The sequence below is a fragment of the Microbacterium sp. BLY genome, assembly GCF_017939615.1.
Lineage (GTDB): Bacteria > Actinomycetota > Actinomycetes > Actinomycetales > Microbacteriaceae > Microbacterium.
On the sequence record NZ_JAGKSR010000001.1, the window covers coordinates 2,863,410 to 2,920,111 of the forward strand.

The following is a 56,702-nucleotide window of genomic DNA, read 5'->3' on the forward strand; positions in this document are numbered from 1 at the left end:
GTGGCTTTGCACGCTCTGACCCCGGAGGAGAAGGACGCGGCGACCGCCCTCGCCGATCGCTGGAACCTGGGCGGTTCGATGGCGCGCGCTGTCGCCGCCGTCGAGGACGCGGCGTCGGCGATCACCGGCCGGTGAGGAGGCGGGTGTCACTCCGCCCAGGCGAGCAGGCGCGACAGTCCCCAGGTCGTGACGATGCGCGATGCCGGAACACCGGCCCGCTCCGCCCGCTCCGCACCGTGGTCGAGAAGCGACAACTGCCCGGGTGCGTGTGCGTCCGAGTCGATGGAGAAGAGGCAGCCGGCCTCCAACGCGATCGCGATGAGCTCGTCGGGCGGATCCTGGCGCTCCGGACGGGAGTTGATCTCCACCGCGACGCCGTTCTCCGCGCACGCGGCGAACACCGCAGCCGCATCGAACGCCGAGGGGGGCCGTGTGCCGCGCTCCCCCTGCACGAGACGGCCCGTGCAGTGCCCGAGCACGTTCACGCGCGGATGCGACACCGCGGCGATCATGCGTTTCGTCATCGCCCGACCGTCCATGCGCAGTTTCGAGTGCACGGACGCCACGACCACATCCAGTTCCGCCAGGAGGGCGTCCTCCTGATCGAGTGCCCCGTCTTCGAGGATGTCCACTTCGATACCGGCCAGCAGCGTGAAGCCGTCTCCTGACTGTGCTCGCACCAGCGGGATCTGCTCGCGCAGCCGCTCCGCCGACAGCCCCCTGGCGACACGCAGGCGCGGCGAGTGGTCGGTGATGGCCTGATACTCGTGCCCCTGAGCCCGGGCGGCCGCAGCCATGACCTCGATGGACGTGGTCCCGTCCGACCATTCGGTGTGCGCGTGGAGGTCGCCCCGCAACGTGGCGCGGAGCGCGGAGACGCGCTCCGGCTCCACGTCGCCGCGCAGCTCGGTGAGGTATTCCGGCACCTCCCCGGCCTGGGCTTGTCTGATCACCGCGAACGTCGACTCGCCGATGCCCTTGGCGGCCCGCAGGCGTGTCGGATCCTCTCGGACGTCGGGCGGGAGGTCTGCGAACGTCGCAGCCGCCTGGCGGAAGGCCTTGGCCCGGTATCGCGATGCGCGCTCGCGCTCCAGCAGGGAGGCGATCTCGAGCAACGCATCGACCGGGTCCATGATCACTCCTGGGGAGCCGCGAACTCGCGGCTCACTCCGATCCACTCATCGAGCTTCGCCAGCGCGCGCCCGTCGTCCACCGCTGCCGACGCGCGGGCGAGCGCCTCGCGGAGTCGCTCGAGGATGGGCCGCTGCACCTGCGTCGCGTCCTGCGAGAGCTCGAAGGCGACGATCCCCGCGGCGGCGTTCAGCAGCACGATGTCCCGCACCGGGCCATGCTCCCCGGCGAGCGTCCGGCGAAGGACCTCCGCGTTGTGCGCGGGCGACCCTCCGATGAGATCCGACAGATCGGCGAGGGGGATGTCCAGGTCGCGGGGATCCAGGTCGTGCTCGTGGATGTCCCCGCGCGTGACCTCCCAGATACGACTGTGCCCCGTGGTGGTGAGTTCGTCGAGGCCGTCGTCCCCGCGGAAAACCAGCGCCGTCGCACCGCGCGTGCGGAAGACCCCGGTGATCAACGGGACACGCTCCATCTGAGCGACGCCCACGGCGTTCGCTTCCGCGCGTGCCGGGTTGCAGAGCGGTCCGAGCATGTTGAAGACGGTGGGAACCCCGAGTTGGGAGCGCACCGCCCCTGCGTGCTTGAAGCCGGGGTGGAAGGCACCGGCCCAGGCGAAGGTGATCCCGGTGCGATCGAGGATCGACGCGACGGCGGCGGGATCGAGCGAGAGCTCCAGACCGAGGGCTCCGAGCACGTCGGACGATCCGGAAGCGGAACTCGCGGCACGGTTGCCGTGCTTGACCACCGGGATGCCGGCGGCGCCGATGATGACGGCGGCGGTGGTGGACACATTCACGGTTCCCACGCGATCGCCGCCCGTGCCGACGATGTCCAGCACGTTCGGGGAGACGGGAAGAGGCACGGCCGCCTCCAGGATGGCGTCACGGAACCCGACGATCTCATCGATCGTCTCGCCCTTCGCGCGGAGCGCGACGAGGAATCCGGCCAGCTGCGCCTCGGAGACTCCGCCCTGCATGATCTGCCTCATCGCCCACGTCGACTCCCAGACGCTGAGGTCGCGACGCTCCAGGAGAGAGGTGAGCACGTCGGACCAGGTCAGGGAATCAGCCATGTGTGCGATCCTATCGGCGCGGAGAAAACGTGCAGAGCCTTCCGGGCGACCGCGCAGACCGCCGTTGGACGACGTTTCCCGCGGATTCACCGGGTATTCGCAGTGTTCTCTTAGGGTCCCCTAAGTCCTCGAAGGGCGAATCGAGGGGTGCGGGTGCAAGAATCACGCCCGAGGATCGGCCATAATGGAGGGGTGACGACCTCAGCGACGTATGCCCCGGCGGCGAGAACCATCAAGCGGCCCAACCCGGTAGCTGTCGGCACCATTGTGTGGCTCGGCAGCGAGGTGATGTTCTTCGCGGGACTCTTCGCGATCTACTTCACCCTCCGCAGCACTTCCCCCGAGCTGTGGGCCGACCGTACCGAGCTCCTGAACGTGCCGTTCGCGGCAGTGAACACGGCGATCCTCGTGCTCTCCTCGTTCACCTGCCAGATGGGTGTGTTCGCGGCAGAGGACCTGCAGCCGTACAAGATCGGCAAGGGACAGAAGAACGGCGCCGGCCGCCGTCGCCTGTTCGGCTGGGGAATGGTCGAGTGGTTCTTCCTCACCTTCGCCCTCGGCGCGATCTTCGTGTCCGGCCAGGTGTGGGAGTACGCACAGCTCGTCGCAGAGGGCATGCCCATCCAGGCTGACTCGTACGCCTCGGCGTTCTACCTGACCACCGGCTTCCACGCCCTCCACGTCACCGGCGGACTCGTCGCGTTCCTCCTGGTGATCGGACGCGCCTACGCCGTCAAGAACTTCCGGCACAAGGAGGCGACCTCCTCGATCGTGGTGTCCTACTACTGGCACTTCGTCGACGTCGTCTGGATCGTGCTGTTCTTCGTTATCTACTTCCTGAAATAAGAGCGGAGCTGATCCCCGAGATGGCACGAGAGAAGAAGCGCCGTTCGAGCGGTCGTCGCAGCCCACTGGCGGCGGCCGCGCTCATCGGAGCAGGCCTCATGATCACCGGCGCGGTGTACGCGGGCGCGACTGCGGCCTTCGCGGCCAACGACGCCCCCACGGCATCGACGCAGCTGACGGTCGAGGACGGCGAGAAGCTGTTCACGGCCAACTGCGCGACCTGCCACGGCCTCGACCTGGAGGGCACGCCCAACGGTCCGAGCCTCTACGGCGTCGGCGAGCTGGCGGTGGAGTTCCAGGTCTCGACCGGCCGCATGCCCCTGCAGATGCAGGGCCCGCAGGCCCCGCAGAAGGAGCCGCAGTTCACCGAGGAGCAGGTGCGCGCGATGGCCGCGTACGTGCAGTCCGAGGCCCCCGGCCCCGGCTACCCGGCCGACCGCATCCTCGACGGTGAGGGCGACGTGGCGCACGGCGCCGAGCTCTTCCGCGTCAACTGCGCGATGTGCCACAACGTGGCCGCCGCCGGTGGCGCGCTGACCGAAGGCAAGTACGCTCCGGCGATCACGGAGACCAGCGCGCTGCACATCTACGCCGCCATGGTCACCGGCCCGCAGAACATGCCGGTCTTCGGCGACATGAACCTGTCCGACGAGGACAAGCGCGACATCATCTCGGCTCTGCTCTTCCAGCAGCAGTCCGTCCAGATCGGCGGCTTCTCCCTCGGCTCGCTCGGACCGGTCTCCGAGGGCCTGTTCGTGTGGATCTTCGGTATCGGCGCTCTGGTCGCCATCACCGTGTGGATCACGGCGAAGTCCAACTGACGCTTATTCATCGAAGAGGAACGTACGAGGAGCACCATGGCACACGACGACGACTCGCAGGCTCTTGACAGGGCCTACCAGCCCTCTCCGGGGCTGGGTGTCGCAGTCAGCGATCCCGTGCAGAACCCCGGTCTTCCGCCGCACCGCGAGCGGATGACCGATAAGGACCCGCGCGCCGAGAAGGCCGCCGTCCGCACCGTCTACACGCTGTTCTACCTGTCGCTCGCCGGCAGCATCTGGGCGGTCGCCGCCTACATGCTGTTCCCGATCGAGAGCGGCGCTCTCATCGACATCCGTCAGAACAACCTCTTCATCGGTCTCGGCATCGCGCTCGCGCTGCTGGCCCTGGGCATCGGCGCCATCCACTGGTCGAAGGCGCTCATGTCCGACAAGGAGCACATCGAGCACCGCCACCCCACCCGGGGCAAGGACTCGACGCGTGAGGCGGCCGTCCAGGCCTTCGCCGAGGCCAACGAGGAGTCGGGCTTCGGTCGCCGCACGATGATCCGCAACTCGCTGTTCGCAGCGATCGTCGCGTCGATCATCCCCGGTGTGACCCTGTTCCGCGGTCTCGCACCCCACTCCACGCCGGAAGACCCCACGGCGGGCGACCCGGTCGCGCTGCTGAAGCACACGATGTGGGACGAGGGGATGCGCCTGGTGCGCGACCCCGACGGCACGCCCATCCGTGCGGCCGAGGTCACCCTCGGCTCCGCGTTCCACGTGATCCCTGAGGACCTCGCGGAGCTGGGCCACGACGAGGGCTACCTCGAGGAGAAGGCCAAGGCCATCGTGCTGATGATGCGCCTCCGCCCCGAGCAGCTCATCGAGGCCGAGGACCGCAAGGACTGGTCGTACGACGGCATCGTCGCGTACTCCAAGGTCTGCACGCACGTCGGCTGCCCCGTCGCCCTGTACGAGCAGCAGACCCACCACCTGCTGTGCCCGTGCCACCAGTCGCAGTTCGACGTCACGGACCACGCCAAGGTAATCTTCGGCCCGGCCGCACGGCCGCTGCCCCAGCTGCCCATCACCGTGGACGACGAGGGCTACCTCATCGCACGCAGCGACTTCACCGAACCCGTCGGCCCGAGCTTCTGGGAGCGCCATTGAGCACCGCAACGCTGTCCAAGGACGAGAAGGACACCAAGGCGCCTCTCGGCGGCCGTTTCGTCGGAGCCGCATCGAACTACATCGATGAGCGCACCAGCATCTCGGGCTTCGTCAAGGAGCTCGGTCGCAAGATCTTCCCCGACCACTGGTCGTTCATGCTCGGTGAGATCGCACTCTGGAGCTTCGTCGTCGTGTTCCTCTCCGGGACCTTCCTGACGTTCTTCTTCCAGGCCTCGATGGTGGAGACCCACTACACCGGCGCCTACGCGCCGATGCGCGGCATCGCGATGTCGTCGGCCCTCGAGTCGACGCTGCACATCTCGTTCGACCTCCGTGGAGGACTCCTGGTCCGCCAGATCCACCACTGGGCCGCGCTCGTCTTCATCGCCGGCATCGGCGTGCACATGCTGCGCGTGTTCTTCACCGGTGCGTTCCGCAAGCCGCGTGAGCTGAACTGGGTGATCGGCTTCGTGCTCTTCATCCTGGCGATGGCCGAGGGCTTCACCGGCTACTCGCTCCCGGACGACCTGCTCTCGGGCAACGGCCTCCGCATCATCGACGGCATGATCAAGGGTCTCCCCCTGATCGGCACCTGGACCTCGTTCCTCCTCTTCGGCGGCGAGTTCCCGGGTACCGACATCGTGGGACGTCTCTACACTCTCCACATCCTGCTGCTGCCGATGCTGGTCATCGCCTTCATCGCCGTGCACCTGATGCTCATGATCATCAACAAGCACACGCAGTTCGCCGGCCCCGGCCGCACGAACGACAACGTCGTGGGCTACCCGATGATGCCGGTCTACATGTCGAAGATGGGCGGCTACCTGTTCATCGTCTTCGGCACCATCGTGCTGATCGCGACGTTCTTCCAGATCAACCCGATCTGGAACTACGGACCGTACGACCCCTCCCCCGTCTCAGCCGGTACGCAGCCGGACTGGTACATCGGGTTCGCGGACGGCGCGCTCCGTCTCGCACCGTCGAACTGGGACATCGTGTTCCTCGACCACACCTGGTCGTTCGGCATCCTGGCTCCGGTGGCGGTCCTCGGTCTGTTCATCGTCATCGTCGCGATCTACCCCTTCATCGAGGCGTGGGTCACGGGCGACAAGCGCGAGCACCACATCGCCCAGCGTCCGCGCAACGCGGCCACCCGTACCGCGATCGGCGTCGCCGGCGTCATCTTCTATGCGGTGCTCTGGGCGGCGGCCTCGTCCGACCTCATCGCCACGCACTTCATGCTCACGATGGAGGGCGTGATCCACACGCTGCAGGCGCTGCTGTTCCTCGGCCCGATCATCGGTTACTTCGTGACGAAGCGCATCTGCATCGCGCTGCAGAAGAAGGACCGCGAGATCGTGCTGCACGGCTTCGAGTCCGGCCGCATCGTCCGCCTCCCGGGCGGCGAGTACATCGAGGTGCACCAGCCGGTCGACAAGTACGACCGGTGGAAGCTCATCGACGTCGACGGTTACGAGCCCCTCGTGGTCCGTCCGAACGCCAAGGGCCGCATCCCGTGGACGGAGAACCTGCGGTCCGCGATGTCGCGCTGGTTCTTCGAAGACCGTCTGGCTCCGCTCACGCAGGCCGAGGTCGACGCCGCGGACGCGCACCAGCACCACGTCACCGAGGGCAACGAAGCGGCCGAGGTCGCGGAGATCCAGGGCGCCCATGAGCGTGCCGGCTTCCCCGACGCCCCGCTCACGGTCGACGAGACCCACATCGACGAGACGCCGAACACGCCCAGCACGGTGATCTCGACCGAGCCGGTCAAGAAGCCTCGCAAGAAGAAGTCGGAGGACGACGAGTAATCGTCGGTCCCCCATCGAAGGCCCCGTCCGCTCGGACGGGGCCTTCGTCGTCATCACCCGATGAAAGGATCGTGTCATGTCTTCGGTCGTCCGCCTGCTCCGTGCTCCCCAACTCGCCGACGCTCCCTACGCCTACGCCGCCACCGCGCCCGCGGGCTCCCGGCTGGTCTTCCTCGCCGGAGCCTGCCCTCTCGAAGAGGACGGGACGACCACCGCCCCCGGCGACTATGCCGCGCAGGCGGCGCGATGCGTCGAGACACTGCAACAGGCGCTTACGGCCGCCGGCGCCACCCTGACGGATGTGATCAGCACACGGGTCCTGGTGGCCTCCTCCGCGCAGCGGGACCTCGTGACAGCCTGGGACGTCGTCCATGCGGCGTTCGGGGCCCACGATGCGCCCAGCACCCTTCTCGGCGTCACCGTGCTCGGCTACGACGACCAGCTCGTCGAGATCGAGGCGGTCGCCGCCCTCCCCGAGGACCGCGCATGAGCGTCGTCATCCGGAGTGCGACGGATCAGGACCATTCCGTCCTGGAAGAGATCGAGCGCGCGGCCGACCGCCTGCTGACCGATCGTTTCGGCACCGAGGACTGGCCGCCGCCGTCGACGGCGGACGACCGCCGGAACACCGGTGGATTCGTCCTGGTCGCCACCGACTCCCCCGCGGCGGAGTCTCCCGGCGGCGTCGAAGAAGTACCGGTCGGATTCGTGCAGGTCATCGAGGGGCCCGGGTACGCCCACCTGGAACAGCTGTCCGTGCATCCCGCCTACGGACGCCGCGGGATCGGGCGGGCCCTCGTCGTCGCCGCCCAGGACGAATCCCGCCGGCGGGGCCACACGCGGATCACGCTGCGCACCTATGCGGACGTGCCGTGGAACGCGCCCTTCTACTCCAGCTGCGGTTTCGTGGATTCCACTCCGGACACCGCGTTTCTGCAGGAGCTCGTCACCGTCGAGCAGCGGCTGGGCTTGACCCGCCACGGGCGACGCATCCAGATGACCGCGGTGCTCTGACCGGCTACGACGGCAGGATTCGTACGACGCACGACGGTATCCCTCGGTCACCGGCGCCCTCCGCTCTCTAGTCTGGGCTCATGATCGATCGCGCCGACTACTTCGCCGCCCGCCTCGCCTACGAGACCGACCCCAGTGACGTGCACGCGGACCGTGCCGCCGGACGAGCGCTCGTCGTGGTGGACGTCCGCTCGGCGGAGGCCTTCGCCCAGGGTCGTGTGACCGGGGCGCTTCACATGCCTCACAGCGAGATCGCCACCCGCGCGCCGAGCGAGATCCCGGCGGACTCCGAGGTGGTCGTCTACTGCTGGAGCCCCGGGTGCAACGGTGGCGTCCGCGGGGCGCTCCAGTTCGCGCGCCTCGGCTACCGGGTGCGGGAGATGATCGGTGGCTTCGAGTACTGGGCTCGGGAGGGATACCCGGTCGAGGACGCCGACGGTGTCCACCACCGACCTGTCGACCCGCTGACCGGGATCCCCCGCATCCGTACGCGCGTGTGAGGAGAACGCAGGAACGACGAAGGCCCCCGGAAGCTCCGGGGGCCTTGGTCGTGGATCACGCTCAGCGAGCGAAGTTGCCGCGGTAGTACTCGTAGACCCAGCCGACGATCGCGACCACGAAGATGGCGAGACCGATCGGAAGGAGGAAGTGGCCGACCGCCAGGCCGACGACGAACACGCCGGCCGAAGCCGCGAGGACCAGCGGCCACCAGGACCACGGGCTGAACTCGCCGAGTTCCGGGTCACCGTCGTCGATGTCCGACGTCAGGATGTCCTCGGGGAGCTCACCGTTCTGCGCCTTGTGCGTCCGGTCGAGGTAGAACGCGACCATGGCGCCCATGAAGGCGGAGAAGAACAGGGCGACCGTGCCGACCCACTCGATCTGGTTCACGAGCGGCAGCCCGGGGTGAGCCAGGATGTTCCAGCCGGTATAGACGACGCCGACGAGGGCGAAGAACGCGGTCAGGACCCACCAGATGATGACGTTGTCGCGCATGACTCAGTGGCCCTCTCGCTCGCCGGGTGCGGTGGTCGCGAACTCCGCGGCCTCCGGGTGGTTCAGGTCGAACGCCGGGCGCTCGCTGCGGATGCGCGGGATCGACGTGAAGTTGTGCCGCGGCGGCGGGCACGACGTCGCCCACTCGAGCGAGGCGCCGTAACCCCACGGATCGTTCACGGTCACCTTGGGCGCCTTGCGGGCCGTGATCCAGACGTTCAGGAAGAACGGCAGCATCGAGGCACCGAGGATGATCGCACCGATCGTGGAGACCTGGTTCTGCCACGTCCAGCCGTCCGCCGCGGAGTAGTCCGCGTAACGACGCACCATGCCGTCGACACCGAGCCAGTGCTGGATGAGGAAGGTCATGTGGAAGCCGACGAACAGCATCCAGAAGTGCACGTAGCCGAGACGCTCGTTGAGCATGCGACCCGTCCACTTCGGCCACCAGAAGTAGAAGCCGGCGAACATCGCGAACACGACGGTACCGAACACGACGTAGTGGAAGTGCGCGACGACGAAGTACGAGTCACTCAGGTGGAAGTCCAGCGGCGGTGCCGCGAGGATCACGCCGGTCAGACCACCGAAGACGAACGACACGAGGAAGCCGAGCGAGAACACCATCGGCGTCTCGAACGTCACCGAGCCGCGCCAGAGCGTTCCGATCCAGTTGAAGATCTTCACACCCGTCGGCACCGCGATGAGCATGGTCATCAGGGCGAAGAACGGCAGCAGCACGGAACCCGTGACGTACATGTGGTGCGCCCACACGGCGACGGACAGGGCCGCGATCGCGATCGTCGCGTAGACCAGCGTCTTGTAGCCGAAGATCGGCTTCCGGCTGAACACCGGGAAGATCTCCGAGACGATGCCGAAGAACGGCAGCGCGATGATGTACACCTCCGGGTGACCGAAGAACCAGAACAGGTGCTGCCAGAGCAGCACACCGCCGTTGGCCGGGTCGTAGATGTGCGCCCCGAGCACGCGGTCAGCGGCGGCGGCGAAGATCGCCGCGGCGAGGACCGGGAAGGCCATCAGGATCAGCAGGCTGGTGATGAGCGTGTTCCAGCTGAAGATCGGCATACGCCACATCGTCATACCGGGCGCACGCATGGTGATGATCGTCGTGATGAAGTTGACGGCACCGAGGATGGTTCCGAAGCCCGAGATCCCGAGCCCGAGCATCCACAGGTTCCCACCGGCGCCCGGCGAGAACGACGCGTTGGCCAGCGGCTGATACGCGAACCAGCCGAAGGAGGCGGCCCCCTGCGGGGTGAGGAAGCCGGCGACCGCGATGGTCGAGCCGAAGAGGAACAGCCAGAAGGCGAAGGCGTTCAGACGCGGGAAGGCGACGTCGGGAGCACCGATCTGCAGGGGCAGGATCGCGTTGGCGAAGCCCGCGAACAGCGGCGTCGCGAACATCAGCAGCATGATCGTGCCGTGCATCGTGAACAGCTGGTTGTACTGCTCCTTCGTCGGGATGATCTGCATGCCCGGCGCGAACAGCTCGGCGCGGATGACGAGTGCCATCACGCCACCGAGGAGGAAGAACACCACCGAGGCGATGAGGTACATGTACCCGATCGTCTTGTGGTCCGTGGAGGTGATCCACTTGACGACGATGTTGCCCTTCTGCTCGACGCGCGAGGAGCTCATCAGAGCGGCCTGGCGCGCAGGCAGGGTGGTGGGACGGGAGCGGGGTGCCTCGTCGGTGCGAGGAGCTTCAGTGGTCGACATGGCTTACTCCTCTCCTTCCTCGGTTTCGGTCTTCCCGGAGGTGCCGGGGAGGTTCGAGAGACGGTCGTACGCGTCGGTGATGTCGCCCGTGTTGCCCTCTTCCTCGAGGGACTCGAGGTAGGCGTCGTACTCGTCCTGCGAGACGACCTTCACGTTGAAGAGCATCATCGAGTGGTACTCGCCGCAGAGCTCGGCGCACTTGCCGGCGTACTCGCCCTCACGGGTGGGGATGAAGGACCAGGAATTGTCCTTCCCGATGAACATGTCCTTCTTGTAGAGGAAGTCGATGATCCAGAAGGAGTGGATGACATCGCGCGACTGCAGGTTGATGGTGACCTTCTGGTCGACCGGGAGCACCAGCGTCGGCAGCTCGGCCTGGTCGATGTTGCCCTCGGCATCCGGCTGGGCCTGGATGCCCATGGTCCAGACGGTGTCCTCTTCGGTCTCACCGTTGTACTGGAAGTCCCACGCCCACTGCTTGGCGATCGCGGTGATCTCGACGTCGGGGTCGTCCCACTTCGTCTCGATCTCCGTCTGGTCGCGCGCCGTGAAGAAGAACATGCCCAGCACGAGGATGAGCGGCACGATCGTGTAGAAGATCTCGATGGGCATGTTGTAGCGCATCTGCACCGGCAGGCCGGTCTGGCCCTTGCGACGGCGGTACGCGATCGCGGCCCAAGCCATGAGGCTCCAGGTGATGACGCCGACCGCGAGGAGAACGATCCAGGAGTTCACCCAGAGGGACGACACGCGCTCCGTCTGGTTGGTTGCTGCCGGACCACCGTCCACGAAGCCCGGAAGAAAGCCGTTGAGCTCGGTGGGAGTACATCCCGCCAGAGCCACAGCTGCCACAACTCCCACAGGGAGTGCGGCCCAACGAAGGCGGCGTTTCGAGGGCACGATGCACCTTTCAGATCGCGGACAAGGCATGTCCAAGTCTAGAGCAACCTCACACCTGATTCATGCCAACCATGCAGGTTGAGACGCGGAACGCCGCCGTCACGAGACGTGACGGCGGCGTTCGCAGGAGGAAGCGTCAGTGGAAGCTGTCGCCGCAGGCGCAGCTCCCCGCCGCGTTCGGGTTGTCGATCGTAAAGCCCTGCTCCGAGATCGTGTCCTTGAAGTCGATCGAGGCACCGTCGAGGTAGGGGACGCTCATGTTGTCCACGATGACCTCGACACCGTCGAAGTCGACCGTCTCGTCGCCCTCGAGGAAGCGCTCGTCGAAGTACAGCTGGTAAATGAGTCCCGAGCAGCCGCCGGGCTGCACGGCCACGCGCAGGCGGAGGTCATCGCGACCCTCCTGCTCGAGAAGGTTCTTCACCTTCGTGGCAGCGGCGTCCGTCAGGCTGACGCCGTGTGCGCGGGTGGTCTCTGCGGACAGGATGGTGTCGCTCATGTCGCTCCTCATGACGGGCCGGGTACGGGCTCTCCGACGATTCTACCGCCGGGAGGACGGGAAGGCTCAGATCTCCCGCGCGTTCATCCGGGCCAGCAGCAGTGCCTCGGTCGCCACCGCGTGCCGGAAGGTGTCCAGGTGCAGCGACTCGTTGGGGCTGTGTGCCCGGGAGTGCGGGTCCTCGACCCCGGTGACGAGGATCTGCGCGTCCGGGAACTCCCGGACGAGATCGGCGATGAACGGGATCGATCCGCCCACCCCGAGATCGACCGGCGCCACGCCGTAGCCGTCCCGCATGGCGTCGCGCGTGAGGGACACCGCCCACCCGCTCGTGTCCACCAGGAAGGGGTTGCCGAGATCGACGTCGGAGAAGGTCAGCTCCGCACCGAACGGTGCGTGCGCGCGGAGATGGCGTTCGAGCGCGTCATACGCCTCCTGCCCGGACTGCCCGGGTGCCACGCGGGCGCTGATCACGACGGTCACCTCGGGCAACAGCGTGTTCGACGCCGCAGCGATGCTCGTCGCGTCGATGCCGATCACCGTGACGGAGGGCTTGTTCCAGATGCGGCTGAGGATCGTGCCGTCACCGATGGGCGTCGTACCGGGGAGCAGACCGGCCTCGTCGCGCAGCGTCTCCTCCGTGTACTCGGGCGTCTCCGCCTCCCGGGCCGCCATGCCGTCCACGGCGACCGAGCCGTCTTCGTTCCACAGGGTGGCGAGCAGGCGCACCGTCGCCATCATGGCGTCCGGCACCGCTCCGCCGAACATGCCGGAGTGCGAGGCGTGGTCCAGCGTGCGCACCTTCATCGTGAACCGCGCGTTGCCCCGCAGGGACACCGTGAGTCCCGGGGTGACGGAGTCCCAGTTGCCCGAGTCGGCGACGACGATCGCATCGGCCCGCAGTGCGTCCTTGTTGTCGGAGAGGAACTGCGCGAAGGACCGCGACCCGTACTCCTCCTCCCCCTCGACGAACATCGCGATCCCCAGGTCCAGATCGTCGCCCAGGACCTCGGCCACCGCGCGGATCGCTCCGATGTGGGCCATGATGCCGGCCTTGTCGTCCGCGGCACCGCGACCGTACAGGCGGCCGTCACGCACGGTCGGCTCGAACGGCGGCGTCTCCCAGAGGGCGTCGTCGCCGGGAGGCTGCACGTCGTGGTGCGCGTACAGCAGGATCGTCGGCTTGCCGTTGCGCGCCGCTCGGGTCGCGAGGACCGCGGGCTGGCCCTGCTCGTCGGTGCCAGGGATGTCGGCGCGCAGCACCCGCACCTCATCGAAGACGCCGGTGCCCCGCGCGAGCGTCGCGACGGCGTCGGCGCTGCGCTCCAGCTGGGTCTGGTCGAAGGCCGGCCAGGCCATTCCGGGGATGCGCACGAGGTTCCCGAGGTCCGACAGCGCGGAGGGGATGCCGACGGCGACGGCTTCGAGGACGGCGGCGTCGGACTCGCTGGGAAGAGCAGGTGAGGTCATGCGAGTAATCTTAAGGTGACCCGCCCCAGCGAACTGAGGAACCTCGTGGCCACTACCCCCGCCTCCCCTTCGACGAACGACGACGCCCCCCAGACGCCTGCCGTCGGCAAGGGACGAGCGACGCCGACCCGCGCCGAGCAGGAGGCCGCGCGCCGCCGCCCCCTCGTGGCGAACACGAAGGAGGCGAAGGCCGCAGCCCGCGCCGAGCTCAACGAGCGCCGCGCGAAGGCGCAGGCCGGCATGGCCGCCGGCGAAGAGAAGTACCTCCCCGCGCGGGACAAGGGGCCGCAGCGTCGGTGGGTTCGCGACTACGTCGACGCCGGGTGGCACCCCGCGGAGTTCGTGATGGGTGTCATGGTGCTCGTCATCCTCGCCTCGCTGCTGCCGACGAACATGATGATCTCGTTCTACGCGTACCTCTTCATGATGGCGTACCTCGTGATCGCGATCGGCGGGATGATCCTTCTGGGCATGCGCGTCAAGCGCAAGGCCGCCGCCAAGTTCGGCAAGGACCGCGTGGAGAAGGGCCTCGGCTGGTACGCGGGAATGCGCGCGCTGCAGATGCGCTTCATGCGCCTGCCCAAGCCGCAGGTCAAGCGCGGGCAGTACCCGGACTGACCAGTCCCCGGTTGATCTCGCGGCCCCAGAACGGGCCGCGGTAGAGGAACGCCGTATAGCCCTGCACCAGGGTCGCCCCGGCGTCCAAGCGCTCCTGCACGTCCGCCGCCGTCTCCACTCCGCCCACCGCGATCACGCAGAAGTCGGCGGGAACCGCACCGCGGACGACCCGCAGCACGTCCAGCGAGCGCTGCTTCAGCGGCGCCCCGGAGAGACCCCCCGCACCGGCGGCCTCGACCACTGCCGCATCGGTACGCAGGCCGTCGCGGCTGACGGTCGTGTTGTGCGCGATGATCCCAGCGAGCCCCTCGGCCACCGCCAGGCGGGCGATCGCCTCGATCTCCTCGTCAGGGAGGTCGGGCGCGATCTTGACGAGCAGCGGGGTGGAACCCGAGGCCTCGCGGACCGCCCGGAGCAACGGCGCCAGCGTCTCCACCGCCTGCAGACCGCGCAATCCCGGGGTGTTCGGTGACGACACGTTGATGGCCAGATAGTCGGCCAGCGGCGCCAGCCGTGTCGCCGAGGCGACGTAGTCCGCCAGGGCGTCCGCCACGTCCACCACGCGACTCTTGCCGATGTTCACGCCGATCACGGTGTCGGGAGCCCCGCGACGCAGGCGCGCCAGACGCCGGGCGGCGGCATCCGCACCGCGGTTGTTGAAGCCCATGCGATTGATGACCGCGCGATCCTCGATCAGGCGGAACAGCCGGGGCTTCGGATTCCCCTCCTGCGGAACGGCCGTGATCGTGCCGACCTCGACGTGCCCGAAACCGAGAGCGGCGAGCCCACGGACCCCCACCGCGTTCTTGTCGAACCCGGCCGCGATACCGAACGGCGACGGGAAGGTGAGCCCCAGGGCATCGACGCGCAGCGACGGATCCGGCCGGGTCATCGCGCGGGTCACGCGGGCGAACGGAGGCACTCCGAGGACGCGGATCACCGCCATGCCGGCGTGGTGGGCGAACTCGGGATCGAAGCGCGACAGGACGGCGCGGAAGAGCAGCGGATACATCCCTGCCAGATTACCGGTCCGCTGCGGCGGCCTTCGCGTGGTCGGCGCGCAGATCGCCGATGGCGGCCTCGAAATCCTCCAGGGAGTCGAACGCCTGATAGACACTCGCGAAACGGAGGAAGGCGACCTCGTCCAGTTCTCGGAGCGGCCCCAGGATGGCGAGGCCGATCTCGTTCGTGTCGAGCTGGGAGACCCCGGTCTGCCGCACCGCCTCCTCCACTCGCTGCGCGAGGATCGCGAGGTCGGCCTCAGTGACCGGACGCCCCTGGCATGCCTTCCTCACCCCGGAGATGACCTTCTCCCTGCTGAACGGCTCCATGACGCCGGACCGCTTGATGACGTTCAGGCTCGCGGTCTCCGTCGTGGAGAAGCGTCCCCCGCATTCCGGACACTGACGCCGACGACGGATCGAGAGCCCATCGTCGCTCGTTCGGGAATCGATGACCCGGGAATCGGGGTGACGGCAGAAGGGGCAGTGCATCTGACAGATCCTACGCGGTGAACCGCGCCTCGATCGCCTCGCCGTGCGCCGGGAGCACCTCGGTGTCGGCCAGCGCGACGACGCCCTCACGGACGGCCGCCAGCGCCGCACGGTCGTAGGAGACGACCTGCTGGGGGCGGAGGAACGTGTACGCCCCGAGACCCGGCGCGTACCGCGCCTGGCCCCCGGTGGGCAGGACATGGTTGCTGCCGGCCATGTAGTCGCCGAGGCTGACCGGCGTCTGATCGCCGACGAAGACCGCGCCCGCGCTCGTGAACCCGGCTGCGGCATCCTCCGCATCGGCCAGGTGCAGCTCGAGGTGCTCCGGTGCGTACGCGTTGCTGAAGGCGACCGCCGTCTCGCGGTCGTCCACCAGGACGATCGCCGACTGCGGGCCGGCGAGGGCCGCGGCCACGCGCTCGCTGTGACGCGTGCGGGCAGCGAGGACCTCGACCGCCTCCCGCACCCGCTCCGCGAGCTCCAAGGCGTCCGTGACGAGGACGGCGGACGCCTGCTCGTCGTGCTCTGCCTGACTCACGAGGTCGGCGGCGATCAGACGCGGATCGGCGGCGGCGTCCGCGACGACGAGGATCTCGGTCGCGCCGGCCTCGGAGTCCGTACCGACGACGCCCGCCACGGCCCGCTTCGCCGAGGCGACGTAGTTGTTACCGGGGCCGGAGACCACATCCACGGGGTCGAGGCCGAGGCTGTCGACGCCATGGGCGAGGGCACCGATCGCCCCGGCACCCCCCATCGCATAGACCTCGGTGACGCCGAGCAGCGCGGCGGCCGCCAGGATCGTCGGGTGGACACGGCCGTCCTGATCCGCCTGCGGCGGAGATGCGAGCGCGATCTGCCGGACGCCGGCGACCTGCGCGGGAACCACGTTCATGACGACGCTCGACGGGTACACCGCCTTGCCGCCCGGGATGTACACCCCCACCCGGTGGACCGGCTGCCACCTCTGCGTGATGGTGGCGCCGTCGCCGATCCGTGTGACCTGCGGGGCCGGCACCTGCGCGGCCGATGCCAGACGCACCCGACGGATCGCCTCCTCGAGGGCGGTGCGCACGTCCGGCGCCAGCGTGTCGAGCGCCTCCGCCAGGTGCTGCTCAGGCACGCGCACGGCGTGCCCCGTGACCCGGTCGAAACGCTCGGCCTGCTCCCGCAGCGCGTCCTCCCCGCGCTCGCGCACGTCGTCGACGAGACGAGCGGCGGTCTCGAGGGCCTCGGCGCGCGCCTGCGTGGCGCGCGGGACGGCGGACAGCATGTCCGCGGGCGAGAGCTCGCGCCCCCGCAGATCGATCGTGCGCATGTCAGCCCTTCGTGATGCCGGCGATGTCGTGGAGGTAGCCGATGCGCCCGTCGTCGTGGCGGACGACGTAGGCGCCGCCACGGTCCTCGATCACCAGCGCCCAGGCCGACGGGCCGACACGGAAGATCGGCTCGCCGCGCTCGTCATGGACGTCGCGCTCCGTCGCGGCGAGGATCCAGAAGGGCTGCGGTGCGGGCGCGCTCTCGCGCGGGCGGGTGGTCTCCACGTCGCCCTCGTCGGCGACGACGTCGTGCACGGCGGTCGCGTCGTCGACCGCCGCTTCCTGCGCGCGGAGCTCGTCCTCCGAGAGCGCCTTCGCGCCCAGCAGCGACTCGATGCTCCCGGTGTCGGACACGATGTCCGGCTGCTCGCTGCGGGAGCGCCGCGAGTACGGCGGGGCGTATTCGGGCTCCGCAGCGACGGGGACCGTCCCCGTCCCCCCGCCCGACGCGTGGGCGGTGAGCGGGACACGGTCGGCCTCGGCGACCTCATCCGCCTCGCCAGCGGGTTCGACCGTCGTCGCCTCGACGTCGACGATGACGGCTGTCACCCCCTCGGCAGGGGACGGGGAGGAGGCTGCCGAGGCATCCACGGCAGCGGCGGACTCGTCGGTCTGGTCGACCGTCTCCGTGGCCGCGTCGTGCTCCGGACGCGGGCGGGCGACCACGGGACGGACGGGATTGGCGTTACGGTGCGCGAGCGTGACCAGCCGCCCCTGGAAGTCCTCCTTCAGCCCCGGGATGATCGGCGCGAAGACGGTGAGCACGACGAGCGCGGTGGACGTGATGACCTGGACCACGGCGTTCCACGGCAGACCCCAGTTGCCGGTCGAGATGACCGCCGAGAGGGCGAGCCACAGGTTGCCGGCCCAGACGCAGGCCGCCACCGAGAAGGCCACGGAGGCGAACTGGTCGATACCGAGCGACCCGACTCGCCGGATGCCGTCCGGCGAGAAACGCCGGAGGACGAGGAGGAAGACCGCCACGGTCGGCACGCCGATCGGCAGGATCCACTGGATGCCGATGCCCCACAGCGAGATCCCTCCGCTGAGCGGGAAGAAGGAGACGAGGAAGGACACCAGCCAGACGCCCACGATCAGCAGTTCACGCAGCGTGAAACCGAGGATTCCGTACTCCGGCGTGACCTCGTCGTCGTAGAGGACGCCGTCCTCATCGCTGAACACCGCCTCGGCGTCCGGCTCGGGAAGATCCGTGCTCATAGTCGTCCTTTCCTCATCGGCGCCCCTCGCGTTCCGGTGCGCTCGACGGCTCCCGATCCTACCCGCTCACCCCAGACAGGTCGGTCCGAGCAGAGACTTGAGGTCACCGAAGAGGTCCGCCGACACCTTCACCGGCATGGGAACCTCGAACACCTTCGCCGTTCCTCCGCGGTGCACGCGCAGCAGCACCTCGGTATCGCCGCTGTGCCGGCGGAGGACCTCGGCGAGCTCGGTCATGACGCGCTCGGTCGCCCGCTGCTCGGCGAGGACGAGCGACAGGGGCCCTGCGGCGTCGAAGGAGCCGACGTCGGGTGCGAACGCCGACTGCGCGTGCAGGTTCAGTCCGTCGTCGCGCCGGGACACCCGTCCACGGACGGCGAGGATCGCATCCTGCTGGAGGGTGTGCTGGAACTCGAGGTAGGTCTTGCCCATGAACATGACCGTGACCTCGCCGTTGAAGTCCTCGACGGTGATCATGCCGTAGGGATTGCCGCTGGCCTTGGCCACACGATGCTGGACGCTCGTGACGAGCCCTGCGACGGTCACCTGGTCGCCGTCCTGGAGATCCTCCGAGTTGTTGAGGTCGTGGATGGAGATCGATGCATGCTTCGCGAGCGGCACCTCGAGTCCGGCGAGCGGATGATCCGAGACGTACAGACCGAGCATCTCGCGCTCGAAGGCGAGCTTGTCCTTCTTGATCCACTCCGGCCGAGGCGGCACCTTGGCCGGAGCCGCCTCCTCCATGCCGTCGTAGAGGCTGTCGAAGTCGAAGCCGATGGCCCCCTGGGCCTCGTTGCGCTTGCGGTCGACCGCCGCCTCCACCGCGTCCTCGTGGATCTCGAGGAGTGCCCGCCGGGTGTCCCCCATGGAGTCGAACGCGCCGGCCTTGATGAGCGACTCGACCGTGCGCTTGTTGGCGACGTGGAGCGGCACCTTGTCGAGGAAGTGATGGAACGAGGTGAAGCGCTCATCCTTGCGGGACTGCACGATGCCGTCGACGACGTTGCTGCCGACGTTGCGGACCGCACCGAGACCGAAGCGGATGTCGTCGCCGACGGCCGCGAAGAAGTTGATCGACTCCGAGACGTCGGGCGGGAGCACCTTGATGCCCATCCGTCGGCACTCGTTGAGGTAGAGCGCCATCTTGTCCTTCGAGTCGCCGACGCTCGTGAGCAGTGCGGCCATGTACTCGGCGGGGTAATGGGCCTTGAGGTAGGCGGTCCAGTACGAGACGAGGCCGTAGGCCGCCGAGTGCGCTTTGTTGAAGGCGTAGTCGGAGAAGGGCAGCAGGATGTCCCAGAGCGCCTTGATGGCTCCCTCGCCGAAGCCCCGCTCGGTCATACCCGCCGCGAAGCCCGCATACTGCTTGTCCAGCTCGGACTTCTTCTTCTTTCCCATCGCCCGGCGCAGGATGTCGGCCTGACCGAGGCTGAACCCGGCGACCTTCTGCGCGATGGCCATGACCTGCTCCTGGTAGATGATGAGTCCGTACGACTCTTCCAGGATCTCCGCGAGAGGCTCCGCCAGCTCGGGGTGGATCGGGCTGATCTCCTGCTGGCCGTTCTTCCGCAGCGCGTAGTTCGTGTGGGAGTTGGCGCCCATCGGCCCCGGACGGTACAACGCGATCAGGGCCGAGATGTCGCCGAAGTTGTCCGGCTTCATGAGCCGCATGAGGGAGCGCAGGGGCGGGCTGTCGAGCTGGAAGACGCCAAGGGTGTCACCGCGGGCGAGCAGCTCGTACACGGCGGGGTCGTCGAGGCCCAGGTGCTCGAGGTCGAGTTCCTCACCGCGGTTCATCCGGATGTTGTCGAGGGCGTCGGAGATGATCGTGAGGTTCCGGAGCCCCAGGAAGTCCATCTTGATCAGGCCGAGCGACTCGCACGACGGATAGTCGAACTGCGTGACGATCTGCCCGTCCTGCTCGCGCCGCATGATCGGGATGATGTCGAGGAGCGGCTCCGACGACATGATGACGCCGGCCGCGTGCACACCCCACTGCCGCTTCAAGCCCTCGAGGCCGAGGGCGCGGTCGAAGACGGTCTTGGCCTCCGGGTCCGTCTCGATGAGCGCGCGGAACTCGCTGGCCTCCTTGTAGCGGGGGTGCGCGGAGTCGAACATGCCGTCCAGCGGCATGTCCTTCCCCATCACCGCGGGGGGCATCGCCTTGGTGAGCCGCTCCCCCATGCTGAACGGGAAGCCGAGGACGCGACCGGCGTCCTTGAGTGCCTGCTTGGACTTGATCGTGCCGTACGTGACGATCTGCGCCACGCGCTCGGAGCCGTACTTCTGGGTCACATACTCGATCACCTCGCCGCGACGACGGTCGTCGAAGTCGACGTCGAAGTCAGGCATGGAGACGCGGTCGGGGTTGAGGAAGCGCTCGAAGATCAGGCCGTGCTCGAGGGGATCGAGGTCGGTGATCCTCATCGCGTAGGCCACCATCGATCCGGCACCGGAGCCACGGCCCGGACCGACGCGGATGCCGTTGTCCTTGGCCCAGTTGATGAAGTCGGCGACCACGAGGAAGTAGCCGGGGAACCCCATCTGGAGGATGATGCCGGTCTCGTACTCGGCCTGCTTGCGCACCTTGTCCGGGATGCCGTGGGGGTACCGGTAGTGGAGGCCCTTCTCGACCTCCTTGATGAGCCAGCTGTCCTCGGTCTCGCCGTCCGGAACGGGGAACCGCGGCATGTAGTTCGCCGACGTGTTGAACTCGACCTCGCACCGCTCCGCGATCAGCAGCGTGTTGTCGCAGGCCTCCGGGTGGTCGCGGAAGAGCTGGCGCATCTCGGCGGCGGTCTTGATGTAGTAGCCGTCGCCGTCGAACTTGAAGCGGTTCGGGTCGTCGAGGGTGGAGCCGGACTGCACGCACAGGAGCGCCTCGTGGGCATCCGCCTCGTGCTGATGCGTGTAGTGCGAGTCGTTGGTGGCCACCAGCGGGATGCCGAGGTCCTTCGCGAGACGGAGCAGGTCGGTCATGACCCGGCGCTCGATCGAGAGGCCGTGATCCATGATCTCGGCGAAGTAGTTCTCCTTGCCGAAGATGTCCTGAAACTCCGCCGCCGCCGCGCGGGCGGCGTCGTACTGACCGAGTCGGAGGCGGGTCTGCACCTCACCCGACGGGCAGCCCGTCGTGGCGATGAGCCCCTTGCCGTACGTCTGCAGCAGCTCGCGGTCCATCCGAGGTTTGAAGTAGTAGCCCTCCATGCTCGACAGCGAGCTGAGCCGGAACAGGTTGTGCATGCCCTCCGTGCTCTGGCTCCACATGGTCATGTGGGTGTACGCACCGGAACCGGACACGTCGTCGCTGCGCTGATCGGGCGACCCCCACTGCACCCGCGTCTTGTCGCTGCGATGCGTGCCCGGGGTGACGTAGGCCTCGAGGCCGACGATGGGCTTGACGCCGGCGTTCCGCGCCGCGTTGTAGAACTCGAACGCCGCGAAGGTGTTGCCGTGGTCGGTCACGGCGATCGCCGGCATGCCGTAGTCGGCGGCCGCCTGCGTCATGGCGTTGATCTTCGCGGCCCCGTCGAGCATCGAGTACTCGCTGTGCACGTGCAGGTGGACGAAGGAGTCGGATGCCATGCTTCGAGTCTACGTTCGGCCGCCGACATCGCCCGCGTCACGGTGCCTCGTCCACCACCTCGGTGACCACTCTCGTGACGGACTCCGGCACGTCCCCGATCACGCCTCCGGTCCCGTAGCTCTCGGCGATCGCATCCACGAGGCCTCGGGACGTGTCGATACCGATCCTCGAGCGACCGCGCGATGATCTCGCTGTCTGTGTTCACACTCTGTATTGCCCGCGCATCGGCATCCGGTTCACGGATTCTCGCGGAGATCCCGCCGCATGAGCACGCGGGGGAAGCCGTCGAGGACGGAACCCGTGTCCGCCGCCTTCGCGAATCCCGCACTCTCGAAGAGCCGCCGCGTGCCGACGTACGCCATCGTCAGGTTCACCCGCGCACCGGCGTTGTCGACCGGATACCCCTCGATCGCGGGGGCACCGCGCTCCCTGGCGTAGGCGACCGCACCCGCGATGAGGGCGTGGGACACCCCGTGTCCGCGGTGTCCCGGGCGGACGCGGAAGCACCACAGCGACCAGACATCGAGGTCGTCGACGTGCGGGATCAGGCGGTTGCGCGCGAAACTCGTCTCCGCCCGGGGATGCAGCGCCGCCCAGCCGACCGGCACCTCGTCGAGATACGCCAGCACCCCCGGCGGAGGGTCCTGATGGCAGAGCTCCCGCACCCGCTCGGCGCGGGCAGGCCCTCGCAGCGCGACGTTCTCCTTGTTGCCGATGCGGTAGCTCAGACAGAAGCAGACGTTCGATGTCGGCTTCTTCGGACCGACCACCGCGGCGACGTCGTCGAAGACCGTCGCCGGACGCACCAGGATGCTCATGCGGTCAGTGTGGCGGAGACCACCGACACCGCGGAAGCGGCGCTCCGAGGAGGCTATTCCCCGCGGAGCACGTCGAGCGCGTGCTGGAAGTCGTCCGGGTAGGGCGAGGTGAACTGCACCCACTCCCCCGTGGTCGGATGCGCGAACGCGAGCTGATGCGCGTGCAGCCACTGGCGCGTCAGGCCGAGGCGGGCGGACAGCGTCGGGTCCGCTCCGTAGAGCGGGTCACCGACGCACGGATGCCGATGCGCGGCCATGTGCACGCGGATCTGATGCGTGCGGCCCGTCTCCAGATGGATCTCGAGCAGCGACGCCCCCGGGAACGCCTCGAGGGTCTCGTAGTGCGTGACCGACGGCTTGCCGTCCGGAACCACGGCGAACTTCCACGAGTGGTTCGGATGGCGTCCGATCGGTGCGTCGATCGTCCCCACGAGCGGGTCGGGATGCCCCTGCACCACCGCGTGATAGATCTTCTCGACCGTGCGCTCCTTGAACGCAAGCTTCAAGGCCGTGTAGGCGGCCTCGCTCTTCGCGACGACCATGAGACCGCTCGTGCCCACGTCGAGCCGGTGGACCACGCCCTGACGCTCGGGGGCCCCGCTCGTCGCCACGCGGAAACCGGCGGCCGCGAGAGCACCCACCACCGTCGGGCCCTCCCATCCGAGCGACGGATGAGCGGCGACGCCGGTCGGTTTGTCGACGACGACGATGTCGTCGTCGTCGTAGACGATCCCGAGCTCCGGCACCGCGATCGGCACGATCTTCGGTCCCTCCTTCGGCTGCCACTCCACTTCGAGCCAGGCACCGCCGCGCAGGCGATCCGACTTGTCCAGGACGGCACCGTCGAGGCGCACCCCACCGGAGGCGGCGACCTCCGCGGCGAACGTGCGGGAGAAGCCGAGCAGCTTGGCCAGTGCGGCGTCGACCCGCGTGCCGTCGAGCCCGTCGGGGACGGGCAGCGACCGGGATTCCACGCTCAGCGCTCCTCGGACGCGGCGGCCGCCTCGGCGTCCTCGTCCGTCTCGACCGGCGCGTGGTCCTTCTCGCGCGTACCGTCGAAACGGAGCCCGAACACGACGAGCAGGGCCACGGAGATCATGCCGGTGACGATGAACACGTCGGCGACGTTGAAGATCGCCGGCATCATCCAGGGCATCGAGATCATGTCGACCACATGGCCGACGGGGAACCCGGGCTCCCGGAACAGGCGGTCCGTGAGATTGCCCAGGACGCCGCCCAGCAGGCACCCCAACACGACCGCCCAGAGCGGCGATCGCAGACCGAAGGCCTTCCACACGATCACTCCGGCAACGACCGCCAGGGCGATCGTGAAGATCCAGGTCACGCCGGATCCGAGCGAGAACGCCGCGCCGGGGTTGCGGACGTAGTAGAGCTGGAGGAACTCGCCGAGGACGGGAACCGCCTCATGCAGCGGCAGGTTCTCGATCGTGAGGTACTTCACAAACTGATCGGCGGCCAGCACGACCGTTGCGAGAATCGCAACGATCGCACCGGCCGCCGACCGACGAAGGGGACGACGTCCTGACAAGAGGGCGCCTTACAGGCCGATCGCGGAGACCGGCGTGGAGTCCGTCGACGCCGACTTCTCGTCGAGCTCGCGGAGCTGACCCTCGATGTAGCCGCGGAGCTGCGAACGGTAGTCGCGCTCGAAGTTGCGCAGCTCGGTGATGCGCGCCTCCAGCGTGTTGCGCTCGCGCTCGAGACGGGCGGTCTCCTCACGCTGCTTCGCCTCGGCCTCCGTGCGGATGCGGGCGACCTCGGCCTCGGCCTCAGAGATGAGCTGGTTGCGCTTGGCCTCACCCTCGGCGACGTGCTCGTCGTGCAGGCGCTGAGCCAGCTCGATGATGCCGGCGGTCGCGGTCGCGGAGCCGGTCGGAGCAGGCTCGGCGGCAGTCTCCGCAGCGGGAGCGGGGGCAGGCGTCGCAGCGGCCGGCTCGGCGGCGGCCGGAGCAGGGGTGGCGCCCGACTCGTACGCGGCGAGCTTCGCCTTCAGCTCGGCGTTCTCCTCGAGGGCCTTGCGCCACTCGATGACGATCTCGTCGAGGAAGTCGTCGACCTCGTCCGGGTCGAAGCCGTCCTTGAAGCGGACGTGCTGGAACTGCTTGGTGACGACGTCATCCGGGGTAAGTGCCATGGGTGGCTCCTCTTTCGATGAGTTCGATTGCCAGTACCGATGTATGGCGTGTTCGTGATGTGGCGCGAACCCGGGGCGCGCACCTGGGTGCCAGCATAGCCCCCGAGCCTCGGGGTCGCGATGCCACGACACCCAGGCTCGGACAACTCGCCGAGGTCCCCGGGCGCGACACGCGGGGAGGTCAGCGGATGAACAACCGCACGATGTTCATCAGGATCAGGACGACCAGAAGCGTCAGCGCGAAGCCGAAATCCAGGGACAGCTGGCCGATGCGCAACGGAGGGATGATCCGCCGGAAGAACCGGATAGGCGGATCGGTGACCGTGTAGACCGCTTCGGCGGCGACCAGGCCGAAGCCCTTGGGACGCCACTCCCGATTGAACATCGGGATGTAGTCGAGGATCAGCCTCGCGAAGAGCACGAGGATGTAGACCAGCAGCACCAGATGGACGATGCTGGCGAGGACCGAGACCAGCTGCACGGTCTACGAGTGGTCGAAGCCCGCAGACTCGGCGTCTGCGTGCGCGATACCCCCGTGACCGGACACCGCGATGTTCTCCGGCGAGAGCAGGAAGACCTTGGAGGTGACCCGCTCGATGCGGCCGTACAGGCCGAGGGAGAGACCGCTCGCGAAGTCGATGAGGCGGCGCGCGTCGGCATCGCTCATCTGGGAGAGGTTGATGATGACGGGGACGCCCTCGCGGAAGCTCTCCGCGATCAGCTGGGCGTCGCGGTACTGCTTCGGGTGGACGGTGAGGATCTCGTTCACGGCTCCTGCTGCGGGCTGGCGGACGGCGACGGGACGACGGAGCGGCGTGACGGGAGCCGGAGCCGGCTCTTCGCGGTCACGCTCGCGCTGCGCGCGGGCGGGCGCCGGCGTCTCCTCTTCGTAGACCTCTTCCTCATCGGCGAGGCCGAGATACACCATGGTCTTCTTCAGCGGGTTACCCATCGTGTCCTCCGGTTCGAACGTTTGGGGCTGGTCTTGTCACAGGCTAACCCCGGGCGGGGCGCGGTCCCGTGATTGCGGAACCGATCCGCAGGTGTGTCGCGCCGGCGGCGATCGCCTCGGCGTAGTCGCCGGTCATCCCGGCGGAGATCCAGGTCGCGTCAGGGGCGACGGCCCGCACCTCGTCGGCGATCCGACGCAGGCGGGCGAAGGCCGAAGCGGGCTCCTCGTCGAGGGGCGCCACCGCCATGACTCCGCGGAGGCGCAGCGAGGGCAGTGTGAGGACGTACTCGGCCAGCGCGACGGCCGCCGCCGGATCGACACCGCCACGACCCTCGTCCTCCGTGAGGTTCACCTGCAGGAGCACGTCGAGCACGTCGTCACCGTCCGCGGCGCGGTGCAGGGCATCGGCGAAGCGGTCGCGATCGACGGAATGCACGACGTCGGCGCTCCGCCGGATCGCGGATGCCTTGTTCGTCTGTCCCTGCCCGATGAAGTGCCACTCCAGGTCGAGCGCGGAGAGCTCCGCGACCTTGGCAGTGAGCTCCTGCTGCCGGTTCTCCCCCACCGCCCGCACGCCGAGAGCGTGCAGGTCACGGACGAGCGAGGCCGGATGGAACTTGGTGACGACGATCCGGGTGATCTCCGCGGGAGAGCGCCCGGCGGCACGCGCGGCGTCGGCGATGCTCTCGTCGATCGCCGACAGCCGCGCGGCCAGATCCGATGGCGCCGCAGCGCCGACCGGCATCGTCACTTCAGGAATTCGGGGATGTCGATGTCGTCGTCCGCGAAGGCGGGCTCGATGCTCGTCGCCGGAGTGCGCTGCACCGACGGCGCCGGCGCGGGCTCCGGGGTGCTCTTCTCGGCGGCGGGCTCCGCGGCGTCCGACAGCGCGACCTCGGGGAGGGACGCGGTCGACGGACGGGAGACCACCATCGGGTCCAGCCGCAGCGACGGCTCGCCGCCGTCGAAGCCGGCAGCGATCACGGTCACGCGCACCTCGTCACCGAGTGTGTCGTCGATGACGGTACCGAAGATGATGTTCGCCTCGGGGTGCGCGGCCTCCTTGACGAGGTCGGCGGCGTCGTGGATCTCGAAGATGCCGAGGTTGGAGCCACCCTGGATCGACAGCAGCACACCGTGCGCTCCCTCGATCGACGCTTCGAGCAGCGGGGATTCGACGGCCAGCTCGGCCGCCTTGATCGCCCGGTCCGCGCCGCGCGCGGAGCCGATGCCCATTAGCGCGGAGCCCGCTCCCTGCATGACCGACTTCACATCGGCGAAGTCGAGGTTGATCAGACCGGGGGTCGTGATGAGGTCGGTGATGCCCTGCACACCGGCGAGCAGCACCTGGTCCGCGGTCGCGAACGCCTCGATCATCGAGATCCCGCGGTCGCTGATCTCCAGCAGACGGTCGTTCGGGACGACGATGAGGGTGTCGACCTCTTCCTTGAGCTTCGCGACGCCCGCCTCGGCCTGGCTCTGGCGACGGCGACCCTCGAAGGAGAAGGGCTTGGTGACGACACCGATGGTCAGGGCGCCGATCGACTTCGCGATGCGGGCGACCACCGGGGCGCCACCCGTTCCGGTGCCACCGCCCTCACCGGCGGTGACGAAGACCATGTCGGCGCCGGTCAGCGCCTGCTCGATCTCTTCGGCGTGGTCCTCAGCGGCGCGACGCCCCACCTCGGGGTCGGCACCGGCACCGAGGCCGCGGGTGAGCTCGCGGCCCACGTCCAGCTTGACGTCGGCGTCGCTCATGAGCAGCGCCTGGGCGTCGGTGTTGACGGCGATGAACTCGACTCCGCGGAGACCGAGCTCGATCATGCGGTTGACGGCGTTGACGCCGCCACCGCCGACGCCGACGACCTTGATCACGGCGAGGTAGTTCTGGTTCTGGCTCATGGCCGGCCTCCGATTAGTAGAGCCTGGAAGGGGTGAACCTTAAACCTCAAGTAGAGGTGTAAAGTATTTCCCGGTATTGCGTTCTCTCAGATCGAAGGTATGCGCCGCCCGGCCGCGCGCGCGCAGCGACACGGGCGTGTCGCGCCATTCCCGCGGAAAGCGGTCAGCCGACGACCGCGACGTCCGGGGACGTGACGTCGATCGACGAGGCGTCCGGGTTCTTCACGAGCGCGGCGGACAGCGCCAGGGCCTTCAGCCCCGAGTCCTCCTGGCTCCCCCAGACGACCGTCAGTCCGGAGTCCAGGGTGAGCGTCACGTCGTCCGCCGTCGAGGCACGGACGCCCGTGAGCTGGCGACGGATGTCGGCGGGAAGCGCACGGACGACGAGCCCGGCGCTCCGGAACGCCGACGAGTCGACACCACCCTCGACCTCCACGAGCGGCTGGCCCGCCGGTCGGTCCGCCGTGGTGGAGAGCGCGACCCCGGCGGCGTCCACGAGGGTGAAGCCCGCCCCTGACTGGATCACGCCGATCGGGGTGCGCTCCACGATGCGCACCGTGAGGTCATGCGGCGGCCGCGCTTCCAGCGCGTACGTCTCGATGAGCGGAAAGGCCAGCAGCGCCGCCTTCACCTCGCTCGTGTCGACCAGAGCGAGCGGGGTTCCGAGCTGATCGTCCAGCGCCCCCTCGATCACTGCGGGGTCGATCGTCGTCGCCCCGGTGACCGTGATGCGCTGCACCGCGAACAGCGGACTGTACGCCGCCGCGACGCTGCCGCCGACGAGGAGCACCACCGCACCGAGAGTGCTCAGCCAGATGATCCGCCTCCGCCGCGACCGCTGGGTGAAGCGGCGGATCTCCGCGCGGAGCGCCTTGCGTCGCGCGCGCGCCGCCCGCCACACGTCCATCGAGGAGCCCGGCGCGGCCGGCGTCTGCCCTTCCGCCGCGACGGGCTCGACGAACGGCACGACCGGTTCGTCGCCCTCGATCCGGGTCGATGCGCTCCGTCGACGCGGACTCCGCTCGAACGCGGCATCCGTCTGCTCCGGCGTGTCCGGAGCGCTCGGGAGCGGGGGCGGCCGGCGCATGGGCTACGCCTCGTCGGTGCGGCGCAGCGACTCCAGCACCTGCGGGATGATCTGGTAGACGTTGCCACAGCCGAGGGTCACGACGAAGTCGCCCTCGCGTGCGACGGACGCCGTGTAGTCGGCGGCCTCCTGCCAGTCCGCGACGAAGTGCACGCGGGACGGGTCGGCGAACGCGCCGCTCACCAGCTCGCCCGTGACACCCGGAACGGGATCCTCCCTGGCACCGTAGACGTCGAGCATCACGGTGTGATCGGCGAGCTCCTCCAGGACATCGGCGAACTCCTGGTACATGTGCTGCGTCCGCGAATACGTGTGCGGCTGCTGGATGGCGATCAGGCGACCGGAACCCGCGAGGCTGCGCATGGCCTCGAGTGCGGCACGCACCTCCGTCGGATGATGCGAGTAGTCGTCGTAGACCGTGACGCCGCGCTCCTCGCCGTGACGCTCGAGACGGCGGACCGTGCCGGCGAAGCCCTCCACGGCCCTGACGGCCTCGCGGAGCGGATGGCCGAGGGCCAGAAGCACGGCGACGGCGCCCGTCGCGTTGATCGCGTTGTGCACGCCGGGGACGGCGAGCTGCATCCGCTCCGACGCGCCGTCGTAGGACACGACAGCGGAGACCGGTCCGGAGGTGACGATGTCGTCGACGCGTACGTCCGCGTCCTGCGCCTGCCCGAAGGTGAGAACGCGGGGGTGGGACAGCCCCGCTCCCACGCGGAGCGCACCCGGGTCGTCGCTGGAGATGACGACCGCCTCCGATGCCGCGTCCGCGAACCGCACGAACGCATCGTGGAAGGCCTCGTCCGAGCCGTAGTGATCGAGGTGGTCGGGGTCGACGTTCGTGATGAGCGCCACGGCGGTGTCGTACAGGAGGAACGTCCCGTCCGACTCGTCCGCCTCGATGACGAAGAGGTCGCCGCTCCCCGTCGCACTGGAGGTGCCGAGCTGTTCGATGACCCCGCCGTTGACGAAGTGCGGGTCGGCGCCGAGTTCGCGCAGGGCCGTGACGATCATCCCCGTCGACGTCGTCTTGCCGTGCGCTCCGGCCACCGAGACGAGACGCCGGGTGCCGATCAGCCAGTGCAGCGCCTGGGAACGGTGGATGACGTGCAATCCGCGCTCCTTGGCCGTGACGAACTCCGGGTTCTCGGGCCAGATCGCGCCCGTGTGCACGACGGTGTCGGCATCACCGAGGTGCGCGGCGTCGTGGCCGACGTGGACGGTGGCACCCGCCGCCGCCAGTGCCCGCAGGTTGTCGCTGTCGGCGCGGTCGCTGCCGGAGACGCGGATGCCCGCGTCGAGGAACATCTTCGCGAGTCCGCTCATGCCGGACCCACCGATGCCGATGAAGTGCGCGGAGGTGATCGTCTCGGGAATGGGGAGGGAGAGGTCGGGTCTGATCATGTCCGCTTCAGTCTACTTTTGGTTCCGGTCCGGACGGCGGCGTCACGCCGCACCGAGAGCACGGTCGATCATGGCCACGACGTTCTCGGTGCCGGTGCGGGTGCCCGCCGTCGCCGCCGCCTCCGCCATCGCCCGGAGGCGGTCGCGGTCGCCGAGCAGCGGCACGACGATCCGACGCACGGCATCACCGTCGAAGGTGGCGTCGTCGAGCAGCTGTGCCGCCCCTGCGGCCACCGCAGACGCTGCGTTCAACCGCTGCTCGCCGTTCCCGACCGAGTACGGCACGTACAGGGCCGGGATGCCGAGAGCGCTGATCTCGCTGACCGTGGCCGAGCCCGAGCGCGACACGATGAGGTCGGCGAGGGCGAACGCGAGGTCCATGCGGTCCACATAGCGTCGGACGACGTAGCCGGGTACGCCGGGGTCGGCCAGATCGCTGCGCTCCCCCGTCACGTGCAGCAACTGCCAGTCCGCCGCGAGGATGTCGCGCCAGGAATCCGCGAGGGCGTCGTTGAGGCGCTGCGCACCGAGCGAACCACCGAAGACCAGGAGCACGGGCCGAGAGGCGTCCAGACCGAAGTGCTCGGCCGCCTCCGCGCGCCGCGCCGCCCGGTCGAGGGCCATGATCTCGCGGCGCAACGGCATGCCCACCACTTCACTGCCGCGGAGGGGCGTGCCGGCGAAGGCGACGCCGACACCGGCTGCCGCGCGAGCGCCCAGGACGTTCGCCAGGCCCGGCTTCGCATTCGCCTCGTGCACCACGAACGGCACGCGCTCACGACGCGCGGCGACGTACGCCGGAGCCGAGGCGTAGCCCCCGAAGCCGACCACGACGTCGATGCCGTGCTGTCGGATGTGTGCCCGCACCTGTGCGATCGCCCGCCGGAACCGTCCGGGGAACGCGGCCGCCTGCCCGTTGGGGCGGCGGGGGAACGGCACCTTATCGACGATGAGGAGCTCGTAACCGCGCTCCGGCACGAGCCGCGACTCCAGCCCCTCCGCCGTGCCGAGCACAAGGATCGTGGCCGCGGGATCGCGCTCGCGAAGCGCGTCGGCGACGGCGAGCAGCGGATTGACATGGCCGGCGGTGCCACCGCCGGCGAGGAGGTACGAGGTCACCTCGCGACCCTACCCCGCTCGGCTGACTGCTTCTCGGCGGCCGGGATGGTCCGCGCGAACGCCAGCAGCACCCCGCACGCGATGAGCACGGCGAACAGGGCGGTCCCGCCCTGCGACATGAACGGCAGCGGCACCCCCATCACCGGGAAGACGCCGATCACGACGCCGATGTTCAGCACCGCCTGGCCGACGATCCACACCGTGATCCCGCCCGCGGCGACCCGGATGAACGGGTCCGGCGTCTTGCGGATCACGTGGAAGGCGCCCACCGTGAAGAACGTGAAGAGGGCCAGCACGACGATGCACCCGATCAGCCCGAGCTCCTCGCCGACGATCGCGAAGATGAAGTCGTTGCCCGCGGCGGGCAGCCAGCCGTACTTCTCCTGGGAGTTGCCGAGCCCGAGACCGAACACGCCCCCCGACGCCATGCCCCAGATGCCGTGGATGGACTGGTAGCAGTCCGTGTAGTAAAGCGCCATGTTGTCGCACGTCGCCGTGATGCGGCGCATCCGGTCCTCACTGGACAGCGCGTAGGCCAGCACGGCGACCACGCCCAGGATCATCGGGATGATGAACAGCCGCAGCTTGACGCCGGAGAAGAAGAGGCAGCCGAGCAGGATCAGCACCATGACCATCGCGGTGCCGAGGTCCTTGCCGGCCAGCACGGTCCCGATCGCCAGGGCGCCCACGGGGATCACCGGGATGAAGACGTGGTGCCAGGTGCCGAGCATCGTCTGCTTGCGCAGCAGCACCGCCGCGATCCAGAGGGCGAGGGCCAGTTTGAGGAACTCCGACGGCTGCATCTGCACGCCTGCCACGGACACCCAGTTCCGGTTTCCGCCGTCCTCGATGCCGAGCGGGGTGAAGACGAGGAGTTGGAGGGCCACGGCTCCGAACAGCGCTGGCCACGCCATGCGCTTGAGGAACGCGACCGGGAAACGGCTGATGAGGAACATCAGCGGAATGCCGACCAGCGCGAACACCCCCTGTCGCAGGGTGGCGTCCAAGGGGTTCTGCGCGTTCGCCACGGCGGTGGCGCTCGTCGCGGAGAGCACCATGACGAGACCGAAGATCGTGAGGAGCAGAGCGGTCGAGGCGATCAGCAGGAACTCGGTCGACACCGGGGTGAACCGGCGTCCGAGCGAGACCCGCGCCGCGAGACCACCCGACTCAGAGCGCGGAGGGCGAGCCACCTGCGTCATCGGCGCTCCCCCGCTCGATCCAGTCCCGCACCGCTTCGGCGAAGCGGCGTCCGCGATCCGCATAGCTGGAGAACTGGTCGAAGGATGCCGCGGCGGGAGCGAGAAGCACAGTGCCCTCTCCGTCGACGATCCCCGCCGCGATCTCCACGACGCGGTTCATGACCTGTCCAGTGTCGCCAGCATCGACCTCGAAGACCGGCACCGTCGGCGCGTGTCGCTGGAATGCCGTCACGACGGCGGTGCGATCCACGCCGATGACGACCGCTGCGCGTGCGGTCGCGCCCGCATCCGCCACGAGGTCGGCGATATCGACGCCCTTGAGGTCGCCGCCGACGACCCACACCGCTCCCGGGTACGCACGCAGTGAGGAGGCGGCCGCATGTGGGTTCGTGGCCTTGGAGTCGTCGACCCAGGTGATCCCGGCGTGCCGGGCCACGACCTCGATGCGGTGCGCATCCAGCCGGAAGGACTGCAGGGCCGTGTGGATGGCCTCGGGCTCGACGCCGAGCGAACGGGCGAGGGCGCTGGCGGCGAGGATGTTCTGCACGATGTGCGGCGCAGTGAGACCCGCCGCCTCGAGATCGGCGACCGTCGTCAGCTCCAGAGCGCTGCGCGCCCGGTCGTCGAGGAACGCCCGGTCGACCAGGAGCCCCTCGACGACACCGAGATCGCTCGGCCCCGGGATGCCCAGGTCGAAACCGATCGCGCGTGCGCCCTCGACGACGTCGGCGTCCTCCACCATCCGGCGGGTCGCCTCGTCGGCCTTGTTGTAGACGCAGGCGACGCGGGTGTTGCGGTAGACGAGCGCCTTCGCGTCCCGATACGCCTCCGCGCTGCCGTGCCACACGAGATGGTCGTCCGCCAGGTTGAGGCACACCGCGGAGTACGGGAACAGCTCGCCCTCCGGCTGCGACAGGCCGAGATACCAGAGCTGGTGGCTGGACAGCTCGACGACGAGGACGTCGAAGCCGGCGGGGTCGCGGACCGCGTCGAGCACCGGGACGCCGATGTTGCCGCAGGGGGCGGCCCGTCGTCCGCCCGCGACGAGCAGGGTCGCGGTGAGCTGGGTCGTCGTCGTCTTGCCGTTGGTCCCCGTGATGAGTACCCAGTCCGCGGGGGTGCCGTCCGGGCGGAGCACCTTGTCGCGGACCCGCCAGGCGAGCTCGACGTCGCCCCAGAGCGCGATGCCCGTCTCCTGCGCCCACCGGATCACGGGGTGCGTCGGGGGGAATCCGGGCGACGCGATGACGACCTCGGGCGCGAACGCGGTCAGCGCCTCCGGCACCTCGTCGAGCGGCCCGAGCTCCAGTCGGGCACCGATCACCGGGAGCAGCCGGGCGTACTCCTCCTCCGCCGACTCGCTGAGCACGAGGACGTCGGCGCCCAGCTCGGTGAGCGTGTCCGCGACCGAGAAGCCGGTCATCGAGAGCCCGAGCACGGCGACGCGCAGGGCGCTCCAGTCGGCGTTCCAGCTCGTCAGTCCCGCGAGACGCTCAGCCGACACGGGTCAGCCACTCCACGTAGAACAGTCCGACCGCGGACACGGCGAGGAGCCCGGCGATGATCCACATCCGCACGACGATGGTCACCTCCGACCACCCCCGCATCTCCAGGTGGTGATGGAAGGGGCTCATGAGGAACAGGCGCTTCCCGCGGGTGATCTTGAAGTAGGCGCGCTGCAGGATCACGGACCCGGAGGCGAGGACGAACACGCCGGCGATGACCAGGAGCAGCAGTTCTGTGCGCGTCATGATCGCCATCGCGGTGATGACGCCGCCGATGGCCATCGAGCCCACGTCGCCCATGAACACCTTGGCCTTCGGCGCGTTCCACCAGAGGAACCCGATGAGGCTCGCGGCGAAGGACGCCGAGATGATCGCGAGGTTGAACGGATCCCGCACCTCATAGCAGCCGCCGAGGGAGCCGGGGTCGCCGCCGATGCAGGGCTGCTTGAACTGCCAGAACGCGATGAGGCTGTACGCCCCGACCACGATGACGCCGGCGCCCGCGGCGAGGCCGTCGAGACCGTCGGTCAGGTTCACGCTGTTCGAGGTGGCCACCCCGATGATGGAGATCCAGGCGAGGTAGAGGATCCAGCCGAGGATGACGCCGAACGCGAAGAGATTCAGCCAGGTGATGTCGCGGAACAGCGAGATCGACGCGCTGGCCGGCGTCTGCCCCCACTTGTTCGGGAAGTTCAGCGCCACGATCCCGAACGGGATCACCACGATGAGCTGCCCGATGACCTTGCGCCAGCCGGAGAGCCCGAGGCTCCGCTGGCTGCGCACCTTCATGTAGTCGTCGATGAACCCGACCACGCCGAAGCCGACCATCAACCAGATCACGAGGATCGCGGAGAGCGCCGGGGTCTCTCCGCTCACGAGCACCCCCGTGAAGTAGCCGACGATGGAGCCGAGGATGAAGATGACGCCGCCCATGGTGGGTGTGCCGCGCTTGGCCTCGTGGCTGGGGTTCCCCGCCGCTTCGGGCGTGCGGATGACCTGTCCCCAGCCCCACTTCCGGAAGAGCCGGAGGAAGACGGGAGTCAGGAAGAGAGTGAAGGCGAGCGAGATGGCCGCCGCCATGATGAGGGACCTCACGAGAACAATTCTCCCAGACGATCGCCGAGATGCCGGAGGCCCACGGAGTTGGACGACTTCACGAGGACCCGGTCGCCGTCACGCAGCTCCGTGCGGAGGTACTCGAACGCGGCGTCTTGATCCGGGAGGTGGACGGCCTCGCTGTCCCACGACCCCTCGCCGACGGCGGCGAGGTAGAGCCGCCGGGCCTCGGGGCCGACGACGACGATGCGCCGGATGTTGAGACGGACGGCGAGCAGACCGATGCGGTCGTGCTCCTCTCCGGCGCTCTCGCCCAGCTCGCTCATCGCGCCGAGCACGGCGACGGTGCGCTCGTCCGGCCCGGTGATCTGTGCGAGCGTCCGCAGGGCGGCCGCCATGGAGTCCGGGCTGGCGTTGTAGGCGTCGTTGATGATGCGGACGCGCTCGTTGCCCAGGGGCTGCATCCGCCAGCGCTCGGCGATCTCGACGGTCTCCAGCCGGGAGACGGCGTCGTGCGGCCGCACCCCGAGTTCGACGGCCGCGGTGATCGCGGCGAGGGCGTTCGTGACGTGGTGGGCCCCGAGGACGCGCAGGCGCAGCGGCAGCGCTTCCCCCGCGACCTCGATGACGCACCGGGTGCCGGACGCGGAGACCTCGATCCCGCGAGCGTGCACGGCGGCCGCGGCCGACTGTCCGAAGCCGACGACCCGGAGGCCGCGGCTCTCGGCGAGGTCGCGCATCGCCCAGACGCGGGCGTCGTCCGCGTTGAGCACCGCGACGCCGGGGACCCGGGCGGCGGCGACGAGCTCGGACTTGGCCTTCGCCGTCGCCTCGATCCCGCCGAAGCCCCCTGCGTGCGCCATGCCGACCATCAGCACGATGACGAGGTCGGGCTCGACGAGACCGGCGAGGCGCGCGATGCTGCCCGGAGCCGCGGCGCCGAACTCGCTGACGAGGAACCGGGTGTCGTGGGTGACGCGGAGCATCGTGACGGGAGCGCCGACCTCGTTGTTGAACGACTTCACGGGGGCGACGGTCTCGCCCTCGTCGGCGAGGATGCGGGCGAGGAAGTTCTTGGTGGTCGTCTTGCCGTTGGAGCCGGTGATGCCGACGATGCGCAGGCGGCCGCCGGCCCGCACCCGTGCCACGACCTCGCGGGCGAGCTCGCCGAGGGCGACGACCGCATCCGGGACGACGATCTGCGAGACCGCGACGTCGACCGGATGCTCGACGATCGCGAGGACCGCCCCGGCCTCCACGGCGGCGCCGACGAAGCGGTGCCCGTCGGTCTCCGCGCCGGGCTTGGCGACGAAGATGGACCCGGGTTCCATCGTGCGCGAGTCGGTGTCGACGATGCCGTCGACGACCGTCTCCGGTGTGTGCTCTCCGGCCACACGCAGATCACCGCCGATGGCGGCGGTGATCTCAGCGAGCGTCAGGGCGATCATGTCATCTCCATGCGCGGCTCTCGCCGACTATCCGAACTTGGGGAGGAGCGCGTCCATCGGGACAGAGGACGGCATCACGCGATAGGTCTTCATCACCTGCGTCATCGCCTTCTGGAAGGCGGAAGCGGTGGCCGCGGACGATACAACCTTAGTCGGCTCGTCGAGGGTGACCACGACGACGTACTGCGGATCGTCGACGGGCGCGAAGCCCACCATGCTCGTGTAGTACACGCCCGCCTTGTAGCCGCCCTTGCCGTCCGAGACCTGTGCCGTACCGGTCTTGCTGGTCACGCGGTACCCGGGCACCTGGATGCGGTCGGCGTTCCCGCCCTGCACCGCGACGTTCTCGAGCATGCGCGTGAGATCGGCGGCGGTCTGCTCCTTGATGATCTGCTCGTGCTTCGGCTCAGGCGTCTCCGTGACGGTGCCGTCGGGCGCCGTGCACGACTCCACCAGCGACAGGTCGATCTTCTCGCCGCCGTTCGCGATGGCCTGGTATGCACCCGCGAGCTGCGGAGCCGTGACCGTGAAGTACTGGCCGAAGGTCGTCGTGTAGAGGGACTGGCTGTCCCAGTCGCTCACCGGGTGGAGGATGCCGCCCACCTCGGACGGGAAGTCCAGCGTCTTCTGGCCGACGCCGAATCGCTGCAGGTAGTCGTATCGCACTTCGGGGGCGACCATGGTGCCGAACTTCGACAGTGCGGTGTTCGACGAGTCGATCAGGCCGCCCGCGAGCGTGTAGTTGTACGCGGGGTGGCTGAACGCGTCGTTGATGACCGCGCCGTTCGGGAACGTCTCCCGCGAGGAGGCCGTGACCGTGCTGAGCGGCGTGAGGCCGGCCCCCTCGATCGCTGCGGCCGCGGTGATGGCCTTGAACGTCGATCCGGGCTCAAAGTCGCGGTGGAAGATCTGGCTGTAGCGCGTCTCCGGGGTCGAGGAGTCCAGGTCGTTCGGGTCCATGGCCGGCCACTCGGCGGCGGCGCGGATCTTGCCGGTGCCGACCTCGACCACCGTCACGGTGCCGCCCTTCGCCCCCTGCTTCTGGGCCTCTTCCCCGATCATCTGCTGGAGGTACCACTGGAGGTCGCTGTTGATCGTGAGCTGCACGGTGCCGCCGTTGACGGCGTCGGTGACGGACTCGCTCCCGGGGATCACGACCCCGTCCTTGCCCTTGCGGTAGGTCTTCTCGCCGTCCACGGGGGCGAGGCAGGACTGCTCGAGCTGCTCGACGCCCGCCTTGGCCTCCCCCGTGTTGTCGAGGAAGCCAAGCACGTTGCCGGCGACGGCGCCGTTCGGGTACACCCGCGTCTCGCGCGGCTTCAGTGCGAGATACGACCCGAGTCCGAGGTCGCGCAGCGCCATGAACTGCTCGGTGTTCAGCCCGGTCTTCAACGGCGCGTACTGGCTGTTCGGGTTCTCGGCGAGGGCATCGGAGACGCGCTTTCGGATCTCGTCTCCGGGCACCCCCGTGATCGCGGCGATCTTCTCGGCGGCTTCGGCCCACGGCAGCGCCGGGTCCTTCTCCTCTGTGAGCCGGATGACCTGCGGGCTGAGCTGCGCGTCGTAGACCATGACGCTCGACGCGAGCACCGTGCCCTGCGCGTCGACGATGGCGCCGCGCTGTCCCGGGATCCTCGAGCCGTCGCCGATGTGCTCGAGGGACTGGCTGACGTGCTCGTCGGCGCTCACCACCTGGATGTCGATGAGGCGGACGACGAACGCCACCAGGATGGAGAGGATGACCGCCAGGGCGACGACGGTGCGTCGCCGTGGTCCGCGAGTGGCTCGTGTCGTCATGGGATCTCTCCGTCGATCGGGGCTGTCAGTGGGTGGTGGGGCTCGGGAGCCCGTCGGTGATGGCCGGAGGCAGATTCGGGGCCGGCGACGTGCTGTCCGCCGCGTCGTCCGTCGTCGCCGGCGGGGGCGCATCCTCCGTCACGAGGACGTTGCCGACCGCCGCCTTCCCGTTGGGATCGATCGTCGAGACCCCCTCGGCGCCGGCGCCGGTGCCGAACACCGCGCCGTCACTGAGCCGGAGGTAGGACGGCGCTCCCGCCACGACCATCCCGAGGTCGGCCGCGCTGCTGGCGAGGACCTGCGGCGAGCTCAACCCAGTGAGCTCCTCCTGCAGCGCATCCGTGCGGAGGTCCAGTTCGCGTTGCTGCGAGGTGAGTCCGGCCAGCGTGAAGGAATCCTGGGTGATGGCGAGGGAGAGACCGACCTGTGCCGCGCCGATGGCGAGGGCACCGCCGAGCGCGACCAGCGCGTAGGCGAGCTTCGGCTTGCGCCGTTGTGCCGGTGCCGTGACCGGCTGCAGACGGCGCTCCGGGGTCTTCTCCGGGGTGACCGGCTGCAGCGGCAGGGTCGGCTTGCGGACTGCGTTCATGCTCATGCGCTCTCCCGCACCTTCTCAGCGGCGCGCAGGCGCACCGGGATCGCACGCGGATTGCGTGCGCGCTCTTCGTCATCGGCGAGTTCCGCCCCCTTGGTGAGGACGCGGAATCGGGGGGCGTGCTCGGGAAGCTCGACCGGGAGGCCGGCGGGCGCGGTCGACGAGGATGCGGCCGCGAACGCCTGCTTGACCAACCGGTCCTCGAGGGACTGGTACGACATGACGACGATGCGTCCCCCGACGGCGAGGGCGTCCATCGCGGCGGGGATCGCATCGGCGAGGACGTTCAGCTCGGCGTTGACCTCGATGCGCAGCGCCTGGAAGACCCGCTTGGCCGGGTGCCCGGCGCGCTGGGCCGCGGCGGGCGTCGCGGCGACCAGGATGTCGACGAGCTCGCCCGAGCGGGTGATGGGCTTCTTCTGGCGGGCATCGATGATGAAGCGCGCGTACCGCGCCGCGAGCTTCTCCTCGCCGTAGCGCTCGAAGATGCGGCGCAGGTTGCCCTCGCTGTAGGTCGCGACGACGTCGGCCGCCGTCATCCCCTTGGTCTGGTCCATCCGCATGTCGAGCGGCGCGTCCTTGGAGTACGCGAAGCCGCGCTCGGCCTCGTCGAGCTGCAGCGAGGAGACGCCGAGGTCGAAGAGGATGCCGGCCGCGCCCTGCGCGTGCAGCCCGATCTCGTCGTAGACCGTGTGGACGAGCGTGACACGGTCGCGGAAACGGGCGAGCCGCTCTCCCGCGATCCTCAGCGCGTCGGTGTCGCGGTCGAGGCCGATCAGGCGGATGCCGGGGAAGCGCTCCAGCAGGGCCTCCGAATGCCCGCCCATGCCGAGCGTGGCGTCGACGAGGATCGCGCCGTCCTCGTGGAGGGCGGGAGCGAGGAGCTCGACGCAGCGGTCGAGCAGGACGGGGGTGTGGATGTCGCGGAGGCTCATGATCTCTCTCGGGTCCGACCTTCGGCTCTGATCCCCCTCCGCTTCGCGACCCGGCACCGGGGAAGTGTGTCGGGGCGGGAGCGGCGGGGCATCACAGCCGGGGTCAGAACAGTCCGGGAATCACCTCCTGCTCCAGCTCGGCGTAGGACTCCTCGCCCGCGGCGAGGTAGGCGTTCCAGCTCTCCGCGTCCCAGATCTCGGCATGGGCGCCGACTCCGGTCACGATGAGCTCCTTCTGAAGACCCGCGTACTGACGCAGGTGAGCGGGGATGGTGATGCGGTTCTGGCTGTCGGGCATCTCCGCACTGGCACCGGAGAGGAACATGCGCATGAAGTCACGCGCCTGCTTGTTGGCGAGCGGAGCCTGACGGATCCGCTCGTGCATCGCCTCGAACTCGGCCGTGCTGAAGACGTAGAGGCAGCGCTCCTGCCCCCGGGTGACGACGATGCCGCCGCCCAGGTCCTCGCGGAACTTCGCAGGAAGGATGACCCGTCCCTTGTCGTCCAGCTTGGGTGAATGCGTGCCCAGCAGCATCGGCCATCACCCCCTCTCCGTCCGGCCAACTCGAGGTGCGCCCCACTTTACTCCACTTTCCTCCACATTCCTACGACGAATCCACGCTATCCCCGAGAGAGGGCGGGGTCCACCCCCGAGAGTCCGCGAGATTCCGGGGTGGAGGACAGTGGAGGGTCAGTGGAGGGACGGTGGAGGAGGCGCCCGATTCGCAGGCACGAAAAAGCCCGGATGCTCAGCATCCGGGCTCAGGGGTGGAAGAGAGAGGAGGGGCGGTCAGCGCCCGTCGTGGCGTCGGTCCCAGCGGTCGTTCATGCGATCCATGAACGACGACGAGTCCTTCCGCTGGGGAGCGGTGCGCGAACGGGGTTCCGCCGGGCCGGTGCGCCGCACGGGAGTGACGGCCAGCATCACTCCGGCGAGCATGGCCGCGAAGCCGATGACCCCGACGACGATGCCCCACTGGTCGCCGAGGATGACGCCGAAGATCAGCCCGCCGATACCGGCCAGCAGAAGCAGAGCGCCGTAGACGAGGTTGCGATAGCTGAGCGTGCGATCGCCCGACGGCGCGCTCACGACGTCGGCGTCATTGTGCAGGAGATGGCGTTCCATCTCGTCGAGCAGACGTTGCTCCTGTTCGGAGAGTGGCATCTCGTCCCCCTCGGGTATCGTGCCCTCCAGTCTACGCGCGCACGGCGTCCGAGGCCAGCGGTTCGAGGCCCGCATCCTTTACGTATGCTGGGAGTCGTGCCGTCCCCCTCCCCCTCCGTCCCCGACGCCGTGGCCGCGCGACTGGACCTCTTCCTCACCCGCATGCGCGCGGAGTCAGCAGAGTACGGCGAGGACGCTGCGGCGTTCCTCGACGCAGCGGCGGACACCCTCACCGGCGGCAAGCGGCTGCGCGCCCGCTTCTGTCACGCCGGCTGGCGCGCCGTGGCCCGGTTCCGCGATCGTTCCGCTGCCGAGGACGAGGCACTCTGGGATGTCTGCGCCGCCCTGGAGATCTTCCAGTCCGCCGCACTCGTCCACGACGATCTGATCGACAACTCCGACACCCGGCGTGGGCGCCCCGCTGCCCATCGGGCACTCGAGGCCTCGCACCGCGCCGCCGGATGGTGGGGCGATGCCGCGGCGTTCGGCAGGGCGGGATCCGTGCTGCTCGGCGACCTGCTCGTCGCGTGGAGCGACGACCTCCTGGAATCCGCCCTCGACGGTCATCCGCAGGCACGCTCGGTGCGCGCGGAGTATGCCCGCATGCGTCGTGACGTCACGACCGGGCAGTTCCTCGACATCGCCGAGGAATCCGCGTGGAGCGTCAGCGACGATCGCCGGCACGCCGACCGGGCGCTCCGCGTCGCGTCGTTGAAGTCGGCGCGATACAGCATCGAGCAGCCGCTCATCCTCGGGGCGGCACTCGCCGGCGCCGACTCGGAGCAGATCCAGGCGCTGCGGCGGTTCGGCCACCCCCTGGGGCTCGCCTTCCAGCTGCGTGACGACGTGCTCGGCGTGTTCGGCGACGCCGCCGTCACCGGGAAGCCCGCGGGAGACGACCTGCGCGAAGGTAAGCGCACGGTCCTCATCGCGCTCACGCGCGAGGCGCTGGACGGGTCGGCACGCCGCGTGCTCGATGAGATGCTCGGCGACCCGGAGCTCACGCCCGCCCAGGTCTCGTTCCTGCAGGAGACGATCGCCGACACCGGTGCGCTCGAGCGTGTCGAGTCGATGATCGCAGCGTACGCGGGCGAGGCCGACCGTGCGCTCTCCGGCGCGCGCCTGGAGAACGCCGCCGTCGGCGAGCTCCGGGAACTCGGCCGGGCCGCGACCGTGCGCTCGTCCTGAGCGCTCCGCCCCGTCTCAGGCGAGAGTGCGCGCGAGGCGGCGGACCTCGCTCTTGTGCCCCGCCAGCAGCGAGGCGATCGGCGAGCGTCCGAGCGACTCGTCCTCGGCCAGCAGCCAGTCGATGAGCTCGTCGTCCGAGAAGCCGGCGTCCTGCAGCACGATGATCGTGCCGCGCAAGGAGCTCAGCGGCTGGCCGTCCACGATGAACACGGACGGGACCGCGAACACGCCACTGCGCTTGGAGCCGACGAGGTAGTGCTCGTCGATCAGACGACGCACCCGGCCGAGCGGCTCGCCGAGGACCTCGACGAGGTCGGGCATGGTCAGCCAGTCGGTGGCGGCGGCATCGGGGGTTGCAGCGACGTTCTCAGACACGTTCCTCACTATCTCATCTCCGCCTCCTGGGCGCATATTCGCCCCAGCGGTCACTCCTGTCACACACGTCACTTCTGTTGACATCTCTATACATCCGTGTCAGCGTGAAGTGCTCGAAAAGGGGGCCCGACGTGATCTTCCACACAGCCGTGGCCGGCGCACTCGCCGCCACCTTGACGGCGGCACCCGCCGCCGCACCCGCACCGCCCGTCGCACCGTACGAACGTCATCGCAGCACCCCCGTGCGCGTCGTCCCGACGCAGGCGGTCCCGCCAACCCACGTCGTCCGGCCGGGTGACACCGTCGCCGGGATCGCGGGTCGGTACGGCCTCCGCACCACCGACGTCCTGAGCTGGAACGGGCTCTCCTGGCGATCGGTCATCTACCCGGGACAGACGCTGACCCTGCGCGCAGCGGCTCCGGCACCCGCGGCGACACCGGCGGCCGCACCGGCTCCCGCGGCGACCACGACACACCTCGTGGCCGCCGGTGACACCGTCTTCGCGATCGCCGCGAAGTACGGCACCTCGGTGAGCGCGATCCTCGCCGCCAACGGGCTCGCCGGCTCCGCCATCATCTACCCCGGCCAGAAACTCGTCGTCTCCGGCGCTCCGGCATCCGCACCGGCCGCGGCACCCGCCGCCCCCGCGACACCCCCGCCGGCGACCGCCGCGACGCATACGGTGTCCGCCGGAGAGACGTTGTTCGGCATCGCCCAGCGCTATGGCACGTCGACGCAGTCGCTCTTCGCCTGGAACGGTCTCAGCGCGTCCTCGATCATCTACCCCGGCCAGCGGCTGACGGTGCAGAGCCCTCCCGCGCCGAAGCCCGCCGCCGCTCCCACCGGGCAGCGGTCAGCGAGCCTGACCGCCGAGCAGGCGGCCAACGCGGCGCTCATCATCCGCGTCGGCCGCGAGCTCGGTGTCTCCGACCGCGCGATCGCCACCGCACTCGCGACGGGCATGGTGGAGTCCGGGCTCCGGAACCTCGACTGGGGCGACCGCGACTCGCTGGGGCTGTTCCAACAGCGTCCGAGCACCGGCTGGGGAACCCCCGCACAGATCATGGACGCGGAGCGGAGCACCCGGGTGTTCTACGGCGGCGCCGGCGACCCGAACGGGCACGTCACCCGCGGTCTGCTCGACATTCCGGACTGGGAGTCGCTGTCGTTCACCGACGCCGCGCAGGCCGTGCAGATCTCCGCCTATCCCGAGCGCTACGGGCAGTGGGAGGCGCAGGCGTACGCATGGCTCGCCCAGTACGGGTGACGCCTCCCGAAATCCGGATGCCCGGAGGGGTGAGGCGTTCCCGGGGCTTTCAGCCAATCGTCCATAGACTTCTGTCGTGACGACCAATCATCAGGCCGACCCCCTCATCGGGCGGCTTGTCGACGGTCGCTACCGCGTCCGCGCCCGCATCGCCCGCGGCGGCATGGCCACCGTGTACGTCGCCACCGACCTCCGCCTGGAGCGCCGCATCGCCCTGAAGGTGATGCACGCCCACCTCAGCGACGACTCCGCGTTCCAGAGCCGATTCATCCAGGAGGCCCGCGCTGCCGCGCGCCTCGCCGACCCGCACGTCGTCAACGTGTTCGACCAGGGTCAGGACGGCGAGCTCGCGTATCTCGTGATGGAGTACCTGCCCGGGATCACCCTGCGCGAACTCCTCCGCGAGCAGAAGCGCCTCACCGTCGCCCAGACGATCACCATCATGGACGCCGTCCTCGCCGGGTTGTCCGCCGCGCACCGCGCCGGCATCGTCCACCGCGACGTCAAGCCGGAGAACGTGCTGCTCGCCGAGGACGGCCGCATCAAGATCGGCGACTTCGGGCTCGCCAGAGCGACGACCGCGAACACCGCGACCGGCCAGCAACTGCTCGGCACCATCGCCTACCTGGCCCCCGAGCTCGTGACGCGCGGCACCGCGGACGCCCGCAGCGACATCTACGCGCTCGGCATCATGCTCTACGAGATGCTCGTCGGCGAGCAGCCCTACAAGGGCGAGCAGCCGATGCAGATCGCCTTCCAGCACGCCACCGAGTCGGTGCCTCGTCCGAGCGTGCGCAACCCGGCGGTGCCGGAACAGCTCGACGAGCTCGTGCTCTGGGCCACTGAGAAGTCCCCGGACGAGCGACCGGATGACGCCCAGCAGATGCTGGACCGCCTGCGCGAGATCGAGCGGGAGATCGGCGTGGCTCCGGCCGTCACCCGGACGACCGGGACGTCGCGCGACCAGGCGGATTCCGGAGACCTGACCAAGGTCATGGCCGGCACGATGGTCATGCCCGAGCCGGCGACCGCCTCCTCCCCCGCCGTCGACAACGCGACGATCCTGCGGCGCCGGGCGTCCCGCCGCCGCGCCCGCGGCGCCTTCCTGCTCTCGTTGGTGCTGCTGCTGGCCGTCCTCGCCGGTGGGGTGGGCTGGTGGTTCGGGTCCGGGCCGGGATCGCTCATCGCGGTCCCCGACGTCGCCGGGCAGACCTACGACGCCGCGGCGGCCGACCTCACCGAGGCGGGCTTCGAGCCCACCCAGAGGGATCAGTTCTCCGTGGACGTCGAGAAGGGCATCGTCATCGAGACGGATCCGGGCCAGGGCGCCAGGGTCGACAAGGGCACCACCGTCACGGTCATCGTCTCCGCGGGCCCCGCCTCCCACGACCTCGCCCCCGTCGCCGGTCAGCCGGCCGACGACGTGCGCGCGGCGCTGGAGGCGGCGAACCTCGAGATCACCGAGGACGAGGAGTACTTCACGGACGCCGCGGCCGGCTCGGTGATCAACGTCCGCATCACTCCGCGCGGCGGCGGCGACGCGTTCGGGTGCGACGAGGGCTGCACGGTGCACGAGAAGGACACCGCCACCATGCAGGTGTCGCGGGGGCCCGTCCCCGACGTCACGGACATGACCGTCGCGCAGGCCACCGAGGCCCTGACCGGCAAAGGTCTCAAGGTCGCCGAGGAGAGCATCTACCGCCCGAGCGACTCGATCGGCAAGGACCGCGTGATCGGGTACGCCGACCGGGCCGAAGAGGGGTCCTGGCGACCGGGCGAGACGATCCAGCTCATCATCTCCCAGGGGCCACCGCTCTTCGATGTGCCGGATGTCTCCGGCATGACGCGCGATGAGGCCACCGCGGCACTGCGTGACGCCGGTTTCACCTGGAGCTACACCAGCAGCACCGGACTCCCGGACTCGGTGTGGGACCTGCTCGCGAACGAGAACACCCGCGTCGAGTCGTACAGCCCGTCCGAACCGCAGCGCAAGGGTGCGAGCATCACCCTCACGATGAGCTTCGCGGGCTGATCCCCGGGGACGACGAAGGGGCCGGAACATCGTTCCGGCCCCTTCGCGCAACCGCTCCGGGTCAGCGCTTCTCGAGCTCCTCGGCCACGAGGAACGCCAGCTCCAGGGACTGCATGTGGTTCAGACGCGGGTCGCACAGGCTCTCGTAGCGCGTCGCGAGCGCCGCTTCGTCGATCTGCTCGGATCCGCCGAGGCATTCGGTGACGTCGTCACCGGTCAGCTCGACGTGGATGCCGCCGGGGAAGGTACCCACCGCACGGTGCGCCTCGAAGAACCCGCGCACCTCGTCGACGACGTCGTCGAAGCGCCGCGTCTTGTAGCCGGTGGGCGTGGTGATGCCGTTGCCGTGCATGGGGTCGGTCACCCACAGCGGCTGGGCGCCGGACTCCCGGACCGCCTCCAGCAGCGGAGGCAGCGCGTCGCGGATGCGGCCCGATCCCATCCGGGTGATGAAGGTGAGCCGGCCAGGCTCGCGCTCCGGGTCGAGCTTGTCGATGAGCGCCAGCGCCGTCTCCGGCGTCGTGGTCGGACCCAGCTTCACGCCGATCGGGTTGCGGATCTTCGAGAAGTAGTCGACGTGCGCGCCGTCGAGCTCACGCGTGCGCTCCCCGATCCACAGGAAGTGGGCCGAGGTGTTGTACGGGGTGTCCGTACGGGAGTCGATGCGCGTCATCGGGCGCTCGTAGTCCATGAGCAGACCCTCGTGACCGGTGAAGAACTCGACGCGCTTCAGCTCGTCGAAGTCGGCGCCGGCGGCCTCCATGAACTTGATCGCACGATCGATCTCCGCGGCCATGCGCTCGTACCGCTGGTTGGCGGGGTTCTGTGCGAAGCCCTTGTTCCAGGAGTGCACCTCGCGGAGATCCGCGAATCCTCCCTGGGTGAACGCGCGGATGAGGTTCAGCGTCGACGCCGCGGTGTGGTACCCCTGCAGCAGGCGCCCCGGGTCGGCCTGGCGGGAACCCTCGGTGAAGTCGTAGCCGTTGACGATGTCGCCGCGGTAGGCCGGCAGCGTGACCTCTCCGCGCGTCTCGGTGTCGCTGGAGCGCGGCTTGGCGAACTGCCCGGCCATGCGGCCCATCTTGACGACCGGCATGGAGGCACCGTACGTGAGGACGACGGCCATCTGCAGCACGGTCTTGATGCGGTTGCGGATCTGGTCCGCAGTCGCCCCGGCGAAGGTCTCGGCGCAGTCGCCGCCCTGCAGCAGGAAGGCCTGCCCGGAGGCGGCCCGGGCAAGACGGTCGCGGAGGTTGTCGACCTCACCGGCGAAGACCAGCGGCGGCAGGCTCGAGATCTGCCGGGAGACGTCGGCGACGCGGTCCGCGTCCGGCCACTGCGGCTGCTGCTTGATGGGAAGCGAGCGCCAGGCATCAAGGGCTTCGATGTGGTGCGGGAGCATGCGTCCAGCCTAGTGGTCGGCGACACCCCCGAGATGCCCGGAGAAGCCTATGTGACGCGGGCCGGGAGACGGTCTTTGACCGTCGACGCGTAGACGTCCTCGTACTCCTGCTGACCGAGCCGCTGGAGCGCCACCATGATCTCGTCGGTGACGGAACGGAGGATGTAGCGGTCGTTCTCCATGCCCGCGTACCGGGAGAAGTCGAGGGGCTCGCCGATGACGATCCCGACCCGCATGACCCGCGGGATCCGACGCCCGATGGGCATGGCCGTGTCGGTGTCGACCATGATGACGGGGACCACGGGGACCTTCGCCTCGAGCGCCATGCGGGCGATCCCGGTGCGGCCGCGATAGAGCTTTCCGTCCGGGCTGCGTGTGCCCTCGGGGTAGATGCCCAGCAGGTCGCCGCCTCCGAGGACCTGCAGGCCGGTGTTGAGGGACGCCTCGGACGCCTTGCCACCGGAGCGGTCGATCGGGATCTGCCCGGTGGCCTTCATGAACACCCGGGTGAACCAGCCCTTCAGGCCCCGCCCCGTGAAGTAGTCGCTCTTGGCGAGGAAGGACATCGGGCGGTCGATCACGAGCGGCAGGAAGATGGAGTCCGCGAACGAGAGATGGTTGCTGGCGAGGATCGCCGCCCCGGTCGCGGGCACGTTCTTGCGGCCCACGATCCAGGGGCGGAAGACCGCCTTGACCACGGGGCCGATCACGACGTACTTCATCAGCCAGTAGAACATCGAGGTGAAGTCTAGCGCCGTGCCGCGGATCGCCCGCGTGTTCGCGGGAACGACACCCGGAAAGCGACTCAGTTTCACCCTGACCGCGACCGGGTGCCATGCCCTAGACTCGGAGGAACGCACGTGCCCGACCGGTACCGAAGGAGCTGCCGTGGTCCAGTTTGAAGTCCCCGCGATCGTCCCCGCCGATCCCGACGCGAACGTCGCCGACCTGCTTGCGAAGCGCGCCGAGGCGACTCCCGACCGGGCGTTGTTCTCCGTCCCGCAGGGCGACGGATGGCGCGACATCTCCGCCGCCGACTTCGAGACCGCGGTGATCGCGCTCGCGAAGGGATTCGCGGCCGCCGGCATCCAGCCCGGAGAGAAGGTTGGCTTCCTCGCCCGCACCACCTACGAGTGGAGCCTGATCGACTTCGCGCTGTTCTACGCCGGCGTCGTGATGGTGCCGATCTACGAGACCAGCTCCCCGTCGCAGATCCAGTGGATCCTCGAGGACTCGGGCGCGATCGCCCTCATCGTCGAATCGCCCGAGCACTTCGCCCGCGTCGACGAGGTCCGTGGTGATCTTCCGCTCCTCCGCGAGGTCTGGCAGCTGCACCTGGGCGCGATCGACACGCTCACCGCACAGGGGGCCTCCGTCTCCGACGACGAGATCCGCCGCCGCCGGAGCCTCGCCGTGGGATCCGACATCGCGACCCTCATCTACACCTCAGGGTCGACCGGTCGCCCCAAGGGCTGCGTGCTCACGCACAGCAACTTCGTCGAGCTGTCCCGCAACTCCGCCAAGGCCCTCGACGAGGTCGTGCAGACACCCGGCTCGTCCACCCTGCTCTTCATCACCACGGCGCACGTCTTCGCCCGTTTCATCTCGATCCTCAACGTGCACGCGGGCGTCCGCACCGGGCACCAGCCGGACACCCGTCAGCTGCTGCCCGCGCTCGGGTCGTTCAAGCCGACCTTCCTCCTGGCCGTCCCCCGCGTGTTCGAGAAGGTGTACAACTCCGCCGAGCAGAAGGCCGAGGCGGGCGGCAAGGGCAAGATCTTCCGGGCGGCCGCCGACGTGGCGATCGAGCACTCCCGGCTCCTCGAGGAGGGGAAGAAGATCCCGTTCGGGATGAAGCTCAAGTTCGCGCTGTTCAACAAGCTCGTGTACTCCAAGCTGCGCGAGGCGATGGGCGGGAACGTCGTCTACGCCGTCTCCGGATCCGCGCCCCTCGGCGCCCGCCTCGGCCACTTCTTCCACAGCCTCGGCGTCGTGATCCTCGAGGGCTACGGCCTCACCGAGACGACGGCGCCCGCCACCGTCAACCTCGCGACCAAGTCGAAGATCGGCACCGTCGGTCCCGCCCTTCCCGGCGTCGGCCTGCGTCTCGCCGACGACGGCGAGATCGAGGTCCGCGGGATCAACGTCTTCAAGGAGTACTGGAACAACCCGGAGGCCACCGCCGAGGCGTTCAGCGATGGCGGCTGGTTCCACACCGGCGACATCGGCAGCTTCGATGCCGACGGCTTCCTCACCATCACCGGCCGGAAGAAGGAGATCATCGTCACGGCGGGCGGGAAGAACGTCGCGCCCGCCGCGCTCGAGGACCCGATCCGCGCGAACCCGATCGTGGGGCAGGTGGTCGTCGTCGGCGACCAGCGTCCGTTCATCTCGGCGCTGGTCACGCTCGACACCGAGATGCTGCCGACCTGGCTCGCCAACAACGGCCTCGACGAGAAGATGTCGCTGGCGGAGGCGTCGACGAACCCCCAGGTCCGCGCCGAGGTCCAGCGCGCGGTCGACGCCGCGAACCAGCGGGTCTCGCGGGCGGAGTCGATCCGCAAGTTCACGATCCTCGACACGGAGTGGACGGAGGCGTCCGGCCATCTCACTCCGAAGCTGTCCATCAAGCGGAACATCATCATGAACGACTTCGCCGACGAGATCGCGGCGATCTACGACGAGCCCGTGGCGACGACCAACGTCCCGATCGGCGGCTGACCGTTCGCCGACCCACCCCCTTCTGATCGAACCGGCCCCTTGCGCTCGTGCGTAAGGGGCCGGATCGTACGGAAGGGGGTGGGTCGGCGGCTAGAACCAGGAGCTCTCGCGGACCTCGCGCATCGCGATCTTCCGGGTCTCGGGGTCGAGTCGCGACAGGAAGAGCTTGCCGTCGAGGTGGTCGGTCTCATGCTGGAGCGCCTGCGCCAGCAGCCCCTCCCCCTCGAGCACGACAGGGCGACCGTCGAGGTCGATGCCCTCCACCCGCGCCCACGGGTACCGCTGGGCGTCATGCCACAGGCCGGGTACCGAGAGGCACCCCTCGCCCGTGGGCTGCGGCTCGCCACGCACCTCGGTGAGCACCGGATTCAGCACATAGCCGATCTCCCCGTCCACGTTGTAGCTGAAGGCACGGAGGGCGACGCCGATCTGCGGGGCCGCCACCCCCGCCCGCCCCGGCAGCTCGACGGTCTCCAGGAGATCGGTCACGAGCGCGCGCACGCCGTCGTCGATCTCCTCGATGGGAGCACACACCGTGCGCAGCACCGGGTCGCCGAAGATGCGGATCTCGCGAACCGTCATCAGGCGGCCTTCGCCCGCAGGCCCTCGACGAGGAGCGCCGCGAGCTCCCGCGCCGCCTTCCTCGTCTCCGGGAGGAGGTTGGCGAAGACGATGGTCCCGCCGGCCGCGATCTGCGGGTCGTACGGCACGCGGACCACGCTGCGAGCACGGGTCGCGAAGTGCGCCTCGAGCTCCCCCAGACGCACGAGGGGCGTCCCCGGCGTCGACTGGTTCAGCACGACGATCGCATCGCGGGCCTGCTGCGCGTAGCCGTTCGTCTCCAGCCACGTGAGCGTCTCGGAGGCCAACCGCGCCTCGTCCACGCTGAGCCCGGAGACGATCACGATCTGATCAGCGAGGTCGAGCGTCGCCGACATGACCGAGTGGACGATGCCGGTGCCGGTGTCGGTGAGCACGAGGGAGTAGTAGTGCGCCGCCACATCGGCGACGTCCCGGTAGTCGGTGTCGCTGAAGGCCTCCGCGACGCGAGGGTCCGCGTCCGACGCGAGCACGTCGAGCCGGGTCGCATCGCGCGCCACGATCGCGGAGATGTCGTGGTAACCGCGCACGTCGTCGCGGATGCGGACGAGGTCGCGCACGGACTTGCCGTGCTGCGGACGCTGCACCCGGTCGGCGAGGGTGCCGCGGTCCGGATTCGCGTCCACCGCGATGACGCGATCCTCCCTGGCATCGGCGAGCGCCATGCCCAGAAGCGCGGTGATCGTGGTCTTCCCCACTCCGCCCTTGCGGGAGAGCACGGGAACGAACCGGGCGCCACCCGCGAGCGGGGCGGCGATCCGTGCCGTGAGCGCCTTGCGCTCCCGCGCCCGTCGCCCATCACCGATGTTCAGCCGTCGTCCGGACAGCGTGTAGAGCAGGTGACTCCACCCGCCCTCGGGCTCCGGCTTGGTCACGCGGTGCGGGTCGAGCAGGCGGTCGGGCGTGAGGAGGTCAGCGGACTCCCGCGCGGACTCCCCCAGCTCACCGAGACGCTTGGACGTGAGGGTGACGTCGGTGCGGGGCGCCGGCCGCGCGGCCGCGGGGACAACAGGCTTTCCGTCGGCTTCGGGCATCGTGGTCTCCTTCTGCACGGGCGTCGTCTTCTGCACGGGCGTCGTCGTGGCGCGTGCCGACGCCGAGGCGCGGATCGGGGCCGCGGTCTCCGCGCGGTCGGCGACGGCCTTCGCGAGGAACAACGCCGCGGCGGTCTCCTCCTCCGCGGTGTCGTCGGTCGCGATCTCGGGCGTCGGAGCTGTGGCGGGCTCGTCCACCACGACCGCCTCGATCACCTCGTCGCGTCGCGGTGCGTCGTCCACGGGCCTCGGTGCGGCGGGAAGGGTGAGGTCGTCGACGATGAGATCGCCGATAACCTCCCCCTCCACCACGCCGTCGTCCGCGAGATCGTCATCGTCCTCCGTGGGAAGGGTCACGCGCACCTGCGCGGTTCCCCCCAGGATGCCGATGCCGGTGGTATCCACCGACGCGGCGTCGTCGAGTACGCCCAGCGACCCGTCTTCGGGGTCGCCGTTCTTCTTCGCGGTCACGTGTCACTCCAAACCTGTGCGAGCCTCGGGATGCGCCCAGGGTGCGCGGCCTCGCCCGCACAAGATTAGTGCGCGGGTCGGATCACGACCAAAAGATCGCCGGCGTCCACCTGCTGCGTCTCGGCGATGGCGTGCCGCTCGACGACGCCGTCGACGGGGGCCGTGATCGCGGCTTCCATCTTCATCGCCTCGATCGACGCGACCGGCTCGCCCGCGCGCACCGTCGCCCCCACCTCCGCCTTGAGGGTGACCACGCCCGAGAAGGGGGCCGCCACCTGCCCGGGGACGGAGGTGTCCGCCTTCTCCACCTCGTGCGCCTCCACCGCGATGGAACGATCGCGCACGAACACCGGTCGGAGCTGGCCGTTCAGGGTCGTCATCACGGTCCGCATGCCCTTGTCGTCCGCCTCGCCGATCGCCTCGAGCCCGACATACAGCTGCACGCCGCGATCGATCTCGATGAGATGCTCCTGCCCGGGCACGAGCCCGTACAGGTAGTCGCTGGTGTCGAGCACGGAGAGGTCGCCGTACTGCTCGCGGCGCTCGCAGAACTCGGCCGTGGGAGCCGGGAAGAGGAGCGTGTTCAGACGGGATCGGCGCTGCTCGCTGGTCCCCGCCAGCTCCGCCTCATCCTGATCTGTGAGCGCCGTCAGCCCGGTGCGAACGGAACGACCGGCCAGCACCTTGGAACGGAACGGCTCCGGCCACCCTCCGGGGAGGTCGCCGAGCTCGCCCGCCATGAATCCGACGACGGAGTCGGGCACGTCGTACTTCTCGGGGTTCGCCTCGAAGTCGGCGGGGTCGGCCTTCACCGCGGCGAGGTGCAACGCCAGATCGCCGACCACCTTCGACGACGGCGTGACCTTGGGGACGCGTCCGAGGATGCGGTCCGCCGCGGCGTACATGTCCTCGATGAGCTCGAAGTCGTTGGCGAGGCCGAGGGCCTTGGCCTGCTGCCGCAGGTTGGACAGCTGCCCGCCCGGGATCTCGTGGTGGTACACGCGTCCCGTGGGTCCGGGAAGCCCCGACTCGAACGGCGCGTACTGACGACGAACCGCCTCCCAGTACGGCTCCAGATCGGAGACCGCTGCCAGGGAGAGCCCGCTGTCCCGCTCGGTGTGGGCGAGGGCCGCCACGAGCGACGACAGCGAGGGCTGACTCGTGGTGCCGGAGAGCGGTGCCGACGCCGCGTCCACGGCGTCCACACCGGCCGCGCTGGCGGCGAGAAGGGTGGCGAGCTGACCGCCCGGGGTGTCGTGCGTGTGCAGGTGGACGGGGAGCTCGAAGCGCTCGCGCAGGGCGGAGACGAGCTTCGCCGCGGCGGCCGGACGCAGCAGACCCGCCATGTCCTTGATCGCGAGGATGTGGGCGCCGGCGGCGACGATCTGATCCGCCAGGCCCAGGTAGTAGTCGAGGGTGTAGAGCTGCTCGGCGGGATCCAGCAGATCACCGGTGTAGCACAGCGCGACCTCGGCCACCGCGGTCCCGGTGGCACGGACCGCCTCGATCGCCGGGCGCATCTGCTCCACATCGTTGAGCGCATCGAAGATGCGGAAGATGTCGACACCGCTCGCGGCCGCCTCCGCGACGAAGGCCTCCGCCACCGCCGTCGGGTACGGGGTGTACCCGACGGTGTTGCGTCCGCGCAGCAGCATCTGGATCGCGACGTTCGGCAGGGCCGCCCGCAGCTTGTCGAGACGCTCCCACGGGTCCTCCCCGAGGAAGCGCAGCGCCACATCGTACGTGGCACCGCCCCACGCCTCGACGGACAGCAGTTCCGGGGTGAGGCGGGCGAGGTACGGTGCGGCGGCGACGAGGTCCTTCGTGCGGACGCGTGTCGCGAGGAGCGACTGGTGGGCGTCCCGGAACGTCGTGTCGGTGATCGCCAGAGCCGTCTGCTGTCGGAGCCCGCGAGCGAACTCCTCGGGGCCGACCGCGAGCAGCCGCTGCCGGGAGCCCGGGACGGGCTCCTGGCCGAGATCGATCGCGGGGAGCTTGTCGGCGGGATCGATCACACCCGGGTGCGCGCCGTGGGGCTTGTTCACCGTCACGTCGACGAGCCAATTGAGGATCTTCGTCCCGCGGTCCTTCGAGACCCGTCCACGCAGGAGCTCGGGACGTTCGTCGATGAAGGAGGTGCTGACATCGCCGCGGATGAAGGCCTCGTCCTCCAGCAGCGCCTGCAGGAACGGGATGTTCGTGGACACCCCGCGGATGCGGAACTCCGCGAGGGCCCGCCGCGCGCGGGCCACGGCTGCAGGGAAGTCGCGTCCACGGCAGGTCAGCTTCGCCAGCATCGAGTCGAAGTGCGGGCTGATCTGCGCCCCCTGGTGCACCGTGCCCCCGTCGAGCCGGATCCCCGCGCCGCCCGGCGAGCGGTAGGTGGTGATCTTGCCGGTGTCGGGCCGGAAGCCCTGAGTCGGGTCCTCCGTGGTGATGCGGCACTGCAGCGCGGCACCGCGCAGGTGCAGGTTCTCCTGCTGGAGTCCGAGCTCGGCAAGGGTCTGCCCCGCAGCGATGCGCATCTGGCTCTGCACGAGGTCGACGTCGGTGACCTCCTCGGTGACCGTGTGCTCGACCTGGATGCGCGGATTCATCTCGATGAACACGACCTCGCCCGCGCGCTCCCCCGCCGTCTCCAGCAGGAACTCGACGGTGCCGGCGTTCTCGTACCCGATGGAGCGGGCGAAGGCGACGGCGTACCCGTGCAGCGCGCGGCGCACGTCGTCGTCCAGGTTGGGGGCGGGCGCGATCTCCACGACCTTCTGATGCCGCCGCTGCACGGAGCAGTCGCGCTCGAACAGGTGCACCGTCTCACCGGTCTTGTCGGCGAGGATCTGCACCTCGATGTGCCGGGGTCGCACGACGGCCTGCTCGAGGAACATCCGCGGATCGCCGAATGCGCTCCCCGCTTCACGCATCGCCTCGGCGAGGGCGGGACCGAGATCCCCGAGCGTCTCGACGCGCCGCATGCCGCGGCCCCCGCCGCCGGCGACCGCCTTGGCGAACAGGGGGAAGCCGATCTCCTCCGCCTGGGCGACGAGCGCCTCGACGTCGTCCGAGGCCTCGGTCGAGCGGAGCACGGGGACGCCCGCCTCGACGGCGTGGCGCTTCGCCTCGACCTTGTTGCCGGCCATCTCCAGGACCTTCGCCGGCGGGCCGATGAAGACGATGCCGTTCGCCGCGGCCTTCTCCGCCAACTCGGGGTTCTCGGAGAGGAAGCCGTAGCCCGGGTAGATGGCGTCGGCGCCCGCTTCGGTGGCGACGCGGATGATCTCGTCCACGTCCAGGTAGGCGCGGACCGGATGGCCGCGCTCGCCGATCTCGTACGCCTCGTCGGCCTTGAGCCTGTGGACCGAGCCGCGGTCCTCGTGCGGGAAGACGGCGACGGTGCGCGCCCCCACCTCCACGGCCGCTCGGAATGCCCGGATCGCGATCTCGCCACGATTCGCCACAAGGATCTTCTGGAACATGCACACCTCTGAGAGCTCGATGCACGGCCGAAGCACGCACATGGGGCGGGGCTGAGTGTTCCCCCAGCCTAGGGGAAGGTAACGTGGAGTCCGTGCACGTACTCAGCGTCAGCTCTCTCAAGGGAGGCGTCGGCAAGACGACCGTGACACTCGGGCTGGCCTCCGCGGCTTTCGCCCGAGGCGTCCGGACGCTCGTCGTCGACCTCGACCCGCAGTCCGACGTCTCCACCGGGATGGACATCCAGGTCGCCGGACGACTCAACATCGCCGATGTGCTGGCGAACCCGAAGGAGAAGACCGTCCGTCAGGCGATCACCTCCAGCGGCTGGGCCAAGGTCCACCCCGGCACGATCGACGTGCTGATCGGCAGCCCCTCCGCCATCAACTTCGACGGCCCGCACCCGAGCGTGCGCGACGTGTGGAAGCTCGAGGAGGCCCTCGCGGCCGTCGAGGCGGACTACGACCTCGTGCTCATCGACTGCGCCCCGTCGCTGAACGCCCTGACCCGCACTGCCTGGGCGGCGAGCGACCGGGTCATGGTCGTCACCGAGCCCGGCCTCTTCTCCGTGGCGGCCGCGGACCGCGCCCTCCGCGCGATCGAGGAGATCCGTCGCGGACTCTCCCCCCGCCTGCAGCCGCTCGGCATCGTCGTCAACCGCGTCCGGCCGCAGTCGATCGAGCACCAGTTCCGCATCAAGGAGCTGCGGGACATGTTCGGCCCCCTGGTCCTCTCGCCCCAGCTCCCGGAGCGCACCTCGCTGCAGCAGGCGCAGGGCGCCGCGAAGCCGCTGCACATCTGGCCCGGTGATTCCGCGCAGGAGCTCGCCGCCGACTTCGACCAGCTCCTCGACCGCATCATCCGTACGGGGCGCGTCCCCGTTACGGAGAACGGACCGCAGAGCTGACGCGACGCCACACGAAACGGCCATCCTCTTCGAGGGTGGCCGTTCTTCGTGAAGCGGGAGGAGGCGTCAGGCGGTGCGCTTGGCGCGTCGGGCCGAGAGCTCGTCGACGGGGTCCGGAGCGGTCGGATCGAAGGCGACGAGGGTCGACTCCACCTCGCGGAGGACCTTGCCGACGGCGATGCCGAAAACGCCCTGACCACGGCTGACGAGGTCGATCACCTCATCGTTCGACGTGCAGAGGTAGACGGACGCGCCATCGCTCATGAGGGTCGTGCCCGCGAGGTCGCGGATGCCGGCACGACGGAGCTCGTCCACGGCGGTGCGGATCTGCTGCAGGGAGATGCCGGTGTCGAGCAGGCTCTTGACGAGCTTGAGCACGAGGATGTCGCGGAAACCGTAGAGACGCTGCGAGCCGGAGCCGTTCGCGCCGCGGACCGTGGGCTCCACGA

53 protein-coding genes (2 of these 53 cut by a window edge) are annotated in these 56,702 nt (G+C 69.2%); 14 read left to right on the forward strand and 39 right to left on the reverse strand.

The genetic code is table 11. The annotated features are described in order from the left end of the window. Nucleotides 1-135: the 3' end of a 5'-3' exonuclease gene (locus KAF39_RS14035; protein ID WP_246878315.1), read on the forward strand. It extends 816 nt beyond the left edge of the window; the window shows 135 of its 951 coding nt (coding positions 817-951); the start codon falls outside the window, past its left edge; its stop codon occupies nucleotides 133-135. Between the two features lie 11 nt (nucleotides 136-146). Here KAF39_RS14035 and KAF39_RS14040 read toward each other — a convergent pair whose 3' ends face one another. Both KAF39_RS14040 and trpD read right to left on the reverse strand, forming a co-directional pair. Continuing rightward, complete coding sequence (locus tag KAF39_RS14040; RefSeq protein ID WP_210677798.1) at nucleotides 147-1,133, reverse strand: PHP domain-containing protein; 987 nt, start codon at nucleotides 1,131-1,133, stop codon at nucleotides 147-149. Between the two features lie 2 nt (nucleotides 1,134-1,135). Then, on the reverse strand, nucleotides 1,136-2,206 hold the full coding sequence (gene trpD, locus KAF39_RS14045; RefSeq protein ID WP_210677799.1) for an anthranilate phosphoribosyltransferase: 1,071 nt from the start codon (nucleotides 2,204-2,206) through the stop codon (nucleotides 1,136-1,138). A 288-nt stretch (nucleotides 2,207-2,494) separates the two neighbouring features. Between trpD and KAF39_RS14050 the strand changes: the two genes are divergently transcribed. The 7 genes from KAF39_RS14050 to KAF39_RS14080 all read left to right on the forward strand — a co-directional run bounded on the left by KAF39_RS14050 (nucleotide 2,495) and on the right by KAF39_RS14080 (nucleotide 8,311). Beyond that, entirely contained in the window at nucleotides 2,495-3,052 is a 558-nt protein-coding gene (locus KAF39_RS14050; RefSeq protein ID WP_231729617.1) for a heme-copper oxidase subunit III, read from the forward strand. A 20-nt stretch (nucleotides 3,053-3,072) separates the two neighbouring features. Next, on the forward strand, nucleotides 3,073-3,873 hold the full coding sequence (locus KAF39_RS14055) for a c-type cytochrome (RefSeq protein WP_210677800.1): 801 nt from the start codon (nucleotides 3,073-3,075) through the stop codon (nucleotides 3,871-3,873). Nucleotides 3,874-3,909: 36 nt separating this feature from the next. Beyond that, entirely contained in the window at nucleotides 3,910-4,986 is a 1,077-nt protein-coding gene (locus KAF39_RS14060) for a ubiquinol-cytochrome c reductase iron-sulfur subunit (RefSeq protein ID WP_210677801.1), read from the forward strand. After that, the gene (locus tag KAF39_RS14065) at nucleotides 4,983-6,797 is read left to right on the forward strand and encodes a cytochrome bc complex cytochrome b subunit (RefSeq protein WP_210677802.1); all 1,815 of its coding nucleotides are present in this window, start codon (nucleotides 4,983-4,985) and stop codon (nucleotides 6,795-6,797) included. The genes KAF39_RS14060 and KAF39_RS14065 overlap by 4 nt, the downstream gene beginning before the upstream one ends. A 76-nt stretch (nucleotides 6,798-6,873) precedes the next feature. Beyond that, nucleotides 6,874-7,287 carry a RidA family protein gene (locus tag KAF39_RS14070; protein ID WP_210677803.1) on the forward strand — a complete coding sequence of 138 codons (414 nt, stop codon included), beginning with the start codon at nucleotides 6,874-6,876 and terminating at the stop codon, nucleotides 7,285-7,287. Beyond that, nucleotides 7,284-7,811, forward strand: a complete 528-nt coding sequence (locus tag KAF39_RS14075) for a GNAT family N-acetyltransferase (RefSeq protein WP_210677804.1) — start codon at nucleotides 7,284-7,286, stop codon at nucleotides 7,809-7,811. The genes KAF39_RS14070 and KAF39_RS14075 overlap by 4 nt, the downstream gene beginning before the upstream one ends. 80 nt (nucleotides 7,812-7,891) lie before the next feature. Further along, complete coding sequence (locus tag KAF39_RS14080; protein ID WP_210677805.1) at nucleotides 7,892-8,311, forward strand: rhodanese-like domain-containing protein; 420 nt, start codon at nucleotides 7,892-7,894, stop codon at nucleotides 8,309-8,311. A 61-nt stretch (nucleotides 8,312-8,372) separates the two neighbouring features. Here the strand turns inward: KAF39_RS14080 and KAF39_RS14085 are convergent, their stop codons facing one another. From KAF39_RS14085 to KAF39_RS14105, 5 genes are all read right to left on the reverse strand, one after another. After that, a complete protein-coding gene (locus tag KAF39_RS14085; RefSeq protein WP_025105064.1) occupies nucleotides 8,373-8,807 on the reverse strand; it encodes a cytochrome c oxidase subunit 4 in 435 nt (144 codons plus the stop codon). A 3-nt stretch (nucleotides 8,808-8,810) separates the two neighbouring features. Further along, nucleotides 8,811-10,544 carry a cytochrome c oxidase subunit I gene (gene ctaD / locus KAF39_RS14090; protein WP_210677806.1) on the reverse strand — a complete coding sequence of 578 codons (1,734 nt, stop codon included), beginning with the start codon at nucleotides 10,542-10,544 and terminating at the stop codon, nucleotides 8,811-8,813. 3 nt (nucleotides 10,545-10,547) lie between these two features. Continuing rightward, entirely contained in the window at nucleotides 10,548-11,474 is a 927-nt protein-coding gene (gene coxB / locus KAF39_RS14095) for a cytochrome c oxidase subunit II (RefSeq protein ID WP_246878316.1), read from the reverse strand. A 106-nt stretch (nucleotides 11,475-11,580) separates the two neighbouring features. Beyond that, nucleotides 11,581-11,943: an iron-sulfur cluster insertion protein ErpA gene (gene erpA / locus KAF39_RS14100; protein ID WP_149085641.1), complete on the reverse strand. Its 363-nt coding sequence runs from the start codon at nucleotides 11,941-11,943 to the stop codon at nucleotides 11,581-11,583. A gap of 66 nt (nucleotides 11,944-12,009) precedes the next feature. Further along, nucleotides 12,010-13,413, reverse strand: coding sequence for a dipeptidase (locus KAF39_RS14105; RefSeq protein ID WP_210677808.1), 1,404 nt, complete (start codon nucleotides 13,411-13,413; stop codon nucleotides 12,010-12,012). Between the two features lie 45 nt (nucleotides 13,414-13,458). Between KAF39_RS14105 and KAF39_RS14110 the strand changes: the two genes are divergently transcribed. Further along, nucleotides 13,459-14,031, forward strand: a complete 573-nt coding sequence (locus KAF39_RS14110; RefSeq protein WP_060921218.1) for a DUF3043 domain-containing protein — start codon at nucleotides 13,459-13,461, stop codon at nucleotides 14,029-14,031. Here the strand turns inward: KAF39_RS14110 and KAF39_RS14115 are convergent. From KAF39_RS14115 to KAF39_RS14235, 25 genes are all read right to left on the reverse strand, one after another. Beyond that, nucleotides 14,006-15,043: a quinone-dependent dihydroorotate dehydrogenase gene (locus KAF39_RS14115; RefSeq protein ID WP_210677809.1), complete on the reverse strand. Its 1,038-nt coding sequence runs from the start codon at nucleotides 15,041-15,043 to the stop codon at nucleotides 14,006-14,008. The genes KAF39_RS14110 and KAF39_RS14115 overlap by 26 nt on opposite strands. A gap of 10 nt (nucleotides 15,044-15,053) precedes the next feature. Then, on the reverse strand, nucleotides 15,054-15,524 hold the full coding sequence (nrdR, locus tag KAF39_RS14120) for a transcriptional regulator NrdR (RefSeq protein ID WP_210677810.1): 471 nt from the start codon (nucleotides 15,522-15,524) through the stop codon (nucleotides 15,054-15,056). Between the two features lie 10 nt (nucleotides 15,525-15,534). Continuing rightward, nucleotides 15,535-16,839: a histidinol dehydrogenase gene (gene hisD, locus KAF39_RS14125; protein ID WP_210677811.1), complete on the reverse strand. Its 1,305-nt coding sequence runs from the start codon at nucleotides 16,837-16,839 to the stop codon at nucleotides 15,535-15,537. A gap of 1 nt (nucleotide 16,840) precedes the next feature. Beyond that, a complete protein-coding gene (locus KAF39_RS14130) occupies nucleotides 16,841-18,058 on the reverse strand; it encodes a hypothetical protein (RefSeq protein WP_210677812.1) in 1,218 nt (405 codons plus the stop codon). A gap of 66 nt (nucleotides 18,059-18,124) precedes the next feature. Continuing rightward, complete coding sequence (gene dnaE, locus KAF39_RS14135; protein ID WP_210677813.1) at nucleotides 18,125-21,643, reverse strand: DNA polymerase III subunit alpha; 3,519 nt, start codon at nucleotides 21,641-21,643, stop codon at nucleotides 18,125-18,127. A 237-nt stretch (nucleotides 21,644-21,880) separates the two neighbouring features. After that, nucleotides 21,881-22,462 (reverse strand): GNAT family N-acetyltransferase, encoded by a 582-nt coding sequence (locus tag KAF39_RS14140; protein WP_210677814.1) that lies wholly within the window; start codon nucleotides 22,460-22,462, stop codon nucleotides 21,881-21,883. Between the two features lie 53 nt (nucleotides 22,463-22,515). Then, nucleotides 22,516-23,436 carry an RluA family pseudouridine synthase gene (locus KAF39_RS14145; RefSeq protein WP_210677815.1) on the reverse strand — a complete coding sequence of 307 codons (921 nt, stop codon included), beginning with the start codon at nucleotides 23,434-23,436 and terminating at the stop codon, nucleotides 22,516-22,518. Nucleotides 23,437-23,438: 2 nt separating this feature from the next. After that, complete coding sequence (lspA, locus tag KAF39_RS14150) at nucleotides 23,439-24,011, reverse strand: signal peptidase II (protein WP_246878317.1); 573 nt, start codon at nucleotides 24,009-24,011, stop codon at nucleotides 23,439-23,441. A 9-nt stretch (nucleotides 24,012-24,020) separates the two neighbouring features. Further along, complete coding sequence (locus KAF39_RS14155; RefSeq protein WP_210677816.1) at nucleotides 24,021-24,617, reverse strand: DivIVA domain-containing protein; 597 nt, start codon at nucleotides 24,615-24,617, stop codon at nucleotides 24,021-24,023. 181 nt (nucleotides 24,618-24,798) lie between these two features. Next, nucleotides 24,799-25,098: a YggT family protein gene (locus KAF39_RS14160; RefSeq protein ID WP_025105081.1), complete on the reverse strand. Its 300-nt coding sequence runs from the start codon at nucleotides 25,096-25,098 to the stop codon at nucleotides 24,799-24,801. A 3-nt stretch (nucleotides 25,099-25,101) separates the two neighbouring features. After that, the gene (locus tag KAF39_RS14165; RefSeq protein ID WP_210677817.1) at nucleotides 25,102-25,569 is read right to left on the reverse strand and encodes a cell division protein SepF; all 468 of its coding nucleotides are present in this window, start codon (nucleotides 25,567-25,569) and stop codon (nucleotides 25,102-25,104) included. A gap of 43 nt (nucleotides 25,570-25,612) precedes the next feature. Beyond that, the gene (locus tag KAF39_RS14170; protein WP_210678072.1) at nucleotides 25,613-26,314 is read right to left on the reverse strand and encodes a YggS family pyridoxal phosphate-dependent enzyme; all 702 of its coding nucleotides are present in this window, start codon (nucleotides 26,312-26,314) and stop codon (nucleotides 25,613-25,615) included. A gap of 2 nt (nucleotides 26,315-26,316) precedes the next feature. Continuing rightward, nucleotides 26,317-27,471, reverse strand: coding sequence for a cell division protein FtsZ (gene ftsZ, locus KAF39_RS14175; RefSeq protein WP_210677818.1), 1,155 nt, complete (start codon nucleotides 27,469-27,471; stop codon nucleotides 26,317-26,319). Between the two features lie 163 nt (nucleotides 27,472-27,634). Beyond that, nucleotides 27,635-28,558: an FtsQ-type POTRA domain-containing protein gene (locus tag KAF39_RS14180; protein ID WP_210677819.1), complete on the reverse strand. Its 924-nt coding sequence runs from the start codon at nucleotides 28,556-28,558 to the stop codon at nucleotides 27,635-27,637. A gap of 3 nt (nucleotides 28,559-28,561) precedes the next feature. Then, nucleotides 28,562-29,962, reverse strand: a complete 1,401-nt coding sequence (murC, locus tag KAF39_RS14185; RefSeq protein WP_210677820.1) for a UDP-N-acetylmuramate--L-alanine ligase — start codon at nucleotides 29,960-29,962, stop codon at nucleotides 28,562-28,564. Nucleotides 29,963-30,004: 42 nt separating this feature from the next. Next, nucleotides 30,005-31,081 carry a glycosyltransferase gene (locus KAF39_RS14190; RefSeq protein ID WP_210677821.1) on the reverse strand — a complete coding sequence of 359 codons (1,077 nt, stop codon included), beginning with the start codon at nucleotides 31,079-31,081 and terminating at the stop codon, nucleotides 30,005-30,007. Beyond that, entirely contained in the window at nucleotides 31,078-32,283 is a 1,206-nt protein-coding gene (gene ftsW / locus KAF39_RS14195) for a putative lipid II flippase FtsW (protein WP_210677822.1), read from the reverse strand. Before ftsW ends, KAF39_RS14190 begins: the two co-directional genes overlap by 4 nt. Next, nucleotides 32,252-33,787: a UDP-N-acetylmuramoyl-L-alanine--D-glutamate ligase gene (murD, locus tag KAF39_RS14200; RefSeq protein WP_210677823.1), complete on the reverse strand. Its 1,536-nt coding sequence runs from the start codon at nucleotides 33,785-33,787 to the stop codon at nucleotides 32,252-32,254. The genes ftsW and murD overlap by 32 nt, the downstream gene beginning before the upstream one ends. Then, nucleotides 33,777-34,883, reverse strand: a complete 1,107-nt coding sequence (gene mraY / locus KAF39_RS14205; protein WP_210677824.1) for a phospho-N-acetylmuramoyl-pentapeptide-transferase — start codon at nucleotides 34,881-34,883, stop codon at nucleotides 33,777-33,779. The genes murD and mraY overlap by 11 nt, the downstream gene beginning before the upstream one ends. Beyond that, entirely contained in the window at nucleotides 34,880-36,292 is a 1,413-nt protein-coding gene (gene murF, locus KAF39_RS14210) for a UDP-N-acetylmuramoyl-tripeptide--D-alanyl-D-alanine ligase (RefSeq protein ID WP_210677825.1), read from the reverse strand. Before murF ends, mraY begins: the two co-directional genes overlap by 4 nt. Before the next feature lie 27 nt (nucleotides 36,293-36,319). Further along, nucleotides 36,320-38,089, reverse strand: coding sequence for a penicillin-binding protein 2 (locus KAF39_RS14215; protein WP_210677826.1), 1,770 nt, complete (start codon nucleotides 38,087-38,089; stop codon nucleotides 36,320-36,322). 25 nt (nucleotides 38,090-38,114) lie between these two features. Continuing rightward, a complete protein-coding gene (locus tag KAF39_RS14220) occupies nucleotides 38,115-38,684 on the reverse strand; it encodes a hypothetical protein (RefSeq protein WP_210677827.1) in 570 nt (189 codons plus the stop codon). Then, entirely contained in the window at nucleotides 38,681-39,619 is a 939-nt protein-coding gene (rsmH, locus tag KAF39_RS14225; RefSeq protein ID WP_210677828.1) for a 16S rRNA (cytosine(1402)-N(4))-methyltransferase RsmH, read from the reverse strand. Before rsmH ends, KAF39_RS14220 begins: the two co-directional genes overlap by 4 nt. 103 nt (nucleotides 39,620-39,722) lie before the next feature. Continuing rightward, the gene (gene mraZ / locus KAF39_RS14230) at nucleotides 39,723-40,154 is read right to left on the reverse strand and encodes a division/cell wall cluster transcriptional repressor MraZ (protein ID WP_025105095.1); all 432 of its coding nucleotides are present in this window, start codon (nucleotides 40,152-40,154) and stop codon (nucleotides 39,723-39,725) included. A gap of 255 nt (nucleotides 40,155-40,409) precedes the next feature. Beyond that, nucleotides 40,410-40,784 carry a DUF3040 domain-containing protein gene (locus KAF39_RS14235; protein ID WP_210677829.1) on the reverse strand — a complete coding sequence of 125 codons (375 nt, stop codon included), beginning with the start codon at nucleotides 40,782-40,784 and terminating at the stop codon, nucleotides 40,410-40,412. Between the two features lie 84 nt (nucleotides 40,785-40,868). On the opposite strand from KAF39_RS14235, the gene KAF39_RS14240 reads away from it, so the two are divergent. Next, on the forward strand, nucleotides 40,869-41,972 hold the full coding sequence (locus KAF39_RS14240) for a polyprenyl synthetase family protein (protein WP_210677830.1): 1,104 nt from the start codon (nucleotides 40,869-40,871) through the stop codon (nucleotides 41,970-41,972). Nucleotides 41,973-41,987: 15 nt separating this feature from the next. Here KAF39_RS14240 and KAF39_RS14245 read toward each other — a convergent pair whose 3' ends face one another. Continuing rightward, on the reverse strand, nucleotides 41,988-42,356 hold the full coding sequence (locus KAF39_RS14245) for an Rv2175c family DNA-binding protein (protein ID WP_374093832.1): 369 nt from the start codon (nucleotides 42,354-42,356) through the stop codon (nucleotides 41,988-41,990). 122 nt (nucleotides 42,357-42,478) lie between these two features. Between KAF39_RS14245 and KAF39_RS14250 the strand changes: the two genes are divergently transcribed. Then, entirely contained in the window at nucleotides 42,479-43,615 is a 1,137-nt protein-coding gene (locus KAF39_RS14250) for a LysM peptidoglycan-binding domain-containing protein (protein WP_307805219.1), read from the forward strand. Nucleotides 43,616-43,691: 76 nt separating this feature from the next. Beyond that, on the forward strand, nucleotides 43,692-45,647 hold the full coding sequence (gene pknB / locus KAF39_RS14255) for a Stk1 family PASTA domain-containing Ser/Thr kinase (protein WP_210677832.1): 1,956 nt from the start codon (nucleotides 43,692-43,694) through the stop codon (nucleotides 45,645-45,647). A gap of 61 nt (nucleotides 45,648-45,708) precedes the next feature. Here the strand turns inward: pknB and KAF39_RS14260 are convergent, their stop codons facing one another. Both KAF39_RS14260 and KAF39_RS14265 read right to left on the reverse strand, forming a co-directional pair. Further along, on the reverse strand, nucleotides 45,709-47,049 hold the full coding sequence (locus KAF39_RS14260) for a class II 3-deoxy-7-phosphoheptulonate synthase (RefSeq protein WP_210677833.1): 1,341 nt from the start codon (nucleotides 47,047-47,049) through the stop codon (nucleotides 45,709-45,711). A gap of 47 nt (nucleotides 47,050-47,096) precedes the next feature. Continuing rightward, on the reverse strand, nucleotides 47,097-47,786 hold the full coding sequence (locus KAF39_RS14265) for a 1-acyl-sn-glycerol-3-phosphate acyltransferase (protein ID WP_210677834.1): 690 nt from the start codon (nucleotides 47,784-47,786) through the stop codon (nucleotides 47,097-47,099). A gap of 151 nt (nucleotides 47,787-47,937) precedes the next feature. On the opposite strand from KAF39_RS14265, the gene KAF39_RS14270 reads away from it, so the two are divergent. After that, on the forward strand, nucleotides 47,938-49,770 hold the full coding sequence (locus tag KAF39_RS14270; RefSeq protein WP_210677835.1) for a long-chain fatty acid--CoA ligase: 1,833 nt from the start codon (nucleotides 47,938-47,940) through the stop codon (nucleotides 49,768-49,770). Nucleotides 49,771-49,860: 90 nt separating this feature from the next. Here KAF39_RS14270 and def read toward each other — a convergent pair whose 3' ends face one another. From def to KAF39_RS14285, 3 genes are all read right to left on the reverse strand, one after another. Next, nucleotides 49,861-50,352 (reverse strand): peptide deformylase, encoded by a 492-nt coding sequence (gene def, locus KAF39_RS14275; protein WP_210677836.1) that lies wholly within the window; start codon nucleotides 50,350-50,352, stop codon nucleotides 49,861-49,863. Continuing rightward, nucleotides 50,352-51,875 (reverse strand): MinD/ParA family protein, encoded by a 1,524-nt coding sequence (locus KAF39_RS14280; protein WP_210677837.1) that lies wholly within the window; start codon nucleotides 51,873-51,875, stop codon nucleotides 50,352-50,354. The genes def and KAF39_RS14280 overlap by 1 nt, the downstream gene beginning before the upstream one ends. A gap of 65 nt (nucleotides 51,876-51,940) precedes the next feature. Then, complete coding sequence (locus tag KAF39_RS14285) at nucleotides 51,941-55,348, reverse strand: pyruvate carboxylase (protein ID WP_210677838.1); 3,408 nt, start codon at nucleotides 55,346-55,348, stop codon at nucleotides 51,941-51,943. A 92-nt stretch (nucleotides 55,349-55,440) separates the two neighbouring features. Between KAF39_RS14285 and KAF39_RS14290 the strand changes: the two genes are divergently transcribed. Next, nucleotides 55,441-56,253: a ParA family protein gene (locus tag KAF39_RS14290; RefSeq protein WP_210677839.1), complete on the forward strand. Its 813-nt coding sequence runs from the start codon at nucleotides 55,441-55,443 to the stop codon at nucleotides 56,251-56,253. 66 nt (nucleotides 56,254-56,319) lie between these two features. Here KAF39_RS14290 and KAF39_RS14295 read toward each other — a convergent pair whose 3' ends face one another. Continuing rightward, on the reverse strand, nucleotides 56,320-56,702 hold the 3' portion of the coding sequence (locus tag KAF39_RS14295; protein WP_025105106.1) for a MerR family transcriptional regulator. The gene runs 163 nt beyond the window's last position; only the last 383 of its 546 coding nucleotides appear in the window; the start codon falls outside the window, past its right edge; it ends in the stop codon at nucleotides 56,320-56,322.

What these genes read in the sequence shown, in the direction of transcription:
- KAF39_RS14040 (WP_210677798.1), bottom strand. Translation starts at nt 1,133, where the DNA reads ATGGACCCGGTCGATGCGTTGCTCGAGATCGCCTCCCTGCTGGAGCGC.
- trpD (WP_210677799.1), bottom strand. Translation starts at nt 2,206, where the DNA reads ATGGCTGATTCCCTGACCTGGTCCGACGTGCTCACCTCTCTCCTGGAG.
- KAF39_RS14050 (WP_231729617.1), top strand. Translation starts at nt 2,495, where the DNA reads ATGTTCTTCGCGGGACTCTTCGCGATCTACTTCACCCTCCGCAGCACT.
- KAF39_RS14055 (WP_210677800.1), top strand. Translation starts at nt 3,073, where the DNA reads ATGGCACGAGAGAAGAAGCGCCGTTCGAGCGGTCGTCGCAGCCCACTG.
- KAF39_RS14060 (WP_210677801.1), top strand. Translation starts at nt 3,910, where the DNA reads ATGGCACACGACGACGACTCGCAGGCTCTTGACAGGGCCTACCAGCCC.
- KAF39_RS14070 (WP_210677803.1), top strand. Translation starts at nt 6,874, where the DNA reads ATGTCTTCGGTCGTCCGCCTGCTCCGTGCTCCCCAACTCGCCGACGCT.
- KAF39_RS14075 (WP_210677804.1), top strand. Translation starts at nt 7,284, where the DNA reads ATGAGCGTCGTCATCCGGAGTGCGACGGATCAGGACCATTCCGTCCTG.
- KAF39_RS14080 (WP_210677805.1), top strand. Translation starts at nt 7,892, where the DNA reads ATGATCGATCGCGCCGACTACTTCGCCGCCCGCCTCGCCTACGAGACC.
- KAF39_RS14085 (WP_025105064.1), bottom strand. Translation starts at nt 8,807, where the DNA reads ATGCGCGACAACGTCATCATCTGGTGGGTCCTGACCGCGTTCTTCGCC.
- ctaD (WP_210677806.1), bottom strand. Translation starts at nt 10,544, where the DNA reads ATGTCGACCACTGAAGCTCCTCGCACCGACGAGGCACCCCGCTCCCGT.
- coxB (WP_246878316.1), bottom strand. Translation starts at nt 11,474, where the DNA reads ATGCCTTGTCCGCGATCTGAAAGGTGCATCGTGCCCTCGAAACGCCGC.
- erpA (WP_149085641.1), bottom strand. Translation starts at nt 11,943, where the DNA reads ATGAGCGACACCATCCTGTCCGCAGAGACCACCCGCGCACACGGCGTC.
- KAF39_RS14105 (WP_210677808.1), bottom strand. Translation starts at nt 13,413, where the DNA reads ATGACCTCACCTGCTCTTCCCAGCGAGTCCGACGCCGCCGTCCTCGAA.
- KAF39_RS14115 (WP_210677809.1), bottom strand. Translation starts at nt 15,043, where the DNA reads ATGTATCCGCTGCTCTTCCGCGCCGTCCTGTCGCGCTTCGATCCCGAG.
- nrdR (WP_210677810.1), bottom strand. Translation starts at nt 15,524, where the DNA reads ATGCACTGCCCCTTCTGCCGTCACCCCGATTCCCGGGTCATCGATTCC.
- hisD (WP_210677811.1), bottom strand. Translation starts at nt 16,839, where the DNA reads ATGCGCACGATCGATCTGCGGGGGCGCGAGCTCTCGCCCGCGGACATG.
- KAF39_RS14130 (WP_210677812.1), bottom strand. Translation starts at nt 18,058, where the DNA reads ATGAGCACGGATCTTCCCGAGCCGGACGCCGAGGCGGTGTTCAGCGAT.
- dnaE (WP_210677813.1), bottom strand. Translation starts at nt 21,643, where the DNA reads ATGGCATCCGACTCCTTCGTCCACCTGCACGTGCACAGCGAGTACTCG.
- KAF39_RS14140 (WP_210677814.1), bottom strand. Translation starts at nt 22,462, where the DNA reads ATGAGCATCCTGGTGCGTCCGGCGACGGTCTTCGACGACGTCGCCGCG.
- KAF39_RS14155 (WP_210677816.1), bottom strand. Translation starts at nt 24,617, where the DNA reads ATGGCACTTACCCCGGATGACGTCGTCACCAAGCAGTTCCAGCACGTC.
- KAF39_RS14165 (WP_210677817.1), bottom strand. Translation starts at nt 25,569, where the DNA reads ATGGGTAACCCGCTGAAGAAGACCATGGTGTATCTCGGCCTCGCCGAT.
- KAF39_RS14170 (WP_210678072.1), bottom strand. Translation starts at nt 26,314, where the DNA reads ATGCCGGTCGGCGCTGCGGCGCCATCGGATCTGGCCGCGCGGCTGTCG.
- ftsZ (WP_210677818.1), bottom strand. Translation starts at nt 27,471, where the DNA reads ATGAGCCAGAACCAGAACTACCTCGCCGTGATCAAGGTCGTCGGCGTC.
- KAF39_RS14180 (WP_210677819.1), bottom strand. Translation starts at nt 28,558, where the DNA reads ATGCGCCGGCCGCCCCCGCTCCCGAGCGCTCCGGACACGCCGGAGCAG.
- murC (WP_210677820.1), bottom strand. Translation starts at nt 29,962, where the DNA reads ATGATCAGACCCGACCTCTCCCTCCCCATTCCCGAGACGATCACCTCC.
- ftsW (WP_210677822.1), bottom strand. Translation starts at nt 32,283, where the DNA reads ATGACGCAGGTGGCTCGCCCTCCGCGCTCTGAGTCGGGTGGTCTCGCG.
- murF (WP_210677825.1), bottom strand. Translation starts at nt 36,292, where the DNA reads ATGATCGCCCTGACGCTCGCTGAGATCACCGCCGCCATCGGCGGTGAT.
- KAF39_RS14215 (WP_210677826.1), bottom strand. Translation starts at nt 38,089, where the DNA reads ATGACGACACGAGCCACTCGCGGACCACGGCGACGCACCGTCGTCGCC.
- KAF39_RS14220 (WP_210677827.1), bottom strand. Translation starts at nt 38,684, where the DNA reads ATGAGCATGAACGCAGTCCGCAAGCCGACCCTGCCGCTGCAGCCGGTC.
- rsmH (WP_210677828.1), bottom strand. Translation starts at nt 39,619, where the DNA reads ATGAGCCTCCGCGACATCCACACCCCCGTCCTGCTCGACCGCTGCGTC.
- mraZ (WP_025105095.1), bottom strand. Translation starts at nt 40,154, where the DNA reads ATGCTGCTGGGCACGCATTCACCCAAGCTGGACGACAAGGGACGGGTC.
- KAF39_RS14235 (WP_210677829.1), bottom strand. Translation starts at nt 40,784, where the DNA reads ATGCCACTCTCCGAACAGGAGCAACGTCTGCTCGACGAGATGGAACGC.
- KAF39_RS14240 (WP_210677830.1), top strand. Translation starts at nt 40,869, where the DNA reads ATGCTGGGAGTCGTGCCGTCCCCCTCCCCCTCCGTCCCCGACGCCGTG.
- KAF39_RS14260 (WP_210677833.1), bottom strand. Translation starts at nt 47,049, where the DNA reads ATGCTCCCGCACCACATCGAAGCCCTTGATGCCTGGCGCTCGCTTCCC.
- KAF39_RS14265 (WP_210677834.1), bottom strand. Translation starts at nt 47,786, where the DNA reads ATGTTCTACTGGCTGATGAAGTACGTCGTGATCGGCCCCGTGGTCAAG.
- def (WP_210677836.1), bottom strand. Translation starts at nt 50,352, where the DNA reads ATGACGGTTCGCGAGATCCGCATCTTCGGCGACCCGGTGCTGCGCACG.
- KAF39_RS14285 (WP_210677838.1), bottom strand. Translation starts at nt 55,348, where the DNA reads ATGTTCCAGAAGATCCTTGTGGCGAATCGTGGCGAGATCGCGATCCGG.